The organism is Hydrogenophaga sp. OTU3427, assembly GCF_038440225.1.
In the GTDB taxonomy this organism is placed as follows: domain Bacteria; phylum Pseudomonadota; class Gammaproteobacteria; order Burkholderiales; family Burkholderiaceae_C; genus Hydrogenophaga.
In genome coordinates this window covers 1-56033 of the sequence record NZ_JASATI010000016.1, presented here as the reverse complement: position 1 = coordinate 56033, position 56033 = coordinate 1, and the positions used below count along the sequence as shown (strand labels likewise).

At 67.8% G+C, this 56033-nt stretch carries 50 protein-coding genes, 3 tRNA genes and 1 pseudogene (1 of these 54 running past the window's edge); 32 read left to right on the top strand and 22 right to left on the bottom strand.

The genetic code is table 11. The features are described 5' to 3' along the window. Positions 1-240 carry the 5' portion of an NAD kinase gene (locus AAHB17_RS11530; protein ID WP_342130719.1) on the bottom strand. 681 nt of this gene lie to the left of the window's left edge, so the window shows 240 of its 921 coding nt (coding positions 1-240); the start codon lies at positions 238-240; its stop codon lies beyond the left edge, outside the window. Between the two features lie 35 nt (positions 241-275). Here AAHB17_RS11530 and hrcA point away from each other — a divergent pair, with 35 nt between their 5' ends. The 6 genes from hrcA (at position 276) to AAHB17_RS11500 (ending at position 4719) form a co-directional block, all read left to right on the top strand. Next, on the top strand, positions 276-1295 hold the full coding sequence (gene hrcA / locus AAHB17_RS11525) for a heat-inducible transcriptional repressor HrcA (RefSeq protein WP_342130718.1): 1020 nt from the start codon (positions 276-278) through the stop codon (positions 1293-1295). A gap of 44 nt (positions 1296-1339) precedes the next feature. Further along, positions 1340-1416: transfer RNA gene (locus AAHB17_RS11520), tRNA-Ile, on the top strand. A 26-nt stretch (positions 1417-1442) separates the two neighbouring features. Further along, positions 1443-1518, top strand: a tRNA-Asn gene (locus AAHB17_RS11515). Between the two features lie 164 nt (positions 1519-1682). Further along, positions 1683-2192, top strand: coding sequence for an exosortase H (gene xrtH, locus AAHB17_RS11510; protein WP_342130717.1), 510 nt, complete (start codon positions 1683-1685; stop codon positions 2190-2192). A 241-nt stretch (positions 2193-2433) separates the two neighbouring features. Further along, positions 2434-3057 (top strand): exosortase H-associated membrane protein, encoded by a 624-nt coding sequence (locus AAHB17_RS11505; protein WP_342130716.1) that lies wholly within the window; start codon positions 2434-2436, stop codon positions 3055-3057. Positions 3058-3132: 75 nt separating this feature from the next. Next, a complete protein-coding gene (locus tag AAHB17_RS11500) occupies positions 3133-4719 on the top strand; it encodes an HD domain-containing phosphohydrolase (protein WP_342130715.1) in 1587 nt (528 codons plus the stop codon). A 13-nt stretch (positions 4720-4732) separates the two neighbouring features. On the opposite strand, the gene AAHB17_RS11495 is transcribed toward AAHB17_RS11500, so the two are convergent. Next, positions 4733-4930 (bottom strand): NF038104 family lipoprotein, encoded by a 198-nt coding sequence (locus tag AAHB17_RS11495; RefSeq protein WP_342130714.1) that lies wholly within the window; start codon positions 4928-4930, stop codon positions 4733-4735. Positions 4931-5050: 120 nt separating this feature from the next. Between AAHB17_RS11495 and AAHB17_RS11490 the strand changes: the two genes are divergently transcribed. Next, positions 5051-5127 (top strand) — tRNA-Arg (locus tag AAHB17_RS11490). Positions 5128-5210: 83 nt separating this feature from the next. Continuing rightward, positions 5211-5774 carry a transcription elongation factor GreB gene (gene greB, locus AAHB17_RS11485; protein ID WP_342130713.1) on the top strand — a complete coding sequence of 188 codons (564 nt, stop codon included), beginning with the start codon at positions 5211-5213 and terminating at the stop codon, positions 5772-5774. A 12-nt stretch (positions 5775-5786) separates the two neighbouring features. On the opposite strand, the gene AAHB17_RS11480 is transcribed toward greB, so the two are convergent. From AAHB17_RS11480 to AAHB17_RS11465, 4 genes are all read right to left on the bottom strand, one after another. Then, a complete protein-coding gene (locus tag AAHB17_RS11480; RefSeq protein WP_342130712.1) occupies positions 5787-8039 on the bottom strand; it encodes a RelA/SpoT family protein in 2253 nt (750 codons plus the stop codon). A 112-nt stretch (positions 8040-8151) separates the two neighbouring features. Beyond that, positions 8152-8355 (bottom strand): DNA-directed RNA polymerase subunit omega, encoded by a 204-nt coding sequence (gene rpoZ / locus AAHB17_RS11475; protein ID WP_342130711.1) that lies wholly within the window; start codon positions 8353-8355, stop codon positions 8152-8154. 22 nt (positions 8356-8377) lie between these two features. Beyond that, positions 8378-8998 carry a guanylate kinase gene (gmk, locus tag AAHB17_RS11470; protein WP_342130710.1) on the bottom strand — a complete coding sequence of 207 codons (621 nt, stop codon included), beginning with the start codon at positions 8996-8998 and terminating at the stop codon, positions 8378-8380. A 5-nt stretch (positions 8999-9003) separates the two neighbouring features. Beyond that, positions 9004-9921 (bottom strand): YicC/YloC family endoribonuclease, encoded by a 918-nt coding sequence (locus tag AAHB17_RS11465; RefSeq protein ID WP_342130709.1) that lies wholly within the window; start codon positions 9919-9921, stop codon positions 9004-9006. A gap of 66 nt (positions 9922-9987) precedes the next feature. Here AAHB17_RS11465 and AAHB17_RS11460 point away from each other — a divergent pair, with 66 nt between their 5' ends. The 6 genes from AAHB17_RS11460 to AAHB17_RS11435 all read left to right on the top strand — a co-directional run bounded on the left by AAHB17_RS11460 (position 9988) and on the right by AAHB17_RS11435 (position 15288). Beyond that, positions 9988-10989: a serine/threonine protein kinase gene (locus tag AAHB17_RS11460; protein ID WP_342130708.1), complete on the top strand. Its 1002-nt coding sequence runs from the start codon at positions 9988-9990 to the stop codon at positions 10987-10989. 5 nt (positions 10990-10994) lie between these two features. After that, on the top strand, positions 10995-11906 hold the full coding sequence (locus AAHB17_RS11455) for a PP2C family protein-serine/threonine phosphatase (protein ID WP_342130707.1): 912 nt from the start codon (positions 10995-10997) through the stop codon (positions 11904-11906). Next, the gene (rph, locus tag AAHB17_RS11450) at positions 11903-12643 is read left to right on the top strand and encodes a ribonuclease PH (protein ID WP_342130706.1); all 741 of its coding nucleotides are present in this window, start codon (positions 11903-11905) and stop codon (positions 12641-12643) included. The genes AAHB17_RS11455 and rph overlap by 4 nt, the downstream gene beginning before the upstream one ends. Before the next feature lie 8 nt (positions 12644-12651). Continuing rightward, complete coding sequence (gene rdgB / locus AAHB17_RS11445) at positions 12652-13266, top strand: RdgB/HAM1 family non-canonical purine NTP pyrophosphatase (protein ID WP_342130705.1); 615 nt, start codon at positions 12652-12654, stop codon at positions 13264-13266. Beyond that, a complete protein-coding gene (gene hemW / locus AAHB17_RS11440; protein WP_342130704.1) occupies positions 13266-14519 on the top strand; it encodes a radical SAM family heme chaperone HemW in 1254 nt (417 codons plus the stop codon). Before rdgB ends, hemW begins: the two co-directional genes overlap by 1 nt. Before the next feature lie 91 nt (positions 14520-14610). Further along, positions 14611-15288 carry a CBS domain-containing protein gene (locus tag AAHB17_RS11435; RefSeq protein ID WP_342130703.1) on the top strand — a complete coding sequence of 226 codons (678 nt, stop codon included), beginning with the start codon at positions 14611-14613 and terminating at the stop codon, positions 15286-15288. A gap of 1 nt (position 15289) precedes the next feature. On the opposite strand, the gene AAHB17_RS11430 is transcribed toward AAHB17_RS11435, so the two are convergent. From AAHB17_RS11430 to AAHB17_RS11415, 4 genes are all read right to left on the bottom strand, one after another. Further along, on the bottom strand, positions 15290-17272 hold the full coding sequence (locus tag AAHB17_RS11430; protein ID WP_342130702.1) for a TRAP transporter large permease: 1983 nt from the start codon (positions 17270-17272) through the stop codon (positions 15290-15292). Next, complete coding sequence (locus AAHB17_RS11425) at positions 17269-17889, bottom strand: TRAP transporter small permease subunit (RefSeq protein ID WP_342130701.1); 621 nt, start codon at positions 17887-17889, stop codon at positions 17269-17271. Before AAHB17_RS11425 ends, AAHB17_RS11430 begins: the two co-directional genes overlap by 4 nt. 67 nt (positions 17890-17956) lie before the next feature. After that, complete coding sequence (locus tag AAHB17_RS11420; protein WP_342130700.1) at positions 17957-19081, bottom strand: TRAP transporter substrate-binding protein; 1125 nt, start codon at positions 19079-19081, stop codon at positions 17957-17959. A 112-nt stretch (positions 19082-19193) separates the two neighbouring features. Beyond that, complete coding sequence (locus AAHB17_RS11415) at positions 19194-19751, bottom strand: HNH endonuclease (protein ID WP_342130699.1); 558 nt, start codon at positions 19749-19751, stop codon at positions 19194-19196. Between the two features lie 150 nt (positions 19752-19901). On the opposite strand from AAHB17_RS11415, the gene AAHB17_RS11410 reads away from it, so the two are divergent. The 4 genes from AAHB17_RS11410 (at position 19902) to AAHB17_RS11395 (ending at position 26264) form a co-directional block, all read left to right on the top strand. Further along, positions 19902-21008, top strand: a complete 1107-nt coding sequence (locus AAHB17_RS11410; protein WP_342130698.1) for a bifunctional riboflavin kinase/FAD synthetase — start codon at positions 19902-19904, stop codon at positions 21006-21008. A gap of 117 nt (positions 21009-21125) precedes the next feature. Continuing rightward, positions 21126-24026, top strand: a complete 2901-nt coding sequence (gene ileS / locus AAHB17_RS11405) for an isoleucine--tRNA ligase (protein WP_342130697.1) — start codon at positions 21126-21128, stop codon at positions 24024-24026. Further along, positions 24026-24556 carry a signal peptidase II gene (gene lspA / locus AAHB17_RS11400; protein ID WP_342130696.1) on the top strand — a complete coding sequence of 177 codons (531 nt, stop codon included), beginning with the start codon at positions 24026-24028 and terminating at the stop codon, positions 24554-24556. The genes ileS and lspA overlap by 1 nt, the downstream gene beginning before the upstream one ends. Positions 24557-24617: 61 nt before the next feature. After that, complete coding sequence (locus AAHB17_RS11395) at positions 24618-26264, top strand: Na/Pi cotransporter family protein (protein ID WP_342130695.1); 1647 nt, start codon at positions 24618-24620, stop codon at positions 26262-26264. Between the two features lie 9 nt (positions 26265-26273). Here the strand turns inward: AAHB17_RS11395 and AAHB17_RS11390 are convergent, their stop codons facing one another. Continuing rightward, positions 26274-27266, bottom strand: a complete 993-nt coding sequence (locus AAHB17_RS11390) for a quinone oxidoreductase family protein (RefSeq protein WP_342130694.1) — start codon at positions 27264-27266, stop codon at positions 26274-26276. 100 nt (positions 27267-27366) lie between these two features. Between AAHB17_RS11390 and AAHB17_RS11385 the strand changes: the two genes are divergently transcribed. Continuing rightward, the gene (locus tag AAHB17_RS11385) at positions 27367-28290 is read left to right on the top strand and encodes a DMT family transporter (RefSeq protein WP_342130693.1); all 924 of its coding nucleotides are present in this window, start codon (positions 27367-27369) and stop codon (positions 28288-28290) included. Between the two features lie 23 nt (positions 28291-28313). Here AAHB17_RS11385 and AAHB17_RS11380 read toward each other — a convergent pair whose 3' ends face one another. From AAHB17_RS11380 to AAHB17_RS11370, 3 genes are read right to left on the bottom strand one after another with little or no spacing between them, the layout of a single operon-like run. Then, positions 28314-29288 (bottom strand): Bug family tripartite tricarboxylate transporter substrate binding protein, encoded by a 975-nt coding sequence (locus tag AAHB17_RS11380; RefSeq protein ID WP_342130692.1) that lies wholly within the window; start codon positions 29286-29288, stop codon positions 28314-28316. Positions 29289-29321: 33 nt separating this feature from the next. After that, positions 29322-29771 carry a cupin domain-containing protein gene (locus AAHB17_RS11375; protein WP_342130691.1) on the bottom strand — a complete coding sequence of 150 codons (450 nt, stop codon included), beginning with the start codon at positions 29769-29771 and terminating at the stop codon, positions 29322-29324. After that, the gene (locus AAHB17_RS11370; protein ID WP_342130690.1) at positions 29764-31473 is read right to left on the bottom strand and encodes an alkaline phosphatase family protein; all 1710 of its coding nucleotides are present in this window, start codon (positions 31471-31473) and stop codon (positions 29764-29766) included. The genes AAHB17_RS11375 and AAHB17_RS11370 overlap by 8 nt, the downstream gene beginning before the upstream one ends. 137 nt (positions 31474-31610) lie before the next feature. On the opposite strand from AAHB17_RS11370, the gene AAHB17_RS11365 reads away from it, so the two are divergent. Next, complete coding sequence (locus AAHB17_RS11365; RefSeq protein WP_342130689.1) at positions 31611-32522, top strand: LysR family transcriptional regulator; 912 nt, start codon at positions 31611-31613, stop codon at positions 32520-32522. A 4-nt stretch (positions 32523-32526) separates the two neighbouring features. Here the strand turns inward: AAHB17_RS11365 and AAHB17_RS11360 are convergent, their stop codons facing one another. The 3 genes from AAHB17_RS11360 to AAHB17_RS11350 form a co-directional block, all read right to left on the bottom strand. Further along, positions 32527-33387 (bottom strand): alpha/beta hydrolase, encoded by an 861-nt coding sequence (locus AAHB17_RS11360; RefSeq protein ID WP_342130688.1) that lies wholly within the window; start codon positions 33385-33387, stop codon positions 32527-32529. Between the two features lie 3 nt (positions 33388-33390). Next, positions 33391-34194, bottom strand: a complete 804-nt coding sequence (locus AAHB17_RS11355; RefSeq protein ID WP_342130687.1) for an SDR family oxidoreductase — start codon at positions 34192-34194, stop codon at positions 33391-33393. A 213-nt stretch (positions 34195-34407) separates the two neighbouring features. Then, a complete protein-coding gene (locus AAHB17_RS11350) occupies positions 34408-35295 on the bottom strand; it encodes a DMT family transporter (RefSeq protein WP_342130686.1) in 888 nt (295 codons plus the stop codon). 195 nt (positions 35296-35490) lie between these two features. On the opposite strand from AAHB17_RS11350, the gene AAHB17_RS11345 reads away from it, so the two are divergent. Together AAHB17_RS11345 and AAHB17_RS11340 are read left to right on the top strand one after the other, a co-directional pair. Continuing rightward, positions 35491-36627, top strand: a complete 1137-nt coding sequence (locus AAHB17_RS11345) for a PQQ-dependent sugar dehydrogenase (RefSeq protein ID WP_446719586.1) — start codon at positions 35491-35493, stop codon at positions 36625-36627. A 218-nt stretch (positions 36628-36845) separates the two neighbouring features. Then, positions 36846-37802: a diguanylate cyclase domain-containing protein gene (locus AAHB17_RS11340; protein WP_342130685.1), complete on the top strand. Its 957-nt coding sequence runs from the start codon at positions 36846-36848 to the stop codon at positions 37800-37802. 7 nt (positions 37803-37809) lie between these two features. Here the strand turns inward: AAHB17_RS11340 and AAHB17_RS11335 are convergent, their stop codons facing one another. Next, on the bottom strand, positions 37810-42642 hold the full coding sequence (locus tag AAHB17_RS11335) for a PAS-domain containing protein (RefSeq protein ID WP_342130684.1): 4833 nt from the start codon (positions 42640-42642) through the stop codon (positions 37810-37812). A 134-nt stretch (positions 42643-42776) separates the two neighbouring features. Here AAHB17_RS11335 and AAHB17_RS11330 point away from each other — a divergent pair, with 134 nt between their 5' ends. The 3 genes from AAHB17_RS11330 (at position 42777) to AAHB17_RS11320 (ending at position 45173) form a co-directional block, all read left to right on the top strand. Next, complete coding sequence (locus AAHB17_RS11330; RefSeq protein ID WP_342130683.1) at positions 42777-43451, top strand: nucleotidyltransferase family protein; 675 nt, start codon at positions 42777-42779, stop codon at positions 43449-43451. A gap of 124 nt (positions 43452-43575) precedes the next feature. Beyond that, entirely contained in the window at positions 43576-43974 is a 399-nt protein-coding gene (locus tag AAHB17_RS11325; RefSeq protein ID WP_342130682.1) for an Rrf2 family transcriptional regulator, read from the top strand. A 107-nt stretch (positions 43975-44081) separates the two neighbouring features. Continuing rightward, a complete protein-coding gene (locus tag AAHB17_RS11320; protein WP_342130681.1) occupies positions 44082-45173 on the top strand; it encodes an HDOD domain-containing protein in 1092 nt (363 codons plus the stop codon). A 7-nt stretch (positions 45174-45180) separates the two neighbouring features. Here the strand turns inward: AAHB17_RS11320 and AAHB17_RS11315 are convergent, their stop codons facing one another. The 4 genes and pseudogenes from AAHB17_RS11315 to AAHB17_RS11300 all read right to left on the bottom strand — a co-directional run bounded on the left by AAHB17_RS11315 (position 45181) and on the right by AAHB17_RS11300 (position 48011). Next, positions 45181-46005 (bottom strand): amidohydrolase family protein, encoded by an 825-nt coding sequence (locus AAHB17_RS11315; protein ID WP_342130680.1) that lies wholly within the window; start codon positions 46003-46005, stop codon positions 45181-45183. Between the two features lie 7 nt (positions 46006-46012). Beyond that, positions 46013-46852, bottom strand: a complete 840-nt coding sequence (locus tag AAHB17_RS11310) for a shikimate dehydrogenase (RefSeq protein WP_342130679.1) — start codon at positions 46850-46852, stop codon at positions 46013-46015. An 11-nt stretch (positions 46853-46863) separates the two neighbouring features. Further along, positions 46864-47070, bottom strand: a complete 207-nt coding sequence (locus AAHB17_RS11305) for a hypothetical protein (protein ID WP_342130678.1) — start codon at positions 47068-47070, stop codon at positions 46864-46866. After that, a pseudogene (locus AAHB17_RS11300) lies at positions 47067-48011 on the bottom strand (ABC transporter substrate-binding protein). Before AAHB17_RS11300 ends, AAHB17_RS11305 begins: the two are co-directional and overlap by 4 nt. Before the next feature lie 340 nt (positions 48012-48351). Here AAHB17_RS11300 and badH point away from each other — a divergent pair. From badH to AAHB17_RS11265, 7 genes are all read left to right on the top strand, one after another. Next, positions 48352-49119, top strand: coding sequence for a 2-hydroxycyclohexanecarboxyl-CoA dehydrogenase (gene badH, locus AAHB17_RS11295; protein ID WP_342130677.1), 768 nt, complete (start codon positions 48352-48354; stop codon positions 49117-49119). A gap of 31 nt (positions 49120-49150) precedes the next feature. Continuing rightward, positions 49151-49933, top strand: a complete 783-nt coding sequence (gene badI / locus AAHB17_RS11290) for a 2-ketocyclohexanecarboxyl-CoA hydrolase (protein ID WP_342130676.1) — start codon at positions 49151-49153, stop codon at positions 49931-49933. Between the two features lie 115 nt (positions 49934-50048). Beyond that, a complete protein-coding gene (aliB, locus tag AAHB17_RS11285) occupies positions 50049-51206 on the top strand; it encodes a cyclohexanecarboxyl-CoA dehydrogenase (RefSeq protein WP_342130675.1) in 1158 nt (385 codons plus the stop codon). A 39-nt stretch (positions 51207-51245) separates the two neighbouring features. After that, positions 51246-52889, top strand: a complete 1644-nt coding sequence (gene aliA, locus AAHB17_RS11280) for a cyclohexanecarboxylate-CoA ligase (protein WP_342130674.1) — start codon at positions 51246-51248, stop codon at positions 52887-52889. Positions 52890-52941: 52 nt separating this feature from the next. Then, positions 52942-53934 (top strand): Bug family tripartite tricarboxylate transporter substrate binding protein, encoded by a 993-nt coding sequence (locus tag AAHB17_RS11275; protein ID WP_342130673.1) that lies wholly within the window; start codon positions 52942-52944, stop codon positions 53932-53934. 110 nt (positions 53935-54044) lie between these two features. Continuing rightward, a complete protein-coding gene (locus tag AAHB17_RS11270) occupies positions 54045-54821 on the top strand; it encodes an enoyl-CoA hydratase-related protein (protein WP_342130672.1) in 777 nt (258 codons plus the stop codon). 18 nt (positions 54822-54839) lie between these two features. Beyond that, positions 54840-56000: an acyl-CoA dehydrogenase family protein gene (locus AAHB17_RS11265; protein ID WP_342130671.1), complete on the top strand. Its 1161-nt coding sequence runs from the start codon at positions 54840-54842 to the stop codon at positions 55998-56000. Positions 56001-56033: the final 33 nt, after the last annotated feature.

Here is a 56033-nt window from a genome sequence, read left to right as displayed (position 1 = left end):
GTCGCAGCGGGCGCCGATGTCGTCCACGTCGAGCGCGCCGTACTGCATCAGGCCGGTGTTGTGGGCGGTGTCGCGCTCCATCGCGACATCGCAGCCCTCACCGTGCAGGAAGTGGGCAATGCCATCGAGCGCGTCGCGGGAGCCCAGCGCCTGGTACTTGCCGACGATGGCCACGTGCCGGAAGCGCAGCGGGGCGTTGGGGCTGCTGTGCACGGAGCGCGGCGGGGTGGGCGATGTCATGTTTAAATTACAACACAGCTCCACAGATTGAAAGCATGCTAGACGACCGCTCCAAGTTGTTGCTCAAGGCCTTGGTTGAGCGCTACATCGCTGACGGACAGCCGGTCGGCTCGCGCACGCTCGCCAAGGCCACCGGCCTGGACCTGTCGCCCGCGACCATCCGCAACGTCATGAGCGACCTGGAGGAACTGGGCCTGATCGCCAGCCCGCACACCTCGGCCGGGCGCATTCCCACCGCGCGCGGCTACCGGCTGTTCGTGGACACCATGCTCACCGTCAACCGCGACCAGCTGGCCGCCCAGGACGGCATGGCGGGCGCCAGCCTGCAGGCCGACCAGCCGCACAAGGTCATCAACCACGCGGCCCAGTTGCTGTCCAACATGTCGCAGTTCGTCGGCGTGGTGATGTCGCCGCGGCGCAGCTCGGTGTTTCGCCATATCGAATTCCTCAGTTTGTCCGAGCACCGGGTGCTGGTCATCATCGTCTCGCCCGATGGCGAGGTGCAGAACCGCGTCATCCACACCCAGACGGTCTACAGCCAGTCGCAGTTGCAGGAGGCGGCCAACTTCCTCAATGCCCACTACGCCGGCCTGACCATGGAGACGGTGCGCGAGCGCCTGCGCACCGAGGTCGATGCCCTTCGCACCGAAATCGCGCAACTGATGGTGACCGCGGTGGAGGACGATCCCAGCAGTGACCAGGCGGCCGACGAGGTGGTGATTGCCGGCGAGCGCAACCTGCTGTCGGTGAACGAGTTCTCCAGCGACATGGGCAACTTGCGCCGCCTGTTCGACCTGTTCGAGCAAAAGGCCCAGCTCATGCGCCTGCTGGACGTGTCCACCCAGGCCGAGGGCGTGCGCATCTTCATTGGCGGCGAAAGCCAGGTCGTGCCCTACCAGGACCTGTCGGTGGTGACTGCGCCCTACGAGGTGGACGGCCAGGTGGTCGGCACCCTGGGCGTGATCGGACCCCAGCGCATGGCGTATGATCGGATGATCCAGATTGTCGACATCACCGCCAAGCTGGTCAGCAATGCACTGAGCCACAACAAGTGAGCGCCAGCAGCCTCTTGGGCTGCGCTTACAATCCCGCGCTGGTCGGGCCGTTAGCTCAGTTGGTTAGAGCAGAGGACTCATAATCCTTTGGTCGTTGGTTCAAGTCCAACACGGCCTACCAGTATCATTGCGAACTTACCGAATTTTTCCCCGATAGCTCAGTCGGTAGAGCGCCGGACTGTTAATCCGTAGGTCCCTGGTTCGAGCCCAGGTCGGGGAGCCAGATACGCCAAAGCCCTGCACGAAAGTGTGGGGCTTTTCCGTTGCCGCCGCCGCGTGGCAACGGCACCCGTATGAGGCGGCCGAGGTGATAATTCCGCCACAGGTGGGCATCGCCGCAACAGGATTGCGCGGCTCAACCCGCCGTGTCGAACCGGGTGACCCGCCGTGCTGCGCTTCTTTCTTATTTTTCTGTTCGTGCTGGCCGTGCTGTTCGGCGTCGAGATGCTGAACCCGGTGCAGCAGGCGCTGGTGCACCCGTGGACCAGCCTGCTCGCGCGCATGAGCGCCTTTGTGATGACATGGTTCGATGGCGACGTGATCAGCCACGGCCGGATCCTGCAAAGCAAGTCCACGGGTTTTGGCGTGTCCATCGAGGCCGGCTGCAACGGCGTCGAGGCGGCGCTGATCCTGATGGCCGGCATCATCGCCTTTCCGTCGGGCTGGGCGATCAAGCTCACCGGCATGGCCGTGGGCATCGTGGCCATCCAGGTGGCCAACCTGCTGCGGGTCATCAGCCTTTTCTACCTGGGGCAGTGGAGCATGCAGGCCTTCGAATTTGCCCATCTCTACCTCTGGCAGGCCCTGATCATGCTCGACGTGCTGGTGGTCTGGCTGTTGTGGATGCGCGCTGTCGCGCGCCGCTCGGAGATGCAGCTTGCCGCTCAGGGCCTGTGAACATCATTTTTCCAAGATGCGTTGCGAGTCAAAAAGGCCGTGCGCAAGGCGTGAAACGCAGACGGGCCGGTGGCCCGGCGAGGCTTCGCAACGCGGCGCACGGCCTTTTTGGCCGCAACCCGAGGGAATGGGGTGAAAACAGCGCCACTCGTTGTTGCACTCCTAGGCCAGACGCCCAGTCTGGCCGTCGTCGCGCGCCCAGATGGACGCTGTTTTCACCCCATTCGCACTGGGAACAATGATGTTCACAGGCCCTAGCCGCTTGGCCCGCTTTCTGCTCCTGAGCATCGCCTGGCTGCTGGTGCTCATGTGGCCGTGGTACCAGTTGTCTGCCTACCTGTCGGCGCCAGTCATTGCACTGGCGGGACAGGTCATGCAGACCCTGTTTGGCTGGGTGGCGGGGGTGGAGCGCCAGGGGACGGTGGGGGTGCTGCTCACGCATCTGAATGTGCTGGTGCCCCAAGGGGGTCGCCTGGTGGTGGCGCAGCTGGCGCCCGAGGTGAACTACCGCACCTTCGGCTACGGCGTGGTGCTGCTGTGGGCCCTGCTGCTGGCGTCCCGCCCGCGGCGCTGGCCGCTCAAGCTGCTGCTGGGCGCGGTGGCGTTGATGCCCTTGCAATCCATCAGCCTGTGTTTCCAATGGCTCAAGGATGCCTTGCTCGCCAGCGGTCCGCAGGTGCTGGTGCAGACCGGTCTGCCGCGCTGGTCGCTGGAGGTGGTGGCCTACGGCTACCAGTTCGGTTTCCTGATGCTGACGCCGTTGGCGCCGGTGTTGTTGTGGCTGTTGCTCGACCGCTCTTTTGTCCAGCGCTTGTGGCTGGAGATGACGCTGGCCGGACGTCTGGAGCGGACGCCGGAATCCTGACCGTGGGGCGGTCACAAGTCTTGTCTTTGTTTGACAATGTGGGCCAGCTTTGCGCCACCTCAACGAGATCACGACATGGAAACCACCTATACCCTGCTGCGGCGCTTTGAGCAACTGATTGCCGTGGGCGCGGCGCTGTCCAGCGAGCGCAACATCGACCGCTTGCTGGAGAACATCCTGCTGGCGGCCAAGGCGATCACGCGGGCCGAGGGCGGCACGCTCTACCAACTGACCGAAGATCAGCAGCACCTGCATTTCGAGATCGTGCACAACGACCGGCTGGGAATTGCCCTGGGTGGGGTGGGCGGGCAGGCCATCTCGGGCAAATTCCACGACCTGCCGCTGCGCGCCGCCGATGGCTCGCCCAACCACAGCCTGGTGGCGGCCTACGCGGCCAACACCGGCCAGACGGTGAACGTGCCCGACGCCTACACGACCGCCGGTTTCGATTTTTCGGGCACGCGCAAATTCGACGAAAGCACCGGCTACCGCTCCAAGTCCTTTCTCACGGTGCCGATGAAAAACCACGAAGGCGACCTGATCGGGGTGCTGCAGCTGCTCAATGCCATCGACCCCGACTCCGGTGAGGTGGAGGCGTTCACCGCGGCCGACCAACGCCTGGCCGAGTCGCTGGCCTCCCAGGCCGCCATCGCGCTGACCAACCGGCAGTTGCTGCAGCAGCTCGAATCGCTGTTCGAGTCCTTCATCGGCCTCATCAACGCCGCCATTGACGAAAAATCGCCCTACACCGGTGGCCATTGCCAGCGCGTGCCCGAGCTCACCATGATGCTGGCCCAGGCCGTGAACGCGACCGAGGACGGGCCGTTGCGCGACGTGCGCATGACCGACAAGGATTTCCACGAGTTGCGCATCGCCGCGCTGCTGCACGACTGCGGCAAGGTCACGACGCCGGTGCACGTGGTCGACAAGGCCACCAAGCTGCAGACCATCCACGACCGCATCCACGACGTCGACGTGCGCTTCGAACTGGTCAAGCGCGAGGCCGAACTGCGGCATTGGCGCGCGGTGGCCAGCAGCCAGTCTGCCGCCGGTGGCGATGCCGATCTGGCCGCCTTTCTGGAGCGCTGCGACGCCGACCGCGAATTCCTGCGCCGCACCAACATCGGCGGCGAACGCATGAGCGACGATGACGTGGCGCGCGTGCGCCACATCGCCCGCGCCTATGTGTGGCAAGGCCCGGATGGCCAGCCACGGCCCCTGCTCAGCGACGACGAGGTGGACAACCTGAGCGTGCGTGCCGGCACGCTGACCGGGCCCGAGCGCGAGGTGATCAACCAACACATCTCCACCACCATACGCATGCTGGAGCAACTGCCCTGGCCCAAGCACCTGACGCGGGTGCCCGAGTACGCGGGTGGCCACCACGAACGCATGGATGGGCGCGGTTACCCCAAGGGACTCAAACGCGAAGAGATGAGCTGGCAGGCGCGCATGATGGGCATTGCCGATATCTTCGAGGCCCTGACCGCCAGCGACCGCCCCTACAAGAAGGCCATGCCTTTGTCGCAGGCGCTGGCCATCATGCGCAACTTCAAGGAAGGCGGGCACATCGATCCGGACCTCTTTGATGTGTTCGTCGACAAGCAGGTCTACCGCAGCTACGCGCAGGCTTTCCTGGGGCCCGAGCAGATCGACTGCTGAACGGGCGCGGGTCTCAGTCCTGCTTCTTGTCGCCGTCGGGAATCACAGCGTCGGCCACGGCGCCCACGGCCTTGGCGGTGATCTTGACGCCCGTCGCCACCACCGTGACGGCCGCATCGGCCACGGCCACCACCGCGCAGCCCTGCAGCAGCCACGCACAGGCCAGCAGCAGCGTGACAACTTGGAAGGGGCGGGCAGCGTGGCGTCTCATCGTGAGTGCACTGTAACGCGCCGGCTTGCCCCTCGTCACCCACATGTCTGCAAGAATTTTGAAGCGTTTGTGGCAAGGTGAAAAGAAGGGCCAAAAAACAGTGTTATACTTATTGCTTCAGCGGCTGTAGCTCAGTTGGATAGAGTACTTGGCTACGAACCAAGGGGTCGTGGGTTCGAATCCTGCCAGCCGCACCAAAAACGAAAAAGGTCTGCAACGCAAGTTGCAGGCCTTTTTTCTTGGGGCCGGATGGTGATTGTCCATCAGCGGGAGCGAAGGCATGAGCAAGGCGTTCACACGCGAGTCCGACGGGGACGATGACGAAGACGGCGGCGCCATGCCGGCCGTGCCCGCAGGCACCAAGAACTACATCACCCGCGAAGGCTACGACCGCCTCCGGGCCGAGTTGTTTGGGCTCATCGACGAAGAGCGTCCCCGCATCGTCGAGGTGGTGCACTGGGCGGCCAGCAACGGGGACCGCTCGGAAAACGGCGACTACCTGTATGGCAAGAAGCGGCTGCGCGAAATCGATCGCCGCATCCGTTTCCTGACCAAGCGGCTGGAGATCGCCGAAGTCGTGGAGCCCAGCGTGCACCACGGACGGGATCAGGTCTTTTTCGGCGCCACTGTGACCTATTGCGATGAGTCGGGCCACGAGACCACCATCACCATCCGTGGCATCGACGAGGCCGACAACACACAAGGGCAGGTGAGCTGGGTGTCACCCGTGGCCCAGGCCCTGCTGAAGGCGCGTGAAGGTGACGAGGTGAGGTTGATGACGCCCACCGGCTGGCGTCAGATCGAGGTGCTGCGGGTCAGCTACCCCACGCCCGCCAACGGCTGATGACGGGCGCGTTCAGGCGCCCCGTGGCCGCAGGCGCTGCGCCTTCACCACCGAAGGCGTGCGCTTGAGGCTGCGTAGCACTTCGGCCAGGTGCACGCGGTCGCGAACGGTGATGGCAAATTTCAGGTCGGTGGCGGTCTGCGCCGGCTCCATGCCCATGTCCACGTGGGTGATGTCGGCCTCGGCCGCGGCCAGGGCGGCCGCCACGCGGGCCAGCACGCCCTTGCCGTTGGTCACGGTCACCAGCACCGCCGACTCGAAAGCGCGCACCGGTTCGTCGGCCCACTCCACTTCCAGGAAGCGCTCGCGATCGCGGTCGAGCAGGCGCCGGCCAATGGGGCAGTCGTCGATGTGCACCACCAGACCTTCACCACGCCCCAGGTAGCCCACGATACGGTCGCCAGGGATGGGGTGGCAACAGGTGGCGAACTGCACCGACAGGCCTTCGCTGCCGTCCAGTGTGACCACGCCCTGGGTCACGGTTTCCTGGCCGCTGGCGTAGCGCTCGGTGCTGATCAGCAGCAGGTCGGGCTTGACGCCGGTTTCGGCCAGCAGCATGCCCAGCTTCTTGCCCACCATGCTGGCGATGCGCCGTCCCATGCCGATGTCGGCCAGCAATTCGTCGCGCCCGCGGTTGCCGGTGAAGCGCAGCAGCTTGTCCCAGATCGCCTTGTGCTCCGCCGAGTCGCCCGGCAGTTCTGCAAAGCCCTCGGCACGCAAGGCCTGGGTCAACATGCGCTGGCCCAGTGCGCGCGATTCGTCGTGGGCGACGGTCTTGAGGTAGTGCCGGATCTTGCTGCGCGCCCGCCCGGTCTTGACGAAGCTCAGCCAGGCCGGGTTGGGCTGGGCGTGGGGCGAGGTCACGACCTCGACCACGTCGCCGTTGTTGAGTTCGCTGCGCAGCGGCATCTGCTCGCCATTGATCTTGGCGGCGATGGCGCGGTGGCCGACGTCGCTGTGGATGGCGTAGGCGAAGTCCATCACGGTCGCGCCACGCGGCATGGCCATGATCTTGCTCTTGGGCGTGAACACGTAGACCGCGTCGGGGAAGAGGTCGATCTTGACGTGGTCCCAGAACTCGGCCGCGTCGTGGGTTTCCTGCTGGATGTCCAGCAGCGACTGCAGCCACTGCGTGCCCAGGCGCTGGCTGGTGTCGCTGCCCGGTTCGCTGGCCTTGTAAAGCCAGTGGGCGGCCACGCCCGACTCGGCGACCACGTCCATGGCGTGGGTGCGGAGCTGGAACTCGATGTTGGTGCCGAAGGGGCCGATCAGCGTGGTGTGCAGCGACTGGTAGCCGTTGACCTTGGGGATGGCGATGTAGTCGCGGAACTTCCCCGGCAGGGGCTTGTAGAGCTGGTGCAGCACGCCCATGGCGGTGTAGCAGTCGGTCAGCTCGGGCAGGACGATGCGAAAGCCATAGATGTCGGTCACCTGCGAGAAGGACAGGTGCTTGTTGTCCATCTTGCGGTAGACCGAGTACAGGGTCTTCTCGCGTCCCATGATGCGCACGTGCACACCGTGTTTCTCGAACGCCGCCTCCACCTCGTGACGCACCCGCGAGATCAGGTCCTTGCGGCGTCCGCGCGCCTTGCTCAGGGCCTTGCTCAGCACCTCGTAGCGCCAGGGGTGCAGGAAGCGGAAGGCCAGGTCCTGCAGTTCCCGGTAGGTGTGGTTCAGACCCAGGCGGTGGGCGATGGGGGCGTAGATCTCGATCGTTTCGCTGGAGATGCGGCCCCACTTGGCCTTGGGCATGTCGCCCATGGTGCGCATGTTGTGGGTGCGGTCGGCCAGCTTGATCAGGATGACGCGCACGTCCCGCGCCATCGCCAGCAGCATCTTGCGGAAGGACTCCGCCTGGTTTTGCTCCCGGGTGTCGAACTCCAGCTTGTCCAGCTTGGTCAGGCCGTCCACCAGCTCGGCCACCGGCGCGCCGAAACGCTCCACCATCTCCTGCTTGGTGATGCCGCAGTCCTCCAGCACATCGTGCATGAGCGCGGCCATCAGGGCCTGGGCGTCCAGCTTCCACTCGGTGCACATTGCGGCCACGGCGATCGGGTGGGTGATGTAGGGGTCGCCGTTCTTGCGCATCTGACCCAGGTGGGCGGCGTCGGCAAAGCGGTAGGCCTGGCGCACCATTTCCACCTCGGCGGCGCTGAGGTAGTCCATGCGCGCCACCAGTCCGGCGAAGCTGGCCGCCGCCGCGCTCTGGGCGGGCGTGGAGCTGGCGCTTTCAACGGGAAATGCGGTGGCGGCCGTGGGACTCATACCCGTACTTTATCCGCTGAGCGCGCGGCCCGCCGCGCGGGGAGGCCTTGACCTCGCCGCGCAAACAAAAAAAGCACCACGAAGGTGCTTTTTGGGGACGGTGTGCGCGCGATCAGATGGGAACTTTTTTGAGCATTTCCAGGCCGATCTTGCCGTCGGCAATCTCGCGCAGGGCGGTCACGCCAGGCTTGTTCTTGCTTTCGATCTTGGGCGCGTGGCCCTGGCTCAGCATGCGGGCCCGGTAGGTGGCGGCCAGCACGAGCTGGAAGCGGTTGGGGATTTTTTCCAGGCAGTCTTCGACGGTGATGCGGGCCATGGTGTTCTCCTGGGGCAAAAAACTAGAGGATGTTGAGAGCGCGGAAGGTGTCTGCGCGGGCCCGTTGCTGCGCAGCGAACTTCAGGCGCTGGGCGTGGGCGATGGCTTTCAGATCGAAGAGCGCGCGGTCAAATGAATCGTTGATTATAACGAAATCGAATTCCCGCACCTGGGCCACCTCCTCTGCGGCGTTGCGCAGGCGCAGCTCGATGGTGTCGGGGGAGTCCTCGGCGCGGCGCTGCAGGCGCGAACGCAGCTCGGCCCAGCTCGGCGGCAGGATGAAGATCAGCACCGCATTGGCGAACATCTTCTTGATCTGCAGCGCGCCCTGGTAGTCGATTTCCAGGACCACATCCATGCCCTGGCCGATCATGGCCTCGATGCCAGCGCGCGAGGTGCCGTAGCGGTTGTTGTGCACGTGCGCCCACTCCACGAACGCGCCTTCGGCGACCATGCGGTCGAAGGTGGCGTTGTCCACGAAGTGGTATTCGCGGCCGTCCACCTCCTGCCCTCGGGGCGCGCGCGTGGTGTGCGAAATGGACGGCGCGATGTGGGAGTCGAGCTCCATCAGCGCCTTCACCAGGCTGGATTTGCCGGTGCCGCTGGGGGCCGCCACCACGTAGAGGTTGCCTGGGTATTCCATGGTGTTCACTCGATGTTTTGGACCTGCTCGCGCATCTGCTCGATCAGCACCTTCATGTCGACCGAGATGCGGGTCAGCTCCAGGCTGGACGATTTGGAGCCCAGGGTGTTGGCTTCGCGGTGCAGTTCCTGGATCAGGAAGTCCAGGCGTTTGCCCAGGTCCTTGCCGTGCTGCAGCAGGCGCTCGATTTCATCCAGGTGCGAGGCCAGGCGCGTGAGCTCCTCCGCGACGTCGATGCGGATGGCGAAGGCGGTGGCCTCGGTCAGCGCGCGGTCGCGTGCCATGTCGGCCGGTGGCGCGCCGTCGGCGCTGCCCAGGGCATCGTTCCAGCGCTCCAGGAAACGCTGGCGCTGCTGCTCCACCAGCTGGGGCACCAGCGGCTGGGCCTGCTGGGCCAGGGCACGCAGCTGAATGACACGTTCGATCAGGCTGCTGGCCAGGCGGGCGCCCTCGCGCTCGCGCGAGGCGATGAAGGCGTCCAGTGCGGCGTCCATGCGCTCCACCAGTGCGTCCGACAGGCCAGCGGTGGACATGGGTTGGCGGGTCTTGGTCTGCAGCACCTCGGCCACCGTCAGCGGGGCGGCGTCGGGCAGCCAGGCGCGGATGCTGTCCTGCAGCGCCAGCAGGCGTTGCAGGTCGGCGGAGGTCGGGGCCTGCAGGCCGGCGTCGGACCGGCCCTCGATCCAACCGCGCAATTCGACCTTGCCGCGTTTGATGCGGGACATGATCTTGTCGCGCAGGGCCGGTTCGGCCGAGCGCAGCTCATCGGAAAGCTTGAAGCTGAGGTCCAGGAAGCGGCTGTTGACCGATCGGATTTCAAGCGCAACGCCGGGCGAACCGGCCGCTTGCGCGGTGCCGCCGGCCTCGCTTTTCGAGGGGCCGCCGTGCACCGTGGCATAGCCGGTCATGCTGTAAACTGGCATTGGATTTTCCGTTGGGCCCCGCAGGCCGGAGGCCGCTGGCGGGCGTGCGCTGCAAAAGTCCGCATTATGTCAAAGACCAAACCCGCTCCGCTGCCGCCCGATACCCTCATAGGGGGTTACCGCGTGATCCGCAAGCTGGCGGCGGGTGGCTTTGGCATTGTCTACCTGGCCATCGACGCCGGTGGCCAGAAGGTGGCGCTCAAGGAATACCTGCCGGCCTCGCTGGCCTCGCGCGATCCCGGGCACCTGCTGCCCACGGTGCCGGCCGACAAGCTGTCGCTCTACCGCCTGGGCCTCAAGAGCTTTTTCGAGGAAGGCCGGGCGCTGGCCCAGATCTCCCACCCCTCGGTGGTGAGCGTGCTCAACTTCTTCCGAGAGAACGAAACCGTCTACATGGTGATGAACTACCTGGAGGGCGCCTCCCTGCAGGACTTCATCGTCACCGCGCGCGAGCTCAAGCGCCCCAAGGTGTTCCGCGAATCCACCATCCGCTCACTGTTCGACGAGGTGTTGCGGGGTCTGCGCATCGTGCACCAGCACAAGATGCTGCACCTGGACATCAAGCCGGCCAACGTCTTCATCACCGAGGACAACAAGGCGGTGCTGATCGATTTTGGCGCCGCGCGCGAGGTTCTCAACAAGGAGGGCCAGTTCGTGCGGCCCATGTACACGCCCGGCTTCGCCGCGCCCGAGATGTACAAGCGCAACGCCCAGCTCGGACCCTGGACCGACATCTATGCCGTCGGCGCCTGCATCTACGCCAGCATGCAGGGCTACCCGCCCAACGATGCCCCGCAGCGGCTGGAAAAGGACCGCCTGGCCCTGGCCATGGGGCGGCTGAGGGGTGTGTATTCCGACAACCTGATCGAGGTCGTGCAATGGTGCATGGCGCTCGATCCCCTGGCCCGGCCGCAGTCGGTGTTTTCGCTGCAGAAGGAACTGGGCCGCGAAATCGAGCGCAGCTACTCCAAGCCCAGCGTCGCCGACAAGGTGCGCCAGCAGTTCGAAAACCTGATCTCGCCCGACGGCAAGAAAGGGCGTCCGGCCTCGGACGTCACCCACCTGTGAGCACCATGAAGTTTGCCGTCCACCAGCTCAGCCGCCAGGGCGGTCGCGAGAAGAACGAAGACCGCATGGGCTACAGCTACACCCGCGAGGCGGTGCTGCTCGCGCTGGCCGATGGCATGGGCGGGCATCCGCAGGGCGAGGTGGCGGCGCAACTGGCGATCCAGGCGGTGTCCGACCTGTTCCAGCAGCAGGCCCAGCCCGCCCTGGGCAAGGTGGCCGGCTTCCTGAGCGAGGCCCTGATGGCCGCCCACCAGGCCATCGTCAACCACGGCAACGAACACGCCATGCTGGACAACCCCCGCACGACACTGGTGGCGGCGGTGATCCAGAACGGCTACCTGCAGTGGATTCACTCGGGCGATTCGCGCATCTACCTGGTGCGCGGCGGGCAGTTGCTGCAGCGCAGCCGCGACCATTCCTACGCCGAGAAACACATCATGATCCGGGGCCAGGCCGACCCCATGAACCGCAACATCCTGTTCACCTGCCTGGGATCGCCGGTGGCGCCGCTGTTCGACGTCTCAGACCCGGTCTTCCTGCACGAGGGCGACCGCGTCCTGCTGTGCTCCGACGGCCTGTGGTCCGAGCTCAGCGACGAACACATCGCCGAGCAGCTGAGCCAGGGGCAGGTGCGCGAGGCGGTGCCGGTGCTGGTGGACGAGGCGCTCAAGCGCGGCGGCGCCCACTGCGACAACGTCACCGTGCTGGCGCTGGACTGGGAGACGCCGGGCGACTTCGAGCCCACCCACGTGATCAGCACAGACGGCGTCAGCGATGGCGTCTTCGCCTCGACCATACAGGCCGGTACCATCGACCCCTCGCTCGACGACTTCGACGACGCGGCCATCGAGCGTTCGATCGCCGAGATCAACGAAGCCATACGCCGCTCAGCGGCACGAAAAGGTCCTTCCAAATGAGTTCCACTTCCCCTGCGACCCTGGCCCGTTCCTTCGGCCGGGCCGCCGACCAACTGCGCCCGGTGCGCATCACCCGCGGCTTCACCAAACACGCCGAAGGTTCGGTGCTGATCGAGTTCGGCGACACCCGCGTCCTGTGCACCGCTTCCGTGGAGGACAAGGTGCCGCCGCACAAACGCGGCAGCGGCGAGGGCTGGGTCACGGCCGAGTACGGCATGCTGCCGCGTGCCACCCACACCCGCAGCGACCGCGAAGCCGCCAAGGGCAAGCAGAGCGGGCGCACGCAGGAAATCCAGCGGCTGATCGGCCGCTCGCTGCGCGCCGTGTTCGACCTCAAGAAACTGGGCGAACGCACCATCGCACTCGACTGCGACGTGCTGCAGGCCGACGGCGGCACCCGCACCGCCAGCATCACCGGCGCCTTTGTCGCCGCGCAGGACGCAGTCAACACGCTGTTGGCTTCGGGCAAGCTGAGCGAGTCGCCCATCATCCACCCGGTGGCCGCCGTATCGGTGGGCATCGTGCAGGGTGTGCCGGTGCTGGACCTCGACTACCCCGAGGACTCGGCCTGTGACACCGACATGAACGTGGTGATGACCGGCGTCGGCCACTACGTGGAAGTGCAGGGCACGGCCGAGGGTGTCGCCTTCAGCCGCGACGAGATGAACCAACTGCTGGCCCTGGCCGAAAAGGGTATAGGCGAGCTGGTTGAACTGCAGACCGCCGCCTTCAAATGAGCGTGGGCATGAAGCTGGTCCTGGCGTCGAACAACCCCGGCAAGCTGGCCGAACTGCAGGCCATGTTCGCGCCGCTGGGCGTCGAACTGGTGCGCCAGTCCGACCTCGGCATCCCCGAGGCCGCCGAGCCGCACCACACCTTCATCGAAAACGCCCTGGCCAAGGCCCGCCACGCCGCGCAGCTGAGCGGCCTGCCCGCGCTGGCCGACGATGCCGGCCTGTGTGTGGACGCCTTTGGCGGCCAGCCGGGCGTGGACACGGCCTACTACGCCACCCGTTTCGGCTACGAGAAGGGCGACAGCAACAACGTGCGCGCCCTGCTGGAGCAGATGAAGGACGTGACGGATCGGCGCGCCGCGCTGGTCAGCACCCTGGTGGCCTTGCGCAGCGCCGACGACCCCGAGCCCCTGGTGGCCAGCGGCCGGGTGGTGGGCCGCATCGCGCCCGAGCCGGTGGGCAGCAACGGCTTTGGCTTCGATCCGGTGATGTGGCTGCCCGAGTTCGGCCAGACCTTTGCGCAGCTGCCGACCGAAGTGAAAAACGCCCACAGCCACCGGGGCCGCGCGGCCCAGGCCATGCTTCTGCTCATGCGCGAACGCTGGTTTGCCGACACGCCCACCTGATGGCCAGCATCCCCATCCTGCCGGCGGGCGACCCGCCGGGCGCCACCAACGACGTCATGCACCTGATGCGCCCGGGCACGCTGCGCCTGGGCGCCCTGCCGCCGCTGGCGCTCTACATCCATCTGCCGTGGTGCCTCAAGAAATGCCCTTACTGCGACTTCAACTCGCACGAATGGCAGGCTGGCTCGGAGGGTGCGCTGCCCGAGCGCGATTACCTGGCCGCGCTGCGCGCCGACCTGGAGGCCAGCCTGCCGCTGTTCTGGGGCCGCATGGTGCACAGCGTCTTCATCGGCGGCGGCACGCCCAGCCTGTTCTCGCCCGACGCCATCGCGCAGCTGATCTCGGATGTGCGGGCACGCGTCAAGCTGGAGGCCGATGCCGAGATCACCCTGGAGGCCAATCCCGGCACCTTCGAGACCGACCGTTTCAAGGCTTTCCGCCAGGCCGGCGTGACGCGCCTGTCGGTGGGGGTGCAGAGCTTCGACGACCGCTTCCTGAAGGCCCTGGGCAGGGTGCACGACGGTGCCCAGGCGCGCGCGGCGCTGAACGAGGCGGCACAACACTTCGAGACCTTCAACCTCGACCTGATGTATGCGCTGCCGGGCCAGACGCTGGACGACTGTGCGCGCGACGTGGACACCGCCCTGTCGTTCGCGCCGCCCCACCTGTCCATCTACCACCTGACCATCGAGCCCAACACCTACTTCGCCAAGTTCCCGCCGGCGGTGCCGGTGGACGACGACGCCTACGCCATGCTGGACCTCATCACCGAGCGCACCGTGCAGGCGGGTCTGTCGCGCTACGAGGTGTCGGCCTACGCGCGGCCCGGCCACCGCTGCTGGCACAACCTCAACTACTGGCAGTTTGGCGATTACCTGGGGATAGGCGCGGGTGCCCACAGCAAGCTGAGTTTTCCGCACCGGGTGCTGCGCCAGGTGCGTTGGCGCGAGCCGCGCCTCTACATGCAGCAGGCGCTGGAAGGCCGCCCTGTCACCACCGAGAACGAGGTCGCGCGCGCCGAGCTGCCCTTCGAGTTCATGCTCAATGCGCTGCGCCTGAGGGACGGCTTCGAGCTGGCCCATTTCAGCGAACGCACCGGCTTGCCGCTGACCGCCATCCAGGCCGGCCTGGCCGAAGGCGAGCGGCTGGGCCTGCTGGCACGCGACCTGCAGCGTGTCTGGCCCACCGAGCGCGGCTTCGATTTCCTCAGCGACCTGCAGGCCCTGTTCCTGCCGCCTGAACCGGCCGCCTGAACCGGCCGCTGGAGGCTCGGCCCTTGGGGCGCGGCCCGACTCTGGCTACACTGCGGCCGTTGGGCCAGCACCCGCTCGTGAAGGGTTTGTGATGTTCGCCATCTATGGCACCTCGGGCCAGATGTTCAGGGGCCCGCTCGAAGAACTGCGCAAGATCGCGCCCACGCTGCGTGTCGGGCGCACGCGCGCCGCCGCCGCTGTCACCTCCCGCTCCATGGAGCGCGACGTCTCTCCGCTGCCGGTGGTGCCGGAGCCGGCGGCCGGGGCGGTGGCCAGCGCGCAGCGCCAGGCGGTCAACGAATACGCCAGCATCCAGTCGCCCAAACCGCAGCGCCATCCCCTGACCCGGGTGCTGGACGTGATGAGCCCGACCGTGCTCACGGTGGCCGACAGCGCGTCGGTGCTGGAAGCCTGGCAGACGCTGGCCGACCACGGCATGGGCCAGGCGCCGGTGGTCAACCCGCAGGGCCGCCTGGTGGGCATGATCACGCGCGGCGAACTGCTGCGACCCGACCAGCTGCCCGGTCCCGACACCCATGCGCTGGCGTGGCGCGCGATGCTGATGCAGCCGGTGACCACGCTGATGGTCACGCCGGTGCCCAGCGTGGAGCCGGACACCGATCTGCGCCGCGTGGCCCAGCTGCTGCTGGACCTGGGCCTGCCGGGGCTGCCGGTGGTGGCGGCCGACGGCGTCGTCAGCGCCTTCATCTCGCGTTCCGACATCCTGCGCGCCGTGGTGCACGATCCGCCGCTGGACCTCTGGTCCTGACCTACTTGTAGAGGACCTCGGGCAGCCACAGGCCGATGCCGGGGAACATGTAGAGCAGCACGATGGCCACGATCTGTATGCCCATGAAGGGCAGCATGCCGGCGAAGATCTGGTTCAGCGTCACGTGCTTGGGGGCCACCCCCTTGAGATAGAAGGCGCTCATGGCCACCGGTGGGCTCAGGAAGGCCGTTTGCAGGTTCAGGGCCACCAGCAGCCCGAAGAACAGCGGATCGACACCGAAGTTGTCCAGCAGCGGGATGAAGATGGGCATGAAGATCACGATGATCTCGGTCCACTCCAGCGGCCAGCCCAGGATGAAGATCAGCACCTGGCTCAGGATCAGGAACTCGGTCTTGGACAGGTTCATGCCCAGCACCCACTGTTCCACCAGTTCCTGTCCGCCCAGCAGAGCGAAGGCGGCCGAGAAGATGGCCGAGCCAACGAACAGCCAGCACACCATGGCACTGGTCTTGGCGGTGAGGAACACACTTTCCTTGACCACGCTGAAGCTCAGCTGTTTGTAGGCGGCAGCCAGCAGGAAGCCGCCCAGCGCGCCAATGGCCGCCGCTTCGGTGGGGGTGGCCAGGCCGAAGACGATGGAGCCCAGCACCGCGAGGATCATGACCAGCAGCGGAAAGAAGCTGGACAGCAGCATCTTGAACACCTCCAGCCGGGTGTAGCTGAGGATGCCGTAGAACAGGGCGAGGGCTGCGGCACCCACGCCCAGACCGATCCAGTAGCCGGCGGGGGCAGGCTGGCCGGTCGGGGCTTCGCCACTGCCGGCCGTCGCGGGCTGGGCGCCCGGTGGCGGTGCCACGGCGTTGGCCGCGGCTTCGCTCGCCTTGGAGGCTTGCGTCTCGCTGCCGGGCGGGGCCGACAGCCCGCCGTCGGTTTCGGACGGGGGTTCGTTCAAGCCACCTTCTTCGGCCTCGGGTTCCGGCAGGGCATCGCTGCCGCTTTGGCGGCCACTGTCCGAACCGATTTCATCCATGCTGGTCAGGCCGGCGGCGCTGTCCACCTGGACCGCCGTGACCGCCTGGTGGCTGAGCACGGCGACCGCCGCGAACAGCATCGCGGGCAGCAGCACGATGCCCAGTTGGCGCAGGATGTAGCCGGTGGCCACGCCCTGGTTGTTGTGTCCCTTGAGCGCCCTGAGCAGACCAGCCAGGGCGGAGGCGCCGCCAGTGGCACCCAGTTTCAGCAGTTCGAGCGGAAGCGGCACGTGGCGCTGCTCAGCCGTCAGCGGGGGCGCCCAGGACGGCTTGACCTTGGCCACGACGATGGCGTAGACGATGTACAGGCCGGCCAGCATGATGCCGGGAAAGAAGGCGCCGGCGTAGAGCTGCACCACCGATACGCCGGCGGTGGCGCCATAGACGATCAGTAGCACCGAGGGTGGGATCAGGATGCCCAGGCAGCCGCCGGCGGTGATGACGCCGGCGGTCAGGCGCACGTCGTAGCCGGCCTTGAGCATCTGCGGCATGGCCAGCAGGCCCATCAGCGTGACCACCGCGCCCACGATGCCGGTGGCGGTGGCGAACACCGCGCAGGTGACCAGGGTGGCCACCGCCAGCGAGCCGGGCACGCGGGCCAGCGCCAGGTGCAGGCTGCTGAAGAGCTTGGCGATCAGGTTGGCGCGTTCGACCAGGTAGCCCATGAACACGAACAGCGGAATGGAGATCAGCACGTCGTTGCTCATGACCGAGAAGGCGCGTTGCACCATCAGGTCCAGCGTTTGCCTCAGCGCGCCGCTGGCGGTCTGGTCGCCCGAGTGGTAGGCGAAGAAGGCGAAGAGGATGCCCATGCCCATCAGTGTGAAGGCGGTGGGGAAGCCCAGCATGATGGCGACAACCACCAGGGACAGCATCAGCAGGCCGTAGTGGCCGTTGGTCATGACATCGACCTTGACCACCATGACCAGCACGGCGGCCACGATCAGCGCCATCAGGCTGAAGCCGAACCAGAGTTCCTTGCGAATTTTCATGGCTGGCCGCCTTTCTGCACCACGTAGCGGTCCAGGTTTTCAATGTCCTTGTCGGTCACTTGCACCATGTCTTTGAGTTTGTCGACGTCGACCTCTTCCACGTCATCGTCACGCGATGGCCAAACGCCGGTTTGCAGGCACATCACGCAGCGCACGATTTCCACCACGCCCTGCAGCAGCAGGAAGGCGCCGGCAATGGGCACCACGAACTTGAACGGGTAGACCGGCAGCGGGTCGGCATTGAAGGTCTGTTCCCGGATGGCCAGCGATTCGTTGGCGAAGGTCCAGCCGGCCCAGGTCAGCGCGACGATGCCGGGCAGGAAAAACAGGATGTAGAGCGTCAGATCGATGGCGGCCTGGGTGCGGGGCTGAAAGAAGCCGTAGAGCACGTCGCCCCGCACGTGGCCGTTCTTGGACAGGGTGTAGGCGCCGGCCGCCATGAACAGCAGGCCATACATCATGATCTGCGCGTCCAGCACCCAGGCGTGGGGTTGGTTCAGCGCGTAGCGCGAAAACACCTCCCAACTGATCAGCAGGGTCAGCGCCACCACGGCCCAGGCGCAGAGCTTGCCGAACCAGGTGGACAGGCGGTCGACCGCCAACAACAGGGATTGCATCGATTTTTCTCCCGACAGCCAACAGAAAGGGGCGCCTCAAGGCGCCCCCCCCCGATCTTGAGGTGCGTCAGCTCTTCTTGGCGTTGCGGCCGAAGTAGTGGTTGTAGGCCATCTTGAAGTCGACCATGTAGTCGTTCTGCCACTGGCCGGCGCGTTGCGCGAAGGCTTTCTGCGAATCCAGGATCTTCTTGAACATCGGGTTTTCGCCACCCTTTTTCGCGATGATCTTGTCCCAGGCCGCCAGCTGTGCCCGCAGGATGGCGTCTGGCGTCTTGTAGAACTTCACGCCCTGCTTCTTCAGTTCGGTGTAGTCCGTCGAGTTGCGTTCGATGGCCTTCCAGCTCATGTCGGCGCTGGCGGCCTGCACCGCGTAGTCGACGATGGCCTTGAGTTCGGTGGGCAGCGCATTGAGCTTGCCCTTGTTGAACAGGATCTCGAACTGTTCACCGCTCTGGTGGAAGCTCTGCAGCATGCAGTTCTTGGCCACATCGGGGAAGCCCAGCACGCGGTCACTGGAGGCGTTGTTGAATTCGGCGCCATCGATCAGTCCGCGGTCCAGCGCCGGCACGATCTCGCCGCCGGGCAGCGGGTTCACCGCGGCACCCATGTCGGTGTACATGTCCACCGCCAGTCCCACGGTGCGGAATTTCACCCCCTTCATGTCCTCGACCTTGGCGATCGGCTTCTTGAACCAGCCGAAAGGCTGCGAGGGCATGGGGCCGTAGAGGTAGGACACCACGTCCAGGTTCAGGCTCTTGTAGACCTCTTCCAGCAGGGCCTTGCCGCCGCCATAGTTGTGCCAGGCCAGCACCATGTTGGGGTCCATGCCAAAGGCCGGGCCCGAGCCCCACAGCGCCAGCGCCGAGTTCTTGCCGTAGTGGTAGGCCACCACACCGTGGCCACCGTCCAGCGTGCCCTTGGCCACCGCCTCCAGCAGCTGGAAGGCCGGCACCACCGCGCCGGCAGGCAGCACCTCGATCTTGAGCTTGCCGCCCGCCATGTCGTTCACCTTCTTGGCGAAATCCTGGGCGTACTCGTGGAAGATGTCCTTCGCCGGCCAGGTGCTCTGGAAGCGCAGGGTGGTGGTGGTCTGGGCGGTGGCCACCATGGGGGCGGTCATCGCGCTCGCGGCGACGGCGGCGCCCTTCATCAGGTTGCGGCGGCCCTTGGAGGGGGTCTTGTCAACGGTCATGGCTTGTCTCCAGTGGTTGTTAGCATGCCAATGATGAGGGCAAATCAAAGACCTTCTGGAGCGGGTTTTCACCGAGAGTTGACGATTTCCGGCGTGCCGCCGGACCGGTGGTTCAGGCGTGCAGCCGCGAACTCTTGGGCAGGTGGGCCATCAGGAATTCCATCTGATCGGCCAGGATGCGGCGGTTGCGCAGGATGAAGTCTTCCCACAGGCTGGGCACGTAGGGGGCGTACATCAGCGGCATGTGGGCCTGCTCGGGCGTGCGGTTGCCCTTGCGGTGGTTGCAGGACTTGCAGGCCGTGACCACGTTCATCCAGTGGTCGCGGCCGCGCTGGGCCATGGGCACGATGTGCTCGCGCGTGAGCTCGTCCTCGTGGAAGGGGTGGCCGCAGTAGGCGCAGAGGTTGCGGTCGCGCGAGAACAGCTTGCTGTTGGTCAACGAGGGCCGCAGGTCGAAGGGGTTGATGTTGGGCACGCCCTTGGTGCCGATGATGGAGTTGACCGCGATGATGGACTGGCGGCCGGTGATGGCGTTGTGGCCGCCATGGAAAACCGCCACTTCGGCCCCCATTTCCCAGCGCACCTCGTCCGCCGCGTAGTGCAACACGGCCTCTTCGAGGCTGATCCACGACTGTGGCAAGCCCTGGGCGGACAATTTCAACACCTTCAAAACCCACCTCCATCGAACATGGCCACGGGAAAATCGGATTGCTGCCGGGCGGCGGGACCGCCTGCGTGTGTCAATATACCGCGCCTGCATGACAAAACCATGCCAGTTCTCTGAAATCCCTGCAACGCAGCACGCGTCCCGTCTTGCTTCATGAACATCATCCGTGGCCTTGCCAACCTGCAGCATGCCCTGCGCCATGACGCCTGTGCCGACGCCTGCGCCCTGACCATCGGCAATTTCGACGGCGTGCACCGTGGCCACCAGGCCATGCTGGCCCTGCTCAACAACGAAGCCCGTCACCGCGGCGTGCCCAGTTGCGTGATGACCTTCGAGCCCCATCCACGCGACTACTTCGCCGGGCGCCACCACAAGCCCGAACTGGCCCCGGCCCGCATCGCGACCCTGCGCGACAAGCTGGCCGAGCTGCGCCGCTGCGGCGTCGACCGCTGCGTGGTGCTGCCCTTCAACGAAAAACTCGCCAGCCTGCCGGCCCAGGCCTTCATTGACGAGGTGCTGGTGGGCGCCCTGGGGGTGAAATACGTGCTCGTGGGCGACGATTTCCGCTTTGGGGCCCAGCGCCAGGGCGACTACGCCATGCTGGACGCCGCCGGCATGGCGCGTGGTTTTGACGTGGCGCGCATGCAGAGCTACGAGGTGCACGGCCTGCGGGTGTCCAGCTCGGCCGTGCGCGACGCCCTGGGCGCCGGGCGCATGAACGACGTGGCCGCGCTGCTCGGGCGGCCCTACAGCATCAGCGGCCATGTGGTGCACGGGCGCAAGCTGGGCCGCCAGCTGGCCGAGAGCGCGCCCGGGCGGGGCGACGGCTTCCGCACCCTGAACCTGCGGTTCTCGCATTGGAAGCCGGCCGCCAGCGGCATTTTTGCAGTCCACGTGCACGGCCTCCGGGACGACCCCGCCGAACCGCCGCTGCCGGGCGTGGCCAACCTGGGCGTGCGCCCCTCGCTCGACCCCGACGACGTCAACGGCGGGCGGGTGCTGCTCGAAACCCATTGTCTGGACTGGCCGCAGGCCCTGCGGGCCGAGTTGGGGCGCCACCGGGCCGACGGTGAGGCCTACGGTAAAATCGTGCGCGTGGAACTGCTGCACAAACTGCACGACGAGCTGAAATACGACAGCCTGGACGCCCTGACAACAGGCATCGCCCGGGACTGCGACGACGCGCGCGCGTTTTTTGCCTCGCTGCCGAGCCAGGCCTACGCGCAGACCCACCGCCAGACCACGCGCGACCGAATTTAACGCTTCGGTCAGTCCGGTCGCTGCCCTTCGACAGGCTCAGGGCGAACGGCTTGTATTCCCCAGTCCCCTCCCGCACCGCCCGGGCTGAGCTTGTCGATGCCACACGGAACCCCTGTCATGTCCGACGCCAAACAACCGGCCGCACCCGCCGGCAAACCCGAAGCCAGCGGTGGCGCCTACCGTGCCACGCTGAACATGCCCGACACGGCCTTCCCCATGCGCGGCGACCTGCCCAAGCGCGAGCCGGCCTGGGTGGCCGACTGGAACGGGGGTGGCCTCTACAAGCGCCTGCGCGACGCCCGCCAGGGCGCGCCCCTGTTCGTGCTGCACGACGGTCCGCCCTACGCCAACGGCAAGCTGCACATTGGCCACGCGCTGAACAAGGTGCTCAAGGACATGATCGTCAAGAGCCGCCAACTGGCCGGTTTTGACGCCCAGTACATCCCGGGCTGGGACTGCCACGGCCTGCCGATCGAGAACGCCATTGAAAAGCTGCACGGCCGCAACCTGGGCCGCGACGACATGCAGGCCAAGAGCCGCGCCTTCGCCACCGAACAGATCGCCCAGCAGCGCGAGGATTTCAAGCGCCTGGGCGTGTTGGGCGACTGGGAACGCCCCTACCGGACCATGGACCCGGCCAACGAGGCAGGTGAGATCCGCGCCTTCAAGCGCGTGATCGAGCGCGGCTTCGTCTACCGGGGCCTCAAGCCGGTCTACTGGTGTTTCGACTGCGGCTCCTCGCTGGCCGAGTTCGAGATCGAATACGCCGACAAGCAGAGCGACACGCTGGACGTGGCCTTCGAGACCGACGATGCGGCCAAGCTGGCGGCCGCCTTCGGCCTGGGCGCGCTGCCGACCGGCAAGTCGGGTTTTGCCGTCATCTGGACCACCACCGCCTGGACCATCCCCGCCAACCAGGCCCTCAACGCCCACCCCGAGCTGACCTACGCCCTGGTCGACACGCCCCTGGGCTGCCTGGTGCTGGCCGAAACCCTGGTCGACAAGTGCCTGGAGCGTTTTGGCCTGAGCGGCCAGGTGCTGGCCACCGCCCAGGGCACGGCGCTGGGCGGCCTGAACTTCCGCCACCCGCTGTTCGACGTCGACGCCGGCTACCGCCGCCTGTCGCCGGTCTATCTGGCCGAGTACGTGAGCGACGCCGACGGCACCGGCATCGTCCACTCCTCGCCGGCCTATGGCGTGGACGACTTCAACTCCTGCGTGGCCAACGGCCTCAAGTACGACGACATCCTCAACCCGGTGCAGGGCAACGGCACCTACGCGGCCGACTTCCCGCTGTTCGGCGGCCAGCACATCTGGAAGGCCGTGCCGGTCATCCTGGATGCGCTCAAGAACGCTGGCCGCCTGCTGGCCACCGTGCGCATCACGCACAGCTACCCGCACTGCTGGCGCCACAAGACGCCGGTGATCTACCGCGCCGCCGCCCAGTGGTTCGTGCGCATGGATGAAGGCGAGGGCGTGTTCACGAAAGACAAGGCGCCCAAGACCCTGCGCCAGCTCGCGCTGGACGCCATCGACCACACGCACTTCTACCCCGAGAATGGCAAGACCCGCCTGCGCGACATGATCGCCAACCGGCCGGACTGGTGCATCTCGCGCCAGCGCAGCTGGGGCGTGCCCGTGCCCTTCTTCCTGCACAAGGATTCGGGCGAGCTGCACCCCAACACCATGGCCATCCTCGACCAGGCGGCCGACATCGTGGAAAAGGGCGGCATCGAAGCCTGGAGCCGCGTCACGGCCGAAGAGATCCTGGGCGCTGACGACGCGCCGCACTACACCAAGAGCACCGACATCCTGGAGGTCTGGTTCGACTCCGGCTCCACCTTCTGGCACGTGCTGCGTGGCAGCCACGCCCACGCCTACCCCAACGGCGCCAGCCACGCCGAAGGCCCCGAGGCCGACCTCTACCTCGAAGGCCACGACCAGCACCGGGGCTGGTTCCACAGCTCGCTGCTGCTGGGCTGCGCGCTCTACGACCGCGCGCCCTACAAGGGCCTGCTGACCCACGGCTTCGCCACCGACGGCCAGGGCCGCAAGATGAGCAAGAGCCTGGGCAACACGGTCGAGCCGCAGAGTGTGACCAGCAAGCTGGGCGCCGAGATCGTGCGCCTGTGGGTGGCCAGCACCGACTACTCGGGCGACCTCAACATCGACGACAAGATCCTGGCCCGCGTGGTCGACGCCTACCGCCGCATCCGCAACACCCTGCGATTCCTGATGGCCAACACGGCCGACTTCAACCCGGCCACGGACACCGTGCCGCTGGGGCAGATGCTGGAGATCGACCGCTACGCCCTGGCCCGCGCCAGCGAGTTGCAGGCCGACATCCTGCGCCACTTCGACGTCTACGAGTTCCACCCGGTGGTGAGCAAGCTGCAGGTGTATTGCTCGGAAGACCTGGGCGCCTTCTACCTCGATGTGCTCAAGGACCGCCTCTACACCACCGCGCCCAAGAGCCTGGCCCGGCGCAGCGCCCAGACCGCGCTGCACCAGATCACCCACGCCATGCTGCGCTGGATGGCGCCTTTCCTGAGCTTCACGGCCGAGGAGGCCTGGGCCCATTTCGTCGGCGACCAGAACCAGGGCTCGATCTTCTTCGAGACCTTCTCCGCGCTGCCCACGCCCAACGAGGGCCTGCTGGCCAAGTGGGCCCGCATCCGCGCCATCCGCGACCTGGCCAACAAGGAGATCGAGGCCGTGCGCACCACCGGCGCCGTGGGCGCGTCGCTGCAGGCCACGCTGACCATCACCGCCGGTGCCGACGACGCGGCCCTGCTGCGCTCGCTCGGGGCCGACCTCAAGTTCGTCACCATCACCTCGTCGGTGACGGTGGCCGACGGCGAGTCGCTGGCCGTGACCGTGCTGCCCAGCAGCGCCACCAAGTGCGAGCGCTGCTGGCATTACACCGACGACGTCGGCCAGCATGCCGCCCACCCCACGCTGTGTGGCCGCTGCGTGAGCAACCTCGACGGCGCGGGCGAAACCCGCGCCCACGCCTGATGGCGGTCAGAGGCGGGCAGGGCGCCGGCCGCGGCGGTCCCGGCATGCTGCACTGGCTGGGGCTGGCCCTGGCCATCATCCTGATCGACCAGTTCACCAAGATCCTGATCCTGGGCTACTACCGCCTGGGCGACGCGACCTACGTGACCTCGTTCTTCAACGTCGTGCGGGTGCACAACCACGGCGCGGCCTTCTCCTTCCTGGCCAGCGCCGGCGGCTGGCAGCGTTGGTTCTTCACCGCACTGGGCCTGGGCGCGGCGGCCTTCATCGTCTGGATGCTGCGCGCCCACGGCGGCCAGCGCCTGTTTGCGTTTGCGCTGTCCTGCATCCTGGGCGGCGCCCTGGGCAACGTGATCGACCGCCTGGCCCACGGCTACGTGGTCGACATGCTGGATTTCCACTGGCGCTTCCTGGCCGCGGTGTTTCCCGGCGGCCACTTCCCGGCCTTCAACCTCGCGGATTCGGCCATCACGCTGGGCGCCATCTGCATGGTCCTGGACGAGATCCTGCGCGTGCGGCGCAGCCGTTGAACACCTGGACTTTTCGGCGCCGACAGGGGTGTGACGGGTATATAGTCACACAACTGTCAAGATGAAATATTTGCTCAATCTTTTGGCGGCCATCGCGCTGCTGGTCTGGGGCACCCACCTGGTGCGCACCGGGGTCCTCCGGGTCTTTGGCAGCAACCTGCGGCACATGCTGGCCACCAGCATGGGCAACCGCTTCAGTGCTGCCCTGTCGGGCCTGGGCGTCACCGCCCTGGTTCAGTCCAGCACGGCCACCGCCCTCATCACATCCTCGTTCGTGGGCCAGGGCCTGATCGCGCTGCCGGCCGCGCTGGCGGTGATGCTGGGGGCCGACGTGGGCACCGCCCTGATGGCGGTGGTGTTCTCATTTGATTTGTCCTGGCTGTCACCGCTGTGCATCTTCGTGGGCGTGACGCTGTTCATCGTCCGCCAGGGCAGCCATGTGGGCGATGTCGGGCGCGTGCTGATCGGCCTGGGCCTGATGCTGCTGGCGCTGGAGCTGATCACCGAGGCCACCACCGTGCTCACGCGCAGCGAGGCGGTCCAGCTCATGCTCAAGTCCCTGGCCAGCGACCGCATGCTGGAAATCGTGGTCGGCGCGGTGCTCGTGGTCATGTCCTATTCCAGTCTGGCGGTGGTGCTGCTCACGGCCACGCTGGCGCTGCAGGTCATCAGCGTGGACGTGGCGCTGGGCCTGGTGCTGGGGGCCAATCTGGGCAGCGGGCTGCTGGCGGTGCTGACCACTTTGCGCGCCAACGTGGCCACGCGCCAGGTGCCGCTGGGCAACCTCTGCTTCAAGCTGCTGGGCGTGGTGCTGGCGATTTTCCTGATCAACCCCTGGCTGGCGCTGGTGAGGCCCTATGTGCCCCAGCCGGCCGTGCTGACCGTGTTGTTCCATTTGAGCTTCAACCTCATGGTGGCGGTGATCTTCATCGGCCTGACCCAGACGGTGGCCGGCTGGGTCGAACGGCTGCTGCCCCGCACCACCAGCACGCCGCTGGGCCGGCCCAACCACCTCGACCCCTCGGCCCTGGCCACGCCCTCGCTGGCCATTTCGTGCGCCGCGCGCGAGGCCATGCACCAGGCCGACATGGTGGAGACCATGCTGCGCGGCGTGATCACGGTGCTCAAGTCCAACGATCTCAAGCTGGCCGAGGAGTTGCGCAAGCTGGACGACACGGTGGACAGCCTCTACTCGGCCATCAAGTACTACCTGACCAAGCTCTCGCGCCAGCAGCTCAACGAGGAAGAGGCGCGGCGCTGGACCGACATCATCAGCTTCACCATCAACATGGAGCAGGTCGGCGACATCGTCGAGCGCATCCTGCTCGACATCGAGGACAAGAAGATCCGCAAGGGCCGCGATTTCTCCGAGGCCGGCATGGCCGAGATCTGCGAGCTGCACGCGCGCCTGCTGGACAACCTGCGCCTGGGAATGAGCGTGTTCCTCAACGGCAGCGTGCGCGACGCTCAGAAGCTGCTGGAGGAAAAGGCGCGTTTCCGAGACCTGGAGCGCGAGTACGCGACCTCGCACCTGGTGCGCCTGTCCGACAAGACGCTGGGGGCCATGGAGAGCAGCTCCTTGCACATCGACCTGATCAGCGACCTCAAGCGCATCAACTCGCACATCTGCTCCATCGCCTACCCCATCCTCGACTCGGCCGGCGCGCTGGCCCCCAGCCGGCTGCGCGAGCCCTTCAAGCCGGAATAGGGGCGGGGGTCAGGGCAGCAGGATGGTGCAGCCGGTGGTGGCGCGCGATTCCAGGCTGCGGTGCGCGGCCTGCACATCGGTCAGGGCAAAACGCTGGTCGATGCGGATGTCCACCTGGCCACTGCCCACCACGGCGAACAGGTCGTCGGCCATGGCCTGCGTGATCTCGCGCTTGACGATGTGGCTGAACAGGGTCTGGCGAGTCACGTAGATCGAGCCCTTGGCGCCCAGGATGCCGGGTGCGAAGGGCGGCACGGGGCCCGAGGCGTTGCCAAAGCTGACCATCAGGCCGAAGGGGCGCAGGCAGTCCAGCGAGCCGTCCCAGGTGTCCTTGCCCACGCTGTCGTAGACCACCTTGACGCCCTGGCCGCCGGTGATCTCCTTGACCCGGGCAGTGAAATTCTCGGTGCGGTAGTTGATGACGTGGGCCGCGCCCAGCGACTTGGCCAGGGCGCATTTCTCGTCGCTGCCGGCGGTGCCGATCAACTGCAGGCCCAGGGCCTTGGCCCACTGGCAGGCGATCAGGCCGACACCGCCGGCGGCGGCGTGGAACAGCACGAAGTCGCCCGGCTCCAGGCCTTCGACCGGCCGGCTGCGCTTGAGCAGGTACTGCGCGGTCAGGCCCTTGAGCATCATGGCCGCGCCGGTCTCGAAGGAGATGGCGTCGGGCAGCCGGCAGACGTTCATGGCCGGCATCACGCGCACGTCGCAGTAGCTGCCGGGCGGGTTGGACGCGTAGGCGGCGCGGTCGCCCGCCTGGAGGTGCGTGACCCCCTCGCCCACGGCCTCGATCACGCCGGCGCCTTCCATGCCCAGCTGCAGCGGCAGCGGGTTGTTGTAGAGGCCGGTGCGCTGGTAGACGTCGATGAAGTTCAGGCCGATGGCGTGGTGGCGTATGCGCACCTGGCCCGGGCCGGGCTCACCGACGGTCACGGTGTCGATGACCATTTCTTCGGGGCCACCGGTGCGGTGGATGCGCACGGCGCGGCTGCTCTGGCTCATGTGTAGTCTCTCCGGTTGGGGGCAGAAAAGCCCCGCATGTTGCCACGATCCTTTCGGCCTTGCCGGGCGTGGGGGCGGGCAACGGCTACAGTCCAGTCCCATGTCCGACAGCCGCCCCCGTCTCACCCCCGTCACCGCCTTGCTGCTGACCCTGCCACCGTTGCTCTGGGCCGGCAACGCGGTGGTGGGCCGGCTGGTCCACGATCTGGTGCCCCCGATCACGCTCAACTTCCTGCGCTGGACGCTGGCCTTCGTGCTGCTGCTGCCACTGGCGCCCTGGGTCTGGCGCGCCGACAGCGGGCTGTGGCCCCACTGGCGGCGTTTCGCGGTGCTGGGCCTGCTGGGCGTGGGCTGCTACAACGCACTGCAGTACCTGGCACTGCAGACCTCCACCCCCATCAACGTGACCCTGGTGGCGGCCAGCATGCCGCTGTTCATGCTGCTGGTCGGACGCCTGAGCTTTGGTGCCACGATCACGCGGCGCGCGCTGCTGGGCGCGGCCCTCTCGCTCACGGGTGTGCTGGTGGTGCTCTCGCGCGGCGACCTCGGCCAGCTGCTGGCCATCCGCCTGGTGCCGGGCGACGCCTGGATGCTGCTGGCCACCGCCATCTGGGCGTTCTACAGCTGGATGTTGACCCAGCACAAGGAGCCCGAGGCGATCCGCAACGACTGGGCCGCCTTCCTGCTGGCGCAGATCGGGTTCGGCGTGGTCTGGTCCGGCCTGGCCAGCGCCGGTGAATGGCTGCTGCCCGGTGCCGGCGCCACGCCGCGGCACATCCAGTGGGGCTGGCCGCTGGCCGCGGCCCTGGTGTACGTGGCCGTCGGGCCGGCGCTGGTGGCCTTCCGCTGCTGGGGTGCCGGCGTGCAGCGCGCCGGCCCGGCGGTGGCTGCCTTCTTTGGCAACCTGTCGCCCGTGTTCGCGGCCATCATGTCGGCCCTGGTGCTGGGCGAACTGCCGCACGCCTACCACGCGCTGGCCTTCGTGCTGATCGTGGCGGGGATTGTGGTGTCGTCCCGGCGCTGAGGCCGGCGCCGTGGCGTGCCGGCTCAACCGGGCTTGAGGCCCGAGGCCTTGACGAACCGGCCCCAGTGCGCCAGCTCCTGGCGGATCAGGGCCGAGAACTCGTCGGGCCGGTTGGGTGCTGCCACCGACATGCCCAGGTCGGCCAGCTTCGCACGCAGCTCGGGCGCGGCCAGCACCTGAAACAGCGCCTGGTTCCACTGCTCGATGATGGCGCGAGGGGTGCCGGTCGGCGCCACCAGGCCTTCCCATTCGCGCAGTTCGATGTCGCCCAGGCCGCTTTCCGACAGCGTGGGCACGCCGGGCAACGCGGTCAGGCGCTGTGGGCTGGTGACCGCGATGGCGCGCAGCTTGCCCGCGCGAACCAGGGGAGCCGCCACCGACGTGGTGGCAAACATGGCCGACACCTGGTCGCCCAGCAGCGCGGTCACCGCCTCGGCCGGGCCCTTGAAGGGCACGTGCAGCATCTTGGTCTTGCTGGCCTGGCCAAAGGATTCGCCCACCAGGTGCGCGGGCGAGCCGTTGCCGCCCGAGGCGTAGGTCAGTGCGCCGGGCTGGGCGCGGGCGCGGTCGGTCAGGTCTTTGAGCGATTGCACTGGCGAGGCCGCCGGCACGACCAGCACGTTGTACAGCCACACCAGGTTGGCCACCGGGGCCAGGTCGTTGGCGGTGTCGTAGGGCAGGGGGCCGATCAGTTCGGGCAACACCGTGTGTGTGAGGAAGAGCACGCCCATGGTGTAGCCGTCGGGTGCCGAGCGGGCCAGCGCCTGCATGCCGATCATGCCCGTGGCGCCGGGCCGGTTGTCCACCACCACGGGTTGTTTCCACGTGCGTGACAGGCCCTCGGCCACCAGCCGCGCCAGCACGTCGGGCGGGCTGCCGGGTGGCAAGGGCACGATGATTTTGACGGCCCGCTCGGGGTAGGTCTGCGCCCGGGCGGGCAGCGTGCCCACCCAGGGTGCGGCGGCCAGTGCACCCATCAGGTGTCTGCGTTGGATCATGGGGGCGTCCTTGGTGGATGAGCAAATAAGCGGTCAGGCGGCGGACGAGATGGGCGGCATGAACACGACATCGTATTCACGCGCCACCTTGACCACTTCGGCCGGGCTGGACATGTTGTGGATGCGGCGGTAGAGGTCGACCAGCTTGCCGGCCGGCGCCGCCCAGAACAGGGCCTGTGCCGGTGCGCCCGAGTTGTTGAAGAACGCATGCGGGATGCCTCGCGGCATGCGCACCAGATCACCGGCCGAGGCCGAGGTGGTCTTGCCGTCCAGGATCAGGTCGATGCGCCCTTCCAGCACAAAGATGTACTCGTCCTGGTGCGGGTGCACGTGGGGCGGCACAAAGGTCTCCTCGGGGAAGGTGGCGTGCCACGAGAAGCTGTCCTCGGTCATCTGCTTGGGCGTGTAGACCTGGCCCAGGATGTTCCAGGACACGCTGTCCAGGCTCTGGTTCTTGCGGGTGATGGCGGGCGTTTCATGCATCTTGGGTGACTCCTTCTTGCTGCGTCAGGCGGTCCAGCGTCGGCTTGACCAGGGGGTTGTGGGAGGCAAAACGGGGTTTGAAGTGCTGGCGGGCCTGGGCCAGGTCGTCCTCGTCCCAGTAGCCGATCAGGATGCCGCCCTCGGTGATGCGTGCCTGCACCTCGATGGACTCGATGGCGCCGTCCGGGACGGTCACGCGCTGGCGGGGCTGGCGCGCCCAGCGGAACAGGGCCTCGTGCAGGCGTTGCATGGCGGCCACGTGTTCGGGTGCGGTGGAGGCGCCGAGGTCGTGGAACTCGTTGGGGTCGTTCAGCAGGTCGAACAGCATCGGGCGGAAGTTCTCGAACAGCACGTATTTCCAGCGTGTGTCGCGGACCATGCGCATCCAGGCGTCGCGCGGTGGCGTGGCCAGGGCGATGCGCGAGTCCTGGAAGGAGAAGTCGTATTCGCACACCACCTCGGTGCGCCAGTCGGCCGGGGCCTGGCCGAACAGCAGGGGGCGCAGGGAACGCCCGTCCATGATGTGGGGCACGGCCGGCCCGCCGCAGACATCCAGAAAGGTGGGCGCGATGTCGACCGCCTCCACCAGCGCCTGGCAGCGGCTGCCACGTGTGGCGTCGGCCCGTGGGTCCGGGTCGTAGACGATCAGCGGCGCCTTGATGACGGGCTCGTGGAACAGGTCCTTCTCGCCCATCCAGTGGTCGCCCAGGTAGTCGCCGTGGTCGGAGGTGAAGACGATCATGGTCTTGTCCATCAGCCCCTGGTCCTCCAGGAACTGGAACAGCACCCCCATCTGGTCGTCGATCTGTTTGATCAGGCCCATGTAGCCCGGCATCACCGCGTCGCGCACGCCCTCGCGGGAAAACGTCTGTGACACCCGGTGGTCCATCATGGCGGCGTAGACCGGGTGCGGGTTGTCGCGCTCGGCCTCGCTGCGCACCACCGGTAGCGCGTCGGCGGCGGTGTACATGCTGGCGTAGGGCTCGGGCACGACGTAGGGCCAGTGGGGCTTGATGTAGGACAGGTGCAGGCACCAGGGCTGCTCACCCGCCTCGCGGATGAAGTCCATCGCCCGGCGGGTGATGTAGGGCGTTTCCGAGTGCTCGTCGGGAATGCGCGCCGGGCGGTTGCTGTACTTGAGGAACCAGCCCGAGCGCAGCGTGCCGTCGGCGTCCTCGGTCGAGTTGGCCCAGCGCTCCCAGGGGTTGTCGCCGTCGAAGCCGTTGCGCCGCAGGTAGTCGCTGTAGCTGGGGTCGGGGTCGTGGCCGGAGTAGGGGTGGATGCCGTCGTCGCGCTCAAAGGGGTCGAAGCCACATTCGGCGATGCGCACGCCGATCTGCGATTGCGGGTCGATGCCCAGGCGGGACATGCCGGCCAGATCGGCCCGCATGTGGGTCTTGCCGACCAGCACCGACTGCACACCCAGCGGGCGCAGGTGGTCGCCGATGGTCATCTCGCCGGCCTTGAGCGGCACGAAGTTCCAGCTGGCGCCGTGCGAATGCACGTAGCGGCCGGTGTAGTAGCTCATGCGCGAGGGGCCACACACGGGGGAGTTGACGTAGGCGCGGTCGAAGATCACGCCGCGCGCGGCCAGGCGGTCGAGATTCGGCGTGTGCAAGCGCGGGTGGCCAAAACACGACAGGTGATCGGCGCGCAGCTGATCGCACATGATGAACAGGATGTTCTTGACGGGGGACTTCACGCTGTACTCCTTGCAGGCGGGCTGCCGATTGATGGGTTCATGCTAGGGCGCTCGTGTGCGGCGATCCAATCGCTTTTTCTCAAGTCGATTACCATGGGTTATCGCTCCACCACGCGGGCCAACGGCGCCCAGACACCATGCGACTGCAACATCTGCACCTGCTGTTGGCGCTGGCCCAGACCGGCAGCCTGCGCGCATCGGCCCAGACCCTCAACGTCACCCAGCCGGCGCTGACCAAGGCGCTCAAGCAGCTGGAGGACGAGTTCGGCACGGCCCTGGTGGTGCGCACGCCCAAGGGCGTGCGGTTGGCGCCCGCCGGTGAACTGCTGGCGGCCCGCGCGGCCACCGTGGTGCGCGAGATCGAGCGCGCCCGTGAAGAGGTGTCCTGGCACATCCAGCACGCGCAGGCCACGGTCACCGTGGGTGTGTCACCGGCCGCGGCCCTGATGCTGGCGCCGCGCGCCATCGCCCGTTTCCAGAGCCGCTGGCCCCAGGTGCGGGTGCGCCTGGTGGACGCGCTCTACCCCAAGGTGCTGCAGCAACTGCGTTCGGGCGAGCTGGACCTGGCGCTCGGCCCCTTGCCCGCCAGTGGTCTGGGGCCCGACCTGGAAGTGCAGGCCCTGATCGACAGCCCCGAAGTGATTGCCGCCCGCGAAGGCCACCCCCTGGCCACATGCCGGCACCTGGCCGATCTGGGCGCGGCCTCTTGGGTGCTCACCGGGCCGGTGCACGGCCCGGGCGACCCGGTGCACCTGGCGCTGGAAGATCGCGGCCTGCCGCCGCCGCGCGTGACCCTGGAGTGTGAATCCTTCTCCACCCTGCTGGCGGTGTTGCCCGGCATGGACGCGGTGGCCTTGATGCCCCAGCGGTTTTTCGACAGCCACGGGCCACGCAACGGGCTGGTGGTGCTGCCCATTGCCGATCCGCTGCCACAGACCACCATCCACCTGTTCCGGCGCACCGATGGGCCGTTGACCCTGCCCACCCAGCGACTGAAGGACAGCTTCGAGCAGGAGGCCAAGGCCTTGCGCCGGGCGCGCCAGGCCTGAGCCTTCAGGCCCTGCACCGGTGCCGGGTTTGCACCTGTGCCCACCAGCGATCGAAGGTGTCGGCCAGTGGTCCGCGCAGCGCGGCCCAGTCCTGCAGCACGGTGAAGTGGTCGGCGCCGGGCACCTCGACACATGTGCTGAACGCACCCTGCCACCGCTGGTGCATCTGCGCGTTCTGCGCCAGAAACGCAGGCGTTTCCGCCCCACCCACCAGCCACACGGCCGGCACCGGCGCGGCGGTCGCCATCCGCAACGGCGACAGCCGGCGCGCCGCCTCGGCATCGAGGCGCAGTTTCTCGTTCAGGCTGGTTTGGACCAGGGGCGCCAGGTCGTAGATGCCGCTGATGGCCCAGACGCCATCCACCCGTGCCGGGTCATCGGACGCCAACGCGCCCTGGGTCAGGCCCAGCACGCTGGCCAAGTGCGCCCCCGCCGAGTGGCCGGCCACCACCAGGGGCAGCGAGCCATCGCCGCGTTGGCGCACGTGTGTGGCCAGCGCGGCCACACTGGGCGCCACCGCCGACATCAGCGCGTCGAGCGATACCTCGGGGCACAGCGGGTAGTTGGCCAGCGCCACATGAAAGCCCCGAGCCTGGAAAGCCGGCGCCAGAAAACGGAACAGCGACTTGTCGCGCGACTGCCAGTAACCGGCGTGCAGGTAGAGCATCACACCCTGTGCCGCACCCTCGGCGGGAAACCAGTCCAGCACCTGCCGGGGGTGGTCGCCGTAGGGCAGGTCAAGCTGTGCACCGGGCTGCCGGGCCACCTGATCGCTGTCGCGCTGGAACTGCGAGAGCAGGGCGGCAAAGCCGGGGCGGCCCTGGCCCTCGACGTACTGGAACTGGTGGTCGTCCAAGGGTGCCATGGGTCAGAAGGTGCCTGGGTAGGCCCCGCCATCGGCCAGCACGTTCTGGCCCGTGATGTAGCCGGCCTGGCGGCTGCACAGGAAGGCGCAGATGGCGCCGAACTCTTCTGGGGTGCCGAAGCGCTTGGCCGGAATGGTCTTGCGCCGCGCGTCCATGATGGCCTCGATGGGCTGGCCGGTTTTGTCTGCCGCGCCCTTCATGGTGCCCTTGAGGCGGTCGGTGTCGAAGGCGCCGGGCAGCAGGTTGTTGACGGTCACGCCCTGGGCGGCGATGCCGCTGCGCGACAGGCCGGCGACAAAACCGGTCAGGCCGGTGCGCGCGCCGTTGCTCAGGCCCAGGATGTCGATCGGCGCCTTGACCGCGCTCGAGGTGATGTTGACGATGCGTCCGAAGCCGCGTGCGGCCATGCCGTCCACCGTGGCCTTGATCAGCTCGATGGGCGTGAGCATGTTGGCGTCGATGGCCGCGATCCAGGCCTCGCGGTCCCAGGCGCGGAAATCGCCGGGCGGCGGGCCGCCGGCGTTGGTGACGACGATGTCGAAATCGCGCCCCGGGCCGCCGGCCACGCCGAAGGCGGCCTCGCGGCCGGCCGCGCTGGTGATGTCGGCGGCCACCGCGAGCACCTGCTGGCCGGCGCGGGTGGCCTGGGCGCGCAGGCCGGCGGCGGCGGCGTCCAGGGCCTCGGCGCCACGCGCCACCACCACCACGTTCACGCCTTCCTGCACCAGCGCGCTGGCGCAGCCCCAGCCCAGTCCCTTGCTGGCGCCGCCCACCAGCGCCCATTTGCCTGTGATGCCCAGATCCATGTCGGAATCTCCGTTGAAATGAAAAAGAATAGCCTCAGAGCCTGTTCAATGTCTTTTTGGAGATTGCGTCACAACCCGAAGGGCAAGTGCCTTTTTCGGGTGGTCTGCGGCGTTGCAAAGCCTCGACGGGCCACCGGCCCGTCTGCGTTTTGCGCCTGGCAGCCCATCCCGAAAAAGCACTTGCGCGACCCCAAAAAGACATTGAACAGGCTCTCAGCGCCGCCGCGTCACCAGCACCACGCCGCCCAGCACCAGCAGGGTGCCGGCGATGATCCAGGCGTTGAAGGGCTCGTCCAGCAGCACCACGCCCATGGCGATGGTCGACAGCGGCCCGATCATGCCCGTTTGTGCGGTCAGGCCGGCGCCGATGCGCTCGATCGCCATCATCACCAGCAGCACCGGCGTGACGGTGCAGGCCACGGCGTTGAGCACCGACAGCCAGATCACCTCGGGCGCCACCACCGCGGCATCCAGCGGACGCAGCAACAGGAACTGCAGGAGGCACAGGATGCAGGCCACGCTGGAGGCCAGTCCCACCAGGCGCAGCGAGCCGATGCGCTTGACCATCTCGCCGCTGTAGACCAGGTAGATGGCGTAGCTGACCGCGCTGCCGAACACCAGCAAGGCGCCCACCGCGCCCCAGCCGCCCTGGAACTGCACCTCGTGCCCGAGGACCAGCAACATGCCGCTGTAGCTCATGGCCATGGCCAGGCCCTGGTGGAGGCTGATGCGCCGGCCGTACAGCAGCCAGCCCAGCACCAGCACCAGCGTGGGGTTGAGGTAGAGGATGAGCCGTTCCAGGCTGGCGCTGATGTACTGCAGGCCCCAGAAATCAAGAAAGCTGGCGAGGTAGTAGCCGCTGAAGCCCAGGCCGACGACGCCCCAGCGGTCGCGGCGCGACAGCGCGGGCTGATGCCGGCTGGCCCACCAGGCCATGGCCAGGAACAGCGGCAGCGCGAACAGCATGCGGTACATGATCAGCGTGACCGCGTCGACACCGTGGCGGTAGGCCAGCTTGACGATGATGGCCTTGCCGCTGAAGGCGATGGAGCCGGCGCTGGCCAGCAGCAGGCCGGTGGTGAGGTGGCGGGACGGGGTCACGTGAAAAGGGCGCGCGTGGCGCGTGAAGGCGGGAGAAAAAAGCAGGGGAAACCGGGCATCGAGACTAGCACAGCACCCGTGCCAGGCGGGCCCGCGGGCCATGGCCGATGGCGATGCCGGCCATCGTTCCCGCTGACTTTTGCCTGGGATGGCCACCACGCCGACAATGGGGTTCCGTCCCACAGGAGTGTCCAGATGCCCATGCCGATCCGAGCCGCCCTGGTGGCCTTGAGCGCCGTGTCCTTCCTCATGCCGGGGGCGTTGGCCCGCGCCCAGCAGCCGCGGCCCGAGGTGGTGGCCTCCGGCCTGCAGCACCCCTGGGGCATGGCCTTCGTCGATGGCGGGGTGCTGGTGACCGAACGTGCCGGTCGGCTGCGCTGGGTGTCGCCCACCGGGCAGGTGGGGGCGCCCATCGCGGGCCTGCCGGCCATCGACGTCGGTGGCCAGGGGGGCTTGCTCGATGTGGTCGCCGACAGCGGCTTCGCCACCAACCGGCGCATCTACCTCTGTTACGCCGAGCCCTCGGCGGACGGCGGGCGCAATGCCACCGCGCTGGCCTCGGCCAGGCTGTCGGAGGATGGCCGCCGGCTGGAGCAATGGCAGCGCCTGTTCGGCCAGCAACCCCAGGTCGCGAGCCGGCTCCACTTCGGTTGTCGCATCGTCGAGTCGCCCGACGGGCAGCTGTTCCTCACCCTGGGCGAGCGCTACCACCGGATGGCCGATGCCCAGACCCTGGACAACCACCTCGGCAAGGTGGTGCGCCTGCGCAAGGATGGCGGCGCGGCGCCGGGCAATCCCTTGCTGGGCCGCCCGGGCGCCCTGCCCGAGATCTGGAGCTGGGGGCACCGCAACCCGCAGGGCGCGGCCTGGGGCCCGGACCAACGGCTGTGGATCACCGAACACGGGCCGCAGGGCGGCGACGAGATCAACCGGCCCGACGCCGGCCTGAACCACGGCTGGCCCCTGGTCACCTACGGCGAGAACTACGGTGGTGGTGCCATCAACGGCGGCCTGCGCAGCCAGCCCGGGCTGGTCCAGCCGCTGCACCACTGGACGCCGTCGATCGCGCCTTCGGGCATGAGTTTCCTGCGCAGCCAGCGCTATGGCAGCGCCTGGCAGGGACAGCTGTTCGTGGGCTCGCTCAAGTTCCGCTACCTGGCCCGCCTGGAGCTGGACCTGACTGGCCCCCAGCCCCGCGTCCTGCGCGAGCACAAGCTGCTGCCCGATCTGGGGCAGCGCGTGCGAGATGTGCGCGAGGGGCCGGACGGCCTGCTCTACCTGCTGACCGACGAGCGCAATGGGCAACTGATCCGCCTGTTGCCCCCATCCTGATGAAATTGTTAAATTAACACGGTATTTCAGTCTGATTTAGGCTTCCACCGTCGGTTCGGCCGGTCACAATTCAGTCCCACCGCCCGTGCCAACCTGTCCCTGCAGCCCCGACCCATGACCGTCCCTGTCCATCCGACACACCTGCACCGGACCGCCCTGCGCGCCGCCGCCGGCCCGGCCGTGTGCGCTGGGCTTCGAGGCCATGCCGGTGCGCGGCCATGACCGGCGTGGCGTTTGATTTCCTGGCCGGGCTGCCGCGTCAGCCCCGGCTGCTGGTGGTGGACGACCAGGCCATCCAGATCCAGGTGCTCTACCGCGCGCTGTCGCCCGACTGCCAGGTCCTGATGGCCACCAGCGGTGAAGCGGCGCTGCGCCTGTGCCACGAGCGCCTGCCCGACCTGGTGCTGCTGGACGTGGAGATGCCGGACATGGACGGCTTTGAGCTGCTGCGCCAGCTCAAGGCCGACCCGGTCACGCGCGAGGTGCCGGTCATCTTCGTCACCGGCCACACCAGCGACGACGTCGAGTCGCGCTGCCTGGAGGCCGGGGGAGTGGACTACATCTCCAAGCCGATCAACCCGCGTGTGGTGCGCTCGCGGGTCAAGACCCACCTGATGCTGAAGTTCCAGTCGGACCTGCTGCGCGACATGGTCTTCGTCGACCCGCTGACCAACAGCTACAACCGGCGCTACTTCGACCAGCGCCTGGCGGTGGAGTGGGCGCGGGCGCGGCGCAGCGGCAAGCCACTGTCGATGCTGATGATCGATGTTGACCACTTCAAGGCCTACAACGACCACTACGGCCATCCGGCTGGCGATGAAGCGCTGCGCAATGTGGTGCGGGCCATCACCCGCCACCTGCAGCGCCCGGGCGACACCGTGGCGCGTTATGGCGGCGAGGAGTTCGCCTGCCTGTTGCCCGAAACCGACCACGCCGCGGCCCTGACGCTGGCCGAGCGGCTGGAGCAGCGCGTGCGCGAGCAGGCCTTGCCTCACGCACAGTCCAGCGTCGCGCCCATCATCACCATCAGCGTGGGCGTGTCCACGCACCGCACACCGTTCGACGGCAACGCCCAAGCGCTGGTGGACGCGGCCGACGGCGCCCTCTATGAAGCCAAGCGCGAAGGTCGGGGCCGGGCCCGTGGCGACGCCGAACTGGCCAGCGTGAGAGGCTGAGCCAGCTTCAGGCGGACAACAGGCGTTCGCACAGCCGCCGGGCGCGCTCGAAGTCGAGGCCCATCACCGCGTCGTGCAGTTCGGCCAGCGGCGCGCCGACGGCGGCGCCAAAACGCTGCTGCAACCCGTCCACCGCGTCCGTGGCCGCCATGTCGGAACGTTCCAGCATCTGGACCAGGTCCCGCAGGCCCGCCGACCAGGTGGCCGTGTCGGCGGGGTGGTCGCCAGCCGTGTCCACGGGCGTGGTGGCCGGCGGCGCCAGGGCCGCAGCCAGTGCCTGGCCTGGCGTGTGTTGCGCCAGCAGGCGTTCGCAGAGGGTCGGCACGGGTGAGGCGGCGCCGGGCGCCGGTGCCGACGCGGCCCAGCTTTCGGCCTGGGCGGCATCGTGGGCCAGGCCATCCAGCCCCAGCGTGCTGGCCAGGCCCTTGAGCGTGTGCAGCTGGCGCCGCAGCGAGGGCCAGTCGGCGGCGGCAAGGGCCGAGCTCAGCGCGGCGGCGGTGCCCTCGGCATCGTCCAGGAAACCCAGCAGCAGGCGCTGGTACACGTCCTGGCGCCCGCCCAGCCGCGCCAGTGCCGGCGCCAGCGACACACCGGCGGCCAGCGCTGCAAGGGCGGCGGGCGAGCTGTCGCCGCCCGGGTCGGGCACGGGCATGGCGGGCGGGGTGGGCAGGGCGCCCAGCCCGGTGACGTGGCGCAGCACGTCCACCAGCTGGTTGAGTTCGAAGGGCTTGCCCACGTGTTCGTTCATGCCGGCGGCCAGGCAGGCCTCGCGGTCGGCAGGCATGGCGTTGGCGGTCATGGCCACGATGGGCAGCGCGGTTTCGTCCAGTTCGACGCGGATCTGGCGTGTGGCGGCGATGCCGTCCATGACCGGCATCTGCAGGTCCATCAGCACGGCGTCCCAGTGCCGTTCGGTCTGGGCCACGGCGCGTACCGCTTCCTCGCCGTTGTCCACCACGGTCACCTGCGCGCCCTCGCTTTCCAGCAGCTCGCGCGCCACCTGCTGGTTGATGCGGTTGTCCTCGGCCAGCAGCAGCCGCAGGCCGCTCAGCCGCGGCACGCCCGTGCCTGCCGGGCGCGGCGTGACGGTGTTCATGCGCGTGCCGCGCGCGGTGTGCAAGGCCTCGCGCAGCGTGGTCGGTGTCACCGGTTTGGTGAGGAAGCCGTCCAGCAGGGCCAGGTCGGTGTCGTCGCGCAGGTGCAGCAGTTCCCGGCCGTGGGCGGTCAGCATGATCAGGCGCGGACCGTCGTGTGGCATCCACGCGCGCAGCTGCTGGCACACCGCCCAGCCGTCCATGTCGGGCATCTGCCAGTCCACGAACACCGCCTCGTAGCGCACCGTCTGCCCTTGCAGCCGTGCCAGGGCCGCCGCGCCGCTGTCTGCGGTGTCGACCGTCCAGCCCAGCGCCTGCAGCATGTGCGCCACCAGGCGGCAGGCCACCGGGTTGTCGTCCACCACCAGCAGCTGCCCGCGCGAGGCGCCGCGGTGCGGGGCGTGCAGCGTGTGGGGCGGTGTGTCCGGCAGGCCCAGGCGCAGGCGGAAATGGAAGTGGCTGCCCACCCCCACCTCGCTGTCCAGCCGCAGGGTGCCGCCCATCAGGGCCACCAGCCGCTGGCTGATGGCCAGGCCCAGACCAGTGCCCCCGAAGCGGCGGGTGGTGTCGGCCTCGGCCTGGGTGAAGCCGCTGAAGATCTTGGCCTGGTTGTCGGGCGCGATGCCGATGCCGGTGTCGCGCACCGCGAAGTCCACCGTGGCGCCGTGGTCGCCGCGCTCGACCAGCGCGAGCGACACCACCACCTCGCCCCGGTCGGTGAACTTGACGGCGTTGCCCCCGAGGTTGACCAGCACCTGCTGCAGCCGCAGCGCGTCGCCCACCAGCACCGTGGGCAGGGCCGGGTCGATGTCGTAGAGCACCTCGACCGGCTTGCCGGCGGCGTTCATCGACAGGATCAGTCCTAGGTCGCGCAGCAGCGACTCGGTCTCGAAGGGGTGCGGGTCCAGCGCCATCCGGCCGGCCTCGACCTTGGAGAAGTCCAGGATGTCGTTGAGCAGGCCCAGCAGCGAGCGCGCGGCGCCCTCGGCCTTGCCGGTGTAGTCGGCCTGCCGGCTGCTCAGGCTGGTTTTCTGCAGCAGCGCCAGCATGCCCAGGATGGCGTTCATGGGAGTGCGGATCTCGTGGCTCATGTTGGCCAGGAACTGGCTCTTGGAGCGCGAGGCGGCCTCGGCCGCTTCGGTGGCGCGCACGAGGTCGGTGATGTCGATGCGAAAGCCCACCGTGTGTCCGTCGGCCATGCGGCGTTCCACCACCCGCACCACGCGGCCGTCGTCGAGCCGCTGCACCAGCGAGGTGTTGGCCGCGCGGTGCTGCGCCATGCGTTCGGCCAGCCAGTCCTCGACCCGTCCGATGGCCGCCGGATACTGGCCGCGCGCGGCGCCCAGGCGCAGCAGTTCCTCGAAGCGGACGCCCGGCACGATCAGGTCGGCCGTGGTGGCGTAGATGTCACGGTATTTTTCGTTGCAGAAGACCAGCCGGTCGTCGGGGTCGAACAGCACGAAGGCCTCGTTGACGGTATCGATGGCGCCCCGCAGCAGCGCCTCCTTCTGCGCGATGGCCTGCTCGGCGCGTTTGCGCTCGCTGATGTCGATGTAGGTGGTGACGAAGCCCCCGCCGGGCATGGGAGCACCCTGGATCTCCAGCGGTACGCCGGCCGGGCGCACCCGCTCAAAGCGGTGCGGCCGGACCACGCCACGCGCGCGTTCGACGATTTCAGCCACGATCACCTCCACGTCGCCGCTGCCGTATTCGCCGCGCTCCGCGTTGTAGCGGATGAAGTCCTCGAAACGGGGTGGCTGGCGCTCGAACAGGTGGTCGGGGAAGTCGAGCAGGCGCCGGTACTCGGTGTTGGAGGCGACCAGTTCCAGCCCGTTGTTGAACACGCTCATGCCGCAGGGCAAGGCATCCAGGATGCTGCGCATCAGGGCGTTCTGGCTGCGCATCTCCTGCTCCAGCTGGCGGCGTTCGGTGACGTCGTGGTTCAGGCCGATGGTGCGCAGTGGCTGGCCATCGGCATCGCGCAGCACCTGCGCGGCGCCGCGCAGGTGGCGCACCGTGCCGTTGTCCCAGACGATGCGGAACTCGGTGTCGAAGGGGCGGCCGCCGGCGAGTGCCTCGGCCAGCAGGTTCTCGGTGTGGGCGCGGTCGTCCGGGTGCAGCATGCGCCGCCACACGGCCCGTGGCGTTGGCAAGGGCAGGGCCTGCGGATCGATGCCGAACAGGCGGTACATCTGCGAGTCCCAGATGCGCTGGCCGGTGGGCATGTCGATCTCCCACACCCCCAGCCCGGCGCTGTTGGCCGCCAGGGTCATGCGTTCGCTGGAGTCGCGCAGCGCGTGTTCGGCCAGCTTGTGGGCGGTGATGTCTGACTCGATGGCCATGAAGCCGGTGAGTGTTCCACCGGCGTCGCGCAGGGGCTGTATTTCCACCTGCAGCCAGTACTCGCGCCCGTCCTTGCGGCGGTTCAGCAGCTCGCCCTGGAAGGGCTGGGCCGTCTCCAGCGCCCGGCGCATCCGCGCGACCACCGCCATGTCGGTGTTGGGCGACTGCAGCAGTTCGCGTGGCGACTGCCCGATGGCTTCTTCGGCCCGGTAGCCGGTGATGCGCTCGAAGCCTTCGTTGACCCAGGTGATGCGGCGTTGCACATCGGTGATGACCACCGCGTTCGAGGTGCGCTGTGCCACCTTGGCCAGGCGGTCCAGGTCCTGTGTCATGCGGCTGGCCAAGGTCTCGGCGCGCTCGCGTCCCCGCACCGTGATCGACACCAGGTAGGTCAGCAGGGCGGTCATCAGCAAGCCGGCGATCAGGGTGGCAGGCGCGGCCAGGCCGCCGGCCGTGGCATCGAAAGCGGCGGTGCTGCTGGCCTGCAGCAGGTAGGGCTGGCCCAGCAGGTCGAAGCGGCGCGTCAGCTGGAAGGCCCGGCCACCCAGTTGCAAGGGCGGCTGGGCGTACAGGTGCCCGTCGCTGTCGAACACCAGGTTCTCCAGTGCATCGGCGCGGGTGCCGGCGAACAGCTCGAAGTCGACCAGGCCATCGGCCAGCGCGGCCACGTTGCCCAGCAGCTCGGCCGCGACGACGGGCGAATAGAACACACCGTCGAGTGCCGCTTCGCGCTGCGCGGGCGTGCCCGGAGGATGGCCCGGGGCGTGGCGGTAGACCGGGTCGAACATCAGGAAGCCCGGACCCTTGTGGGGGTCTTGCGTCAGCGCCACGGGGGGCGTCATGGTGGGGCGGCCGGTGCGGATGGCGCGTTCGATGGCGTCGCGCCGCTGGGGCTCGCTGCCGATGTCCACGCCGCGCGCGGCCACGTTGTCCAGCAGTGGCTCGACGTAGCGGACGACATAGCGCTGCGCGTGGTCGGCGGCCTGCAACTGGCGGATCTTGAAGCCCGGTCCGTCCTCGGCGTTCACGCGCGCTTCGTGGTCGGCCGTGGCCGCGCTGGGCACGCGCTCGATCAGGCCCAGGCCACGCACGCCTGGAAGGGTCTCGCGCAGGTTGAGCGCGTCGATGAAGGCGCGGAACTCGGCCAGGTCGACACGCGCGCTGCCAGCGTGCAGGCCCACCGCCCCGCGCAGGCTGTAGAGCGGCAGGTCGAAGCGGCGCCGGACCTCGTTTTCGATGCGTTCGGCGTGGCGCTCGAAGCGCTCCTGCGCCTGTTGCTGGGTGTGGTTGCGCACGGTGCCGCTGACCAGCAGGCTGACCAGCACGCCACCCAGCGCCACCAGCAGGGACAACCAGGCGTTGCGAAAGTGGCGTTGGCGGGGCTCGGGGCGGGTCTCGCTCATGGTGTGTCCTGTTCGGCCGGTCTCGGCCCGTGCTGGGCGGGTCGGGGCGGGGAATGTGCTTGGCGGATTATGGGACGGGCCTGGGGTACCCTTGGGCACGGCCCCCGTGCGGCGGGGCCATGGAGTGGCAAGCTGTGGATGACAGACCAAACGGGTTCGCGCGCGGGTCACGGGCCATCGGTGCCGTGGTGTTGGCGGCCGGCGCCGCCTCGCGCATGGGACACCGGCCCAAGTGCCTGCTGGAGCTGGACGGGGAGCCCCTGGTCCGGCGCCAGTGCCGGGCCCTGCTCGACGCCGGGTTGCACGAGGTGGTGGTGGTGCTGGGCTACTACGCCGACCGCATCGCGCGGGCGCTTGAAGGTCTCCCCGTGGCGCGGGTGCGCAACCCGCAGCCCGACGCCGGCCAGGCGGCCTCGCTGCGCCTGGGCCTGCGGGCGCTGGTATCGGAGGGGGTGCTGGTGGCGCTCGCGGACCAGCCGTTGATCACCCCCCAGGACATCCACGACCTGCTGGCCGCCTACCGCGATCGTCCCACCGGCACGCAACTGGTGCAGCCGTACACGGCGGGCCGGCCCGGCAACCCGGTGGTGTTCAGCGCCGAGGTGCGCCGGCAGATGCTGGCCCACGGTGCCGCCCAGGGCGGGCGCCAGTGGCAGGCGGCCCACCCCGAAGCGGTGCACCGCTGGCCCACCGCCAACCCCCACTACGCCACCGATGTCGACAGTCCGGCGGACATCGAGGCGCTGGCGCTGGCCGGTGGCCCACGGCTGCGCTGGCCGGCCGACCTGGTCGATGGTGTTTGCAATTGAATTTCCCAAAAAATCTGAATATCAATCTGTTGATGATCGCTTTTTCCGATGGGTGTCTGTCTCTACAGTCTGGTTTCGCCCTGGCCTGGGATGGCCAGCGGCGCTTCTGAAAGGACCCCGGACCATGCGACTCACCACCAAGAGCACCTTTGCCACCACCGTTTTGCTGGACCTGGCCCAACACGCCGGGCAGGGCCCGGTGTCGCTGCAATCCGTGGCGCTGCGGCACGGGGTGTCCCAGTCCTACCTGGAAGGCCTTTTCGCCAGCCTCAAGCAGGCCGGCCTGGTCCTCAGCGTGCGCGGCCCCGGCGGCGGCTATGTGCTGGGGCAGGCGCCGGGGGGCATCTCGCTGGCGGACATCAGCCGAGCGGTCGAACCCCACATCGAGGACGACGACCGCCCTGAGGACGATCCGGCCAGCGCGTTGACCGCCCAGCTCTACGAGACCTACAGCCGGCAGCTGCTGGCCTACCTGGAGGGAATCCGCCTGCGCGACGCGGTGGCGGGCCTCAAGACGGTTTGAGGTGACACAGCCCACCTTCGCCAGCCACTGGTCCGGCCCGTGTTGGGGGCCTGGCGCCAAAACCGTTCAGAATGTCCAACCAGATGGAACACTTCCTCCTGGTTGCGGTGGCAACGCTGGTCCCCCTGGTCCTGTACCTCTGGTTCAGGCGCGCCCCGCGTGGCCCAACGGATGTGCCCGCGGCGCCGCTGCCGGTGCCGGAATCGACGCCCGTGCCCGCCGCTGTTGCCGACGTCCCGGCCGCCGCGGACGACACCGCGACTTGTCCGCCCGCCTTGTTGGACTTCCCTTGGCGGCGGGCCGCCGACCTGGAGGACGGGCAGCGGCAGGCCTTGCTGCAGCGCTACCGGCAAGTGCCGCGCCCGCCACGCCTGCTCAGCCAGCTGTTGTCACGCGATTTCGTCAATGAGGCGAGCGCACGCGAGCTGGCCGACCTGATCGCCGCCGAACCGCTGCTGGCGGCCCGCGTGCTCAAGGCCGTCAATTCGCCCCTGTACGGCCTGCCCAGACCGGTCGGCAGCATTGCCCAGGCGGTGAGCCTGCTGGGACTCACCGCGGTGCGCATTGTCTGCCTGCGCTACATCTTCATCGCGTCGTTCAAGACCGATGACCCCTTGCGCCAGCTCGCCCTGCAACAGACCTGGACCGCCAGTGCGCTGGCGAGCGAGCTGACGCAGCGCCTGGCCGCATCGCTGGGCATGGACCCGCATGGCCAGCTGGCCGGCGCGGTGGTGTTGTCCTTCCTCGGCCGTCTGGCCACCGTGGCCACCATGCCCCTGGACCAGCTTGCCGCCTTGCCGCCGCCGGGACGGCTGGCGCGGGTGGCGGCCGAGCAGCAAGTCCTGGGCCTGGGCGCGTCCGAGATCGGCCGCCTCCTGATGGGCGACTGGGGCCTGCCGGCGGCGGTGGTCGACGAGGCCGCGGACATCGATGCCGCGATGCTTGTACCCCTGGACGGGGTGGCGGCCGAGCGTCTGGCCCGCCTGTCCCTGGGGTGCCTGTGCGCACGCCTGGGCGAGCGGCTGGCCACCGGCGAGCTGCAAGACCTTGCCCGCTGGGAGCTGTTGGCCGATCCTTCGCCCGAGTTCTTTCGCCTGCGCGCCGGGCTGGGGCCGGGCCGTATGGCCACCCTGGCCGAACGTTTGCGGGAGCCGGCGCTGGCCCAGGCCCTGGGGCGCATCGCCGCGGGGCCGGGCTGAAGGCGGATCAATCCGGGAACAGCAGCGCCTTGGGCGTGTCCCACATGATCTGCTGGCACTCCGACGGCGTGAACAGCGAGGCGAACCAGCCCAGCATGGGGCCGTAGTCCAGGCGGTAGGGTGCCTTGAGGTAGGGCCAGTCCGAGGCCCAGATGCAGCGCCCCAGGCCGAAGGCGCCGGCCAGCGCATGGGCGTAGGGCGCCACGTCGTCAAACGGAAAGGGCCGGCCGGAGAACTTGATCGGCCCCGACAGCTTGACCACGGCCTGCCCCGTGCGGCCCAGCGCCAGCAGGGCTTGGAAGCCCGGCTGGGCGAGGCCACGCGCCACGTCGGGCCGGCCGCAGTGGTCCACCATCACCCGCACCTGGCTGCGTTCGATCATGGGCAGGAAGAAGGGCAGCTGGTCGTTCTGCACCTGGAACTGCGCCCACAGGCCCAGCTGCCGCAGGCGAAGCAGCAGCGGCTCGATGTCGGCGTAGTGCGCCTCGCCGTGCAGAGCGGCGTTGAAGGCCACCCCCACGATGCCTTGCGCCTGCAGCTGTTGCAGCCGTTCGAGACCACAGTCGTTGGGCAGGACCGCCACGCCCTTGAAGCGGCCGCCGCCCTGCGCGATGGCGTCGAGCAGGCAGCGGTTGTCCAGCCCGTAGCCCGAGTTGGGGCCGACCAGCAGGGCATGTCGCACGCCGTGGCAGTCCATCACCGCGCTGAAGCAGCGGGCGTCGCCCACCTCCTGGCCCTGCGGGTGGTAGCCCACGTCCGGCGCATAAGGAAAACGCTGCGGGTCCAGCACATGGCAATGCCCGTCGATCTTGGGAAGGCGCAGGATATCCATGGGCCGCTCAGAAGGTGGCCAGCACCAGGCGGCGCAGTTCCGGGGTGATCTCGGGCATCACGCCGAACCAGGCCTTGAAGGCCGAGCGCGCCTGGTTGAGCAGCATGCCCAGGCCGTTGACGGTGACGTGGCCGCGCTCGCGTGCCTGGGCCAGCAGCGGGGTTTCCAGCGGGATGTAGATGGCGTCGGACACCAGCGCGTCCGGGGGCAGGGCGTCGAGTCGCAAGTCCAGCGCGGGCTGTCCGTACATGCCCTGGTTGGTGGTGTTGACGAGCAGGGCGGCGCCGCGCAGGGCTTCGTGGCGTTGCGACCAGTCGTGCACCGACACGATCGCCCCCAGGCCTGCCGCCAGGGCCTCGGCCTTGTCGCGGCTGCGGTTGATCAGACGCACCTCGCCCGCGCCCTCGTCGACCAGGCTCAGCACCACGGCACGCGCCGCGCCGCCGGCACCCAGCACCACGGTCGGGCCACGGTCGGCGCGCCAGTGGGGCTGGGCATCGCGCAGGCTCTGGATGTAGCCGTAGCCGTCGTTGTTGAAGCCTTGCAGCGAGCCATCGGGTTGCGCCACGATGCAGTTGATCGCCCCCACGCGCCGGGCCAGGGGATCGACACGGTCCATGAAGGCCATGGCCGCCACCTTGTGGGGCAGGGTCACGTTGCAGCCAGCGATGCCCAGGGCCGAAAGGCCACGCAGCGCGGCCTCCAGCTTGTCCGGGTCGACCGGGAACAGACCATAGGCGCCCGGGATGCCGCGCTGGGCGAGCCAGTGGTTGTGGATGACGGGTGAACGCGACTGGGACACAGGCATGCCCATGACACCGGCGAGCTTGAAGAACTTCTGAGACATGTGAGTCGGGCTTATTTCTTGTTGGCGGGCGGCAGGATGTCGGTGACCACCTGTTTGCCATCCACCACCTTGGTCATGTGGTTTTCGCGGTCGAGGTCGCCGTTGTTGTCGTAGCTCACGTCGAGCAGCAGGCCGGGCTGGGCCTGAGCCGACAGCGACAGGTTCTTCATCGCGGCGGCAAAGGCCTTGGGGTCGAACTTGCCGATTTTCTCCGTCACTGCCTTGACGGTGTACGGCCGATGTAGCCCTTGAGGCCGTTGTGGTCGGTCCGGCCCTTGTACTCGCGCTGGCAGGCCTCGTCGAAACGCCTCACGCTGGCCTGCGGCGCATCGGCCGTCAGGCCCACGTGGGCCACCGCGCCGTTGGCGGCCTCGCCGGCGAGCTCGATCACCGTCTGGCTGGTCAGCACCGTCTCGCCGATGACCGGCTTGGTGTCGCCCTGCTTGCGGAGTTCACGCAGCAGGCGGGCCGATTCTTCTTCGTTGGAGTAGACGAACAGCGCGTCGCTGTTGGATTGCTTCACCGTGATCGCCGCGCTGCTGAAGTCCAGCTGGCCAGGCTCGGTCGACACGTCGGCGCCGACCTTGACGCCGCGCGCCTCCAGCGCCTTCGTGATGAGGTCGCGCCCGCCCTGGCCGAAGTCGTTGTTCACATCGGTCACGTCCACCGTCTTTGCCTTCACGCCGTCCTTGATGTAGCCCGCGATCTTGGGCATGGCGGTGGACTGCGTGAACGAGGTGCGGAAGATGCAGGGGGTGCCCTGCAGGGCGATGGTGGCCACTTCGCCGCCGGTGAAGTGGGGTATCTCGGCGCGGCGCGTGGCGGCCATGCTGACCAGGATGGAGCCGGAGAACACCGGCCCCATCACCACATGGGCGCCGTCGTCCACCGCCTTTTAGGCCAGGCCCTTGGCCACGCCCGGGCTGGACTGGGTGTCGCTGGAGCTGTAGTCGATGCGGCGCCCCAGGATGCCACCCGCCGTGTTGACCTCTTTCACGGCGAGCTTGATGCCGTTGTCGAAGTTGGTGCCCGAGGTGGCGCCGGTGCCCGTCAGCTCCACAAGGTCGACGGTCTTCACGCTTTGTCCTTGAGTCTGAGCCTGCGCCAGCACGGACGCGCAGAGCAGCGCCGTGACGAATGATGGTTTCCAGAATGCCATGTGTGTCTCCAGGTGGTTCTTGAAATCGAAGGCGGCCATTCTGCGTGGGATGGCCCGGCGTGCGGAGATCGCAAAAGGCCGGGCGCGAAAACACCGGGTTATTGCAAATGCCAGAACCATAAGAGACAATATATTTGCTTAAATGCGTTGATGTTGTTCGTCCGTTCTGGCGCGCCGCTCGTCGATAACGGGCCTGTTTTATGGGGAAAACCCTGACATGAAGGCTGTTGGCAAGGTTGACAGGTCATTTTTTGCTTTCTAGAATAGGACAACACATTGACGTAAATGTGTTCCAAACAACCCGCTGGACGTCTGTTGTCAGCCTTCAAAGGAGCAAGCAATGCGCAATCTCGATGGAAAAAATGTGATCGTGACCGGCGGTGGTGGTGGCATTGGCGGGGCGACCTGCCGCCGCTTCGCGGAGGCGGGTGCCCGCGTCGCCGTGTTTGACATGAACCTGGAGGCCGCGCAGAAGGTGACCGATGGCATCCGGGCCGCGGGCGGCGTGGCCCAGGCCTTCCAGTGCAACATCACCGAGCGCGCCGAAGTGGACGCGGCCGTGGCGGCGGCCGAAGCCGCGCTGGGCCCGGTGGACGTGCTGGTCAACAACGCCGGCTGGGACGTGTTCAAACCCTTCACCAAGACGGTGTCGGCCGAGTGGGACAAGCTGATCGCGATCAACCTCACCGGCGCGCTGCACATGCACCACGCGGTGCTGCCGGGCATGGCGGCGCGCAAATCGGGCCGCATCGTCAACATCGCGTCCGACGCGGCGCGGGTGGGGTCCTCGGGCGAGGCCGTCTACGCCGCCTGCAAGGGCGGCCTGGTGGCCTTCTCCAAGACCATCGCCCGCGAACACGCGCGCCACAACATCACGGTCAACGTGGTCTGCCCCGGTCCCACCGACACGGCCCTGTTCGCCGACTACAAGCAAGGCGCCGGCAACCCCGACAAGCTGATGGAAGCCTTCACCCGCTCCATTCCACTGGGCCGCATCGGCCAGCCCGACGACCTGCCCGGCGCCATCCTGTTCTTCGCCAGCGACGACGCCGGCTTCATCACCGGCCAGGTGCTCAGTGTCTCCGGCGGTCTGACCATGAACGGCTGAGCGCCTCTCTCAACACACCGAAGGAAACACCATGAACTACGAAGACATCCTGTACGAAGTGCGCAACGGCGTGGCCTGGATCACCATCAACCGCCCCGAGAAGATGAACGCGTTTCGCGGCACGACCTGCGACGAGATCATCAAGGCGATGAACCGCGCGGGCTACGACCGCAGCGTGGGCGCCATCGTGCTGGCAGGCGCGGGCGAGAAGGCCTTTTGCACAGGCGGTGACCAGTCGGCCCACGACGGCAACTACGACGGCCGCGGCACCATCGGCCTGCCGATGGAGGAACTGCACGACGCCATCCGCAACGTGCCCAAGCCGGTCATCGCCCGTGTGCAGGGTTTCGCCATCGGCGGCGGCAACGTCTTGTGCACCATCTGCGACCTGACCATCGCCTCCGAGAAGGCCATCTTCGGCCAGGTCGGCCCCAAGATGGGCTCGGTCGACCCAGGCTACGGCACCGCCTTCCTGGCGCGTGTGGTGGGCGAGAAGAAGGCGCGCGAGATCTGGTACCTGAACAAGCGCTACTCCGGCCAGGAGGCCGTGGCCATGGGCCTGGCGAACATCTGCGTGCCGCACGAGCAGCTGGACGCCACCGTGCAGGAGTGGGCCGAGACCATCTGCGAGCGCAGCCCGACCGCCATCGCCATCGCCAAGCGCAGCTTCAACGCCGACACCGCGCACCAGGCCGGCATCGCGGGCATGGGCATGTACGCGCTCAAGCTGTACTACGACACCGAGGAGTCGCGCGAAGGCGTGGCCGCGCTGACGGAAAAACGCAAGCCCGATTTCCGCAAGTACGCCAAATAACCAAGCCACAGAGCGGCAGGAGACCACCCATGAGCGCAGCGCAGAACCGCTTCAAGCAAGCGAAAGCCCCCTTGGGGGGCAGTGAGTACACACCAGTGACGAACGTGGGGGCGCCATGACACCGAACCCCTACATCGACGACGACCTGCAGGCGCTGGCCGACACCGCGCGGCGTTTTGCCGAGGAGCGTGTCAAGCCCGGCTTCCTGGAACGCGACAAGACCCGTGTGTTCGACCGCGCGCTGCTGCGGGAGATGGGTGAACTCGGCTTCATCTGTCCCGAGCTGCCCGAGGCCTTCGGTGGCCTCGGCATGGGCTGCCTGGCGGCGGGCGTGATCCACGAGGAGATTGCCCGCGCCGACCTCAGCTTCTCCTACCTGAACCTGCTGGCCTCGCTCAACAGCCAGATCCTGTCGCGGTACGGCCGGCCCGAGGTGGTGGGCCCCTGGCTCCAGAAGCTGGTGCGCGGCGAGGCCATCTGCGCCATCGCGCTGACCGAGCCGCGTGGCGGCTCGGACGCGGCCAACCTGCGCCTGCGCGTCGAGCGCGACGGAGATTTCTACGTCATCAACGGCGAGAAGACCTCCATCTCCGCCGCCGACCAGGCCGACATCACGGTGGTGTTCGGGCGCACCGGCACGCCGGAGTCGGGCGCCCATGGCGTGACCGCGCTGCTGGTGCCCATGGACACGCCCGGCCTCACCACCAACCGCTTCGACTGCCACGGCCAGCGCGCCATCGGCCGGGGCTCCATCTTTTTCGAGAACGTGCGCGTGCCGGTGAGCCACCGCCTGGGCGACGAGAACAAGGGCTTCGTGCAGGTGATGCACGGCTTCGATTTCTCGCGCTCGCTGATCGGCCTGCAGTGCCTGGCCGTGGCGCGTGTGGCGCTGGACGAGACTTGGGGCTACATCACCCAGCGCCAGGCCTTTGGCCAGCCGCTGTCGGCCTTCCAGGGCGTGACCCACCCGCTGGCCGCGTTCGACACCGAGGTCGAAGGCGCGCGCCTGCTCTGCCTGCAAGGCTTGTGGCTCAAGGACAAGGGCCTGCCCCATTCCGCCGAGGCCGGCATGGCCAAGTGGTGGGGCCCCAAGCTGGCCTACGACGTGATCCACCAGTGCCTGCTGTGCTTTGGCCACGGCGGCTACGACCGCGGCCCCATGGAGCAGCGCCTGCGCGACGTGCTGGGCTTCCAGATCGGCGACGGCACGGCCCAGATCATGAAAACCATCATCGCCCGCACCCGCGCCGGCCGGCAGAACGTGCCGGCCTGAGCACGCGCCGCCCACAAGAACACATCCCGAGACAAGACCATGGAATTCGATCCCATCCTCCTGGCCCCGCGCCGCGCGCAGAGCGTGGCCCAGGGCTTCTGGCCCGACCGCACCATCAACGATGAACTCGACGCCTGTGTCGCTGCCTGCCCGGACAAGCTGGCCGTCACCGCCGTGCTGGCCGAGAGCGGCGCCACCACCCGCTTCACCTACCGCGAGCTGGCCGCCATGGCCGACCGCGTGGCCGTGGGTCTGGCCAAGCTGGGCGTGGGCAGGAACGACATCGTGGCCTGCCAGCTGCCCAACTGGTGGCAGTTCACCGTGGTCTACCTGGCGTGTTCGCGCATCGGCGCGGTCATGAATCCGCTGATGCACATCTTCCGTGAGCGCGAGCTGTCCTTCATGCTCAAGCACGGCGAGGCCAAGGTCCTGATCGTGCCCAAGTTGTTCCGGGGGTTCGACTTCGAGCAGATGGCCACCGCGCTGCGGTCCAGCCTGCCGGACCTGCAACACATCGTCGTGGTGGGCGGCAACGGCGCCAACAGCTTCGAGGCCTTGCTCAGTGGCCCCGCCTGGGAAAACGACGTGGAAGCGCGCGACATCCTCGCGCGCCACCGCCCCGGCCCGGACGACGTCACCCAGATCATCTACACCTCGGGCACCACCGGAGAGCCCAAGGGCGTGATGCACACCGCCAACACGGTGATGGCCAACATCCTGCCCTACGCGCGGCGCCTACAGCTGGACGCTGAGGACGTGGTGCTGATGGCCTCGCCCATGGCCCACCAGACCGGCTTCATGTACGGCCTGATGATGCCCATCATCCTGAAGGCGAGCGCCGTGATGCTGGACGTGTGGGAGCCGCTCAAGGCCATCGCCCTGGTCCGTGCCGAGCAATGCACCTTCACCATGGCCTCCACGCCTTTCCTGACCGACCTGGCCAAACACGTGGCCGAATCGGGCCAGGCCGTGCCCACGCTGGCCACCTTCCTGTGCGCCGGTGCGCCCATTCCCGGTCCCCTGGTGGAGCAGGCCCGCGCCGTGCTGGGCACCAAGATCGTCTCGGCCTGGGGCATGACGGAAAACGGCGCCGTCACCCTGATCGAACTCGACGATCCCGACGAACGCGCCTTCACCACCGACGGCCACCCGCTGCCCGGGGTGGAGCTCAAGGTGGTGGACTTCGACGGCGTCAGCCTGCAGCCCGGCGAGGCCGGTCGGCTGTTGGTCCGATCGGTGTCCAACTTCGGCGGCTACCTCAAGCGCCCGCAGTGGAACGGCACCGACGCCGACGGTTGGTTCGACACCGGCGACCTCGCGCGCCTGGACGCGCAGGGCTATGTGCGCATCACCGGCCGCAGCAAGGACGTGATCATCCGCGGCGGCGAGAACATCCCGGTGGTCGAGATCGAAGCCCTGCTGTACCGGCATCCGGCCATCGCCATGGCGGCCGTCGTGGCCTACCCCGACGAGCGCCTGGGCGAACGCGCCTGTGCCGTGGTCGTGCCCAAGCCGGGCCAGTCCATCGACCTGGCGTCCATCGTGGCCTTCATGAAGGACCAGCACGTCGCCCTGCAGTACATCCCCGAACGCCTCATCGTGCGCGACGCCATGCCGTCCACGCCGTCCGGAAAGATCCAGAAATTCAAGCTGCGCGAGATGCTGCGCGACGAAGCGGCCTGAGCCCTTTTTCTCACGTTCCCTTCCGATCACCACAACCACCAGAGACAAGACCATGTTCACCTCCTCGCCTTCGACCCTGCGCCGCCGCCTCGTGTGTGGCGCTGCCGCCACCCTGTGTTCCCTGGCCGCCATCGGCGGCGCGCAGGCACAGTCCTGGCCCGCCAAACCCATCAAGATCGTGGTGGGCTTTGCCCCCGGCGGCACCACCGACGTGATGGCGCGCGTCATGGCGCAATCGCTCGGCGAGGCGCTGGGCCAGCCCGTCGTGGTGGACAACAAGCCCGGCGCCAGCGGCAACGTGGCGGCCAGCGAAGTGATCCGCGCCGCCGCTGACGGCTACACCTTCCTGGTCGCGCCGACATCCTTCGAAACCGCCAACCCCTTCCTCTTCAAGCAGACCATCGCGCCCGCCAAGGACCTGACCCCGGTGGTGGGCGTGGGTCGCAGCCAGATGTACCTGCTGGTCAAGCCCGAGTCCACCGCCAAGGATGCCAAGGACTTCGTGGCCTATGCGCGTGCCCATCCCGGCAAGCTGTCCTACAGTTCGGCCGGTGCCGGCACGCCGCCCCACCTGGCCGGCGAGCTGTTCAAGAAGGTCACCGGCGTGTTCGCCACGCACATCCCCTACCGGGGGGCGGCGCCCGCGCTGCAGGACGTGCTGGCCAACCAGGCCGACTACGTGTTCGACCCGGGCATCGGTTTCCCCCATGTGCGTTCGGGCAAGGTGCGCATGCTGGCCGTCGCCGGCGCCAAACGCTCGTCCTTTTTCCCCGAGGTGCCCACGCTGGCCGAACTGGGCTTCAAGGGCGCCGAGCTGGACATCTGGTTTGGCATGTGGGCGCCCAACGGCACGCCGGCCGATGTGACGGCCCGCATGGGCCGAGAGATCGCAAAAGCGCTGGCCAACCCCAACACCAAAACCCGCTACGAGGCGCTGGGCGCCGAGCCCGTTGGCCTGGACAACGCCGAGTTCAAGACGTTGCTGACCCAGGAAGCGCAGACCCTGTCGGCCCTCATCAAAGAAGCCAAGATCAACATCGACTAGGCACTGGCCCCCACGCTCCGCCGCTGCGCGGGTCGCTGCACCACAAGGGCGCGCGGGCTTTCTTGGGGCGGCCCGGTGAAGGCGCCGTCCACGTAACTCACCACACCACCATGACTGAACAACCGGTTCTCGTCGAAACGAGGGGCCGGGTGGGCGTGATCACGCTCCACCGGCCGAAGCAGCTCAACGCGCTCAACGATGCGCTGATGGATCAGCTGGGCGCGGCCCTGCTGGCCCTGGATGCCGACACCGGCATCGGCGCCATCGTCATCACCGGCAGCGCCAAGGCCTTTGCCGCCGGTGCCGACATCGAGGCCATGGCCGACTGGTCCTTCATGGACGTGTGCCAGAGCGGCTTCATCACCCGCAACTGGGAAACCATACGCCAGGTGCGCAAGCCGGTGCTGGCCGCCGTGGCCGGCTACGCCATGGGCGGCGGCTGCGAGCTGGCCCTGGCCTGCGACATCATCGTGGCCGCCGCATCGGCGAAGTTCGCCCTGCCCGAAATCAAGCTCGCCATGCTGCCCGGCGCGGGCGGCACACAGCGCCTGCCGCGCGCCATCGGCAAGGCCAAGGCCATGGACATGTGCCTCTCGGCCCGGATGCTGGACGCGCAAGAGGCCGACCGTTATGGCCTGGTGTCGCGTGTGGTGCCCGACACCGAGCTGCTCAGCCAGACCCTGGCCCTGGCCGACCAGATCGCCGCCTTCTCGCTGCCCGCGTTGTGGGCCATCAAGGCAGCGGTCAATCGCGCCTGGGAAAGCCCGCTCAGCGAAGGCATCCTGTTCGAGCGCCACGCGCTCTACGAGCGTTTTGCCAGCGCCGACGCCCACGAAGGCATGCACGCCTTCCTGGCCAAGCGTCCACCCGACTTTCAACACCGCTGACCACCGGAGCGCAACCCCATGGCCCTCGACGCCGAATCCTTTGATATCCTGCTGCCCACCATCGAGCGCTTCGTGCGCGAACGCCTGGTGCCGGCCGAGAACCACCTCGAGGAACACGACGAGGTGCCCGCCGACATCATCGAAGACATGAAGGAAATGGGCTTGTTCGGCCTGACCGTGCCCGAAGAGTTCGGCGGCATCGGCCTGTCGGTGAGCCAGGAGGTGCTGGTGAACTACGAGCTGGGGCGCACGGCGGCGGCCTTCCGTTCGGTGTTCGGCACCAACATCGGCATCGGCTCACAGGGCATCCTGATGGACGGCACGCCCGAGCAAAAAGCCGAGTACCTGCCCAAGGTGGCCAGTGGCGAGCTGATCATGTCGTTCGCGTTGACCGAGCCCGATGCCGGCACCGACGCGGCCTCGCTCAAGACCCGTGCCGACCTGGACGGCGACCACTACGTGCTCAACGGCACCAAACGTTTCATCACCAACGCACCACGCGCTGGCGCCTTCACGCTGATGGCGCGCACCGGCGGGCCGGGCGCGGGCGGCGTCTCGTCCTTCATCGTGCCGGCCAACAGCCCGGGCCTGAAGCTGGGCAAGAACGACAAGAAGATGGGCCAGCGCGGCACCAAGACCTGCGACGTGATCCTGGAGAACGTGCGTGTGCCGGCGGCCAACATCATCGGTGGGGTGCCGGGCCAGGGCTTCAAGACCGCCATGAAGGTGTTGGACCGCGGCCGCCTCAACATCTCGGCCGTGTCCTGCGGGCTGGCCTCGCGCATCATCGACGAGTCGCGCCGTTATGCGCGCGAGCGCAAGCAGTTCGGCAAGGCCATCGGCGAGTTCCAGCTGATCCAGGCCATGCTGGCCGACAGCCAGGCCGAGCTGCTGGCCGGCTGGTCGCTGGTGAAGGACGTGGCACAGCGTTTCGATGGCAAGCCGCCCCACGTGTCCGACCCGGACATTTCCATGCGCGTGTCCTGCGCCAAGCTGTTCGCCACCGAGATGGTGGGCCGCGTGGCCGACCGCGGTGTTCAAATACACGGTGGCGCCGGCTATATCAACGAGTACCCGGTGGAGCGCTTCTACCGCGACGCCCGCCTGCTGCGCCTGTACGAAGGCACGACGCAGGTCCAGCAACTCATCATCGGGCGCGAACTGCTGCGCCAGGACTGACCCTTTTCAGGAGACCGTTTTATGAAGATCCTT

Bases quoted from the DNA above. Each gene is read 5' to 3' on its own strand.
- AAHB17_RS11375 (WP_342130691.1), bottom strand. From the start codon at position 29,771: ATGCATGAAACGCCCGCCATCACCCGCAAGAACCAGAGCCTGGACAGC.
- AAHB17_RS11505 (WP_342130716.1), top strand. From the start codon at position 2,434: ATGTTCACAGGCCCTAGCCGCTTGGCCCGCTTTCTGCTCCTGAGCATC.
- AAHB17_RS11500 (WP_342130715.1), top strand. From the start codon at position 3,133: ATGGAAACCACCTATACCCTGCTGCGGCGCTTTGAGCAACTGATTGCC.
- AAHB17_RS11465 (WP_342130709.1), bottom strand. From the start codon at position 9,921: ATGCCAGTTTACAGCATGACCGGCTATGCCACGGTGCACGGCGGCCCC.
- AAHB17_RS11480 (WP_342130712.1), bottom strand. From the start codon at position 8,039: ATGAGTCCCACGGCCGCCACCGCATTTCCCGTTGAAAGCGCCAGCTCC.
- AAHB17_RS11265 (WP_342130671.1), top strand. From the start codon at position 54,840: ATGGCCCTCGACGCCGAATCCTTTGATATCCTGCTGCCCACCATCGAG.
- AAHB17_RS11310 (WP_342130679.1), bottom strand. From the start codon at position 46,852: ATGTCTCAGAAGTTCTTCAAGCTCGCCGGTGTCATGGGCATGCCTGTG.
- AAHB17_RS11315 (WP_342130680.1), bottom strand. From the start codon at position 46,005: ATGGATATCCTGCGCCTTCCCAAGATCGACGGGCATTGCCATGTGCTG.
- AAHB17_RS11420 (WP_342130700.1), bottom strand. From the start codon at position 19,081: ATGACCGTTGACAAGACCCCCTCCAAGGGCCGCCGCAACCTGATGAAG.
- gmk (WP_342130710.1), bottom strand. From the start codon at position 8,998: ATGGAATACCCAGGCAACCTCTACGTGGTGGCGGCCCCCAGCGGCACC.
- AAHB17_RS11410 (WP_342130698.1), top strand. From the start codon at position 19,902: ATGAACATCATCCGTGGCCTTGCCAACCTGCAGCATGCCCTGCGCCAT.
- AAHB17_RS11325 (WP_342130682.1), top strand. From the start codon at position 43,576: ATGCGACTCACCACCAAGAGCACCTTTGCCACCACCGTTTTGCTGGAC.
- AAHB17_RS11340 (WP_342130685.1), top strand. From the start codon at position 36,846: ATGACCGGCGTGGCGTTTGATTTCCTGGCCGGGCTGCCGCGTCAGCCC.
- hemW (WP_342130704.1), top strand. From the start codon at position 13,266: ATGGCCAGCATCCCCATCCTGCCGGCGGGCGACCCGCCGGGCGCCACC.
- AAHB17_RS11385 (WP_342130693.1), top strand. From the start codon at position 27,367: ATGTCCGACAGCCGCCCCCGTCTCACCCCCGTCACCGCCTTGCTGCTG.
- greB (WP_342130713.1), top strand. From the start codon at position 5,211: ATGAGCAAGGCGTTCACACGCGAGTCCGACGGGGACGATGACGAAGAC.
- AAHB17_RS11270 (WP_342130672.1), top strand. From the start codon at position 54,045: ATGACTGAACAACCGGTTCTCGTCGAAACGAGGGGCCGGGTGGGCGTG.
- badH (WP_342130677.1), top strand. From the start codon at position 48,352: ATGCGCAATCTCGATGGAAAAAATGTGATCGTGACCGGCGGTGGTGGT.
- AAHB17_RS11360 (WP_342130688.1), bottom strand. From the start codon at position 33,387: ATGGCACCCTTGGACGACCACCAGTTCCAGTACGTCGAGGGCCAGGGC.
- lspA (WP_342130696.1), top strand. From the start codon at position 24,026: ATGGCGGTCAGAGGCGGGCAGGGCGCCGGCCGCGGCGGTCCCGGCATG.
- AAHB17_RS11455 (WP_342130707.1), top strand. From the start codon at position 10,995: ATGAAGTTTGCCGTCCACCAGCTCAGCCGCCAGGGCGGTCGCGAGAAG.
- rdgB (WP_342130705.1), top strand. From the start codon at position 12,652: ATGAAGCTGGTCCTGGCGTCGAACAACCCCGGCAAGCTGGCCGAACTG.
- AAHB17_RS11390 (WP_342130694.1), bottom strand. From the start codon at position 27,266: ATGAGCCAGAGCAGCCGCGCCGTGCGCATCCACCGCACCGGTGGCCCC.
- aliB (WP_342130675.1), top strand. From the start codon at position 50,049: ATGACACCGAACCCCTACATCGACGACGACCTGCAGGCGCTGGCCGAC.
- hrcA (WP_342130718.1), top strand. From the start codon at position 276: ATGCTAGACGACCGCTCCAAGTTGTTGCTCAAGGCCTTGGTTGAGCGC.
- AAHB17_RS11275 (WP_342130673.1), top strand. From the start codon at position 52,942: ATGTTCACCTCCTCGCCTTCGACCCTGCGCCGCCGCCTCGTGTGTGGC.
- AAHB17_RS11435 (WP_342130703.1), top strand. From the start codon at position 14,611: ATGTTCGCCATCTATGGCACCTCGGGCCAGATGTTCAGGGGCCCGCTC.
- AAHB17_RS11395 (WP_342130695.1), top strand. From the start codon at position 24,618: ATGAAATATTTGCTCAATCTTTTGGCGGCCATCGCGCTGCTGGTCTGG.
- AAHB17_RS11460 (WP_342130708.1), top strand. From the start codon at position 9,988: ATGTCAAAGACCAAACCCGCTCCGCTGCCGCCCGATACCCTCATAGGG.
- AAHB17_RS11495 (WP_342130714.1), bottom strand. From the start codon at position 4,930: ATGAGACGCCACGCTGCCCGCCCCTTCCAAGTTGTCACGCTGCTGCTG.
- aliA (WP_342130674.1), top strand. From the start codon at position 51,246: ATGGAATTCGATCCCATCCTCCTGGCCCCGCGCCGCGCGCAGAGCGTG.
- AAHB17_RS11365 (WP_342130689.1), top strand. From the start codon at position 31,611: ATGCGACTGCAACATCTGCACCTGCTGTTGGCGCTGGCCCAGACCGGC.
- rph (WP_342130706.1), top strand. From the start codon at position 11,903: ATGAGTTCCACTTCCCCTGCGACCCTGGCCCGTTCCTTCGGCCGGGCC.
- badI (WP_342130676.1), top strand. From the start codon at position 49,151: ATGAACTACGAAGACATCCTGTACGAAGTGCGCAACGGCGTGGCCTGG.
- AAHB17_RS11355 (WP_342130687.1), bottom strand. From the start codon at position 34,194: ATGGATCTGGGCATCACAGGCAAATGGGCGCTGGTGGGCGGCGCCAGC.
- AAHB17_RS11345 (WP_446719586.1), top strand. From the start codon at position 35,491: ATGCCCATGCCGATCCGAGCCGCCCTGGTGGCCTTGAGCGCCGTGTCC.
- AAHB17_RS11430 (WP_342130702.1), bottom strand. From the start codon at position 17,272: ATGAAAATTCGCAAGGAACTCTGGTTCGGCTTCAGCCTGATGGCGCTG.
- AAHB17_RS11335 (WP_342130684.1), bottom strand. From the start codon at position 42,642: ATGAGCGAGACCCGCCCCGAGCCCCGCCAACGCCACTTTCGCAACGCC.
- AAHB17_RS11380 (WP_342130692.1), bottom strand. From the start codon at position 29,288: ATGATCCAACGCAGACACCTGATGGGTGCACTGGCCGCCGCACCCTGG.
- AAHB17_RS11425 (WP_342130701.1), bottom strand. From the start codon at position 17,889: ATGCAATCCCTGTTGTTGGCGGTCGACCGCCTGTCCACCTGGTTCGGC.
- rpoZ (WP_342130711.1), bottom strand. From the start codon at position 8,355: ATGGCCCGCATCACCGTCGAAGACTGCCTGGAAAAAATCCCCAACCGC.
- ileS (WP_342130697.1), top strand. From the start codon at position 21,126: ATGTCCGACGCCAAACAACCGGCCGCACCCGCCGGCAAACCCGAAGCC.